The 57252-nt window shown below is 70.0% G+C and carries 53 protein-coding genes and 1 pseudogene (2 of these 54 running past the window's edge); 32 read left to right on the forward strand and 22 right to left on the reverse strand.

Translation table 11 applies throughout. The features are described from left to right. A protein-coding gene (locus tag ABZ208_RS02930; protein WP_356907797.1) for an NAD(P)/FAD-dependent oxidoreductase crosses the window boundary here: on the forward strand, positions 1-144 show its final stretch. It extends 1272 nt beyond the left edge of the window; 144 of the gene's 1416 nt are visible here — the last part of the coding sequence; its start codon lies off the left edge, out of view; the stop codon is at positions 142-144. A 775-nt stretch (positions 145-919) separates the two neighbouring features. Here the strand turns inward: ABZ208_RS02930 and ABZ208_RS02935 are convergent. Genes ABZ208_RS02935 through ABZ208_RS02950 form a run of 4 tightly spaced genes read right to left on the reverse strand, consistent with a single transcriptional unit; the run spans position 920 to position 3989 of the window. Further along, positions 920-1906: an LLM class flavin-dependent oxidoreductase gene (locus ABZ208_RS02935; protein WP_356907798.1), complete on the reverse strand. Its 987-nt coding sequence runs from the start codon at positions 1904-1906 to the stop codon at positions 920-922. 30 nt (positions 1907-1936) lie between these two features. Further along, on the reverse strand, positions 1937-2425 hold the full coding sequence (locus tag ABZ208_RS02940; protein ID WP_356907799.1) for a hypothetical protein: 489 nt from the start codon (positions 2423-2425) through the stop codon (positions 1937-1939). Then, a complete protein-coding gene (locus ABZ208_RS02945; protein ID WP_356907800.1) occupies positions 2422-3564 on the reverse strand; it encodes a hypothetical protein in 1143 nt (380 codons plus the stop codon). Before ABZ208_RS02945 ends, ABZ208_RS02940 begins: the two co-directional genes overlap by 4 nt. Beyond that, on the reverse strand, positions 3564-3989 hold the full coding sequence (locus ABZ208_RS02950; protein ID WP_356907801.1) for a hypothetical protein: 426 nt from the start codon (positions 3987-3989) through the stop codon (positions 3564-3566). The genes ABZ208_RS02945 and ABZ208_RS02950 overlap by 1 nt, the downstream gene beginning before the upstream one ends. A 330-nt stretch (positions 3990-4319) precedes the next feature. On the opposite strand from ABZ208_RS02950, the gene ABZ208_RS02955 reads away from it, so the two are divergent. From ABZ208_RS02955 to ABZ208_RS03015, 13 genes are all read left to right on the forward strand, one after another. Next, positions 4320-4970, forward strand: a complete 651-nt coding sequence (locus ABZ208_RS02955) for a GntR family transcriptional regulator (RefSeq protein ID WP_356907802.1) — start codon at positions 4320-4322, stop codon at positions 4968-4970. Next, a complete protein-coding gene (locus ABZ208_RS02960; RefSeq protein WP_356907803.1) occupies positions 4967-5878 on the forward strand; it encodes a dihydrodipicolinate synthase family protein in 912 nt (303 codons plus the stop codon). The genes ABZ208_RS02955 and ABZ208_RS02960 overlap by 4 nt, the downstream gene beginning before the upstream one ends. After that, on the forward strand, positions 5875-7599 hold the full coding sequence (araD, locus tag ABZ208_RS02965; RefSeq protein WP_356907804.1) for an L-arabinonate dehydratase: 1725 nt from the start codon (positions 5875-5877) through the stop codon (positions 7597-7599). Before ABZ208_RS02960 ends, araD begins: the two co-directional genes overlap by 4 nt. A 115-nt stretch (positions 7600-7714) precedes the next feature. Next, complete coding sequence (locus ABZ208_RS02970) at positions 7715-8665, forward strand: sugar ABC transporter permease (RefSeq protein WP_356907805.1); 951 nt, start codon at positions 7715-7717, stop codon at positions 8663-8665. A 32-nt stretch (positions 8666-8697) separates the two neighbouring features. Beyond that, positions 8698-9582, forward strand: coding sequence for a carbohydrate ABC transporter permease (locus tag ABZ208_RS02975; RefSeq protein ID WP_356907951.1), 885 nt, complete (start codon positions 8698-8700; stop codon positions 9580-9582). Next, positions 9579-10757 carry a Gfo/Idh/MocA family oxidoreductase gene (locus tag ABZ208_RS02980; RefSeq protein ID WP_356907806.1) on the forward strand — a complete coding sequence of 393 codons (1179 nt, stop codon included), beginning with the start codon at positions 9579-9581 and terminating at the stop codon, positions 10755-10757. The genes ABZ208_RS02975 and ABZ208_RS02980 overlap by 4 nt, the downstream gene beginning before the upstream one ends. After that, entirely contained in the window at positions 10754-11593 is an 840-nt protein-coding gene (locus tag ABZ208_RS02985) for a PmoA family protein (protein ID WP_356907807.1), read from the forward strand. Before ABZ208_RS02980 ends, ABZ208_RS02985 begins: the two co-directional genes overlap by 4 nt. Beyond that, entirely contained in the window at positions 11590-13170 is a 1581-nt protein-coding gene (locus ABZ208_RS02990; RefSeq protein ID WP_356907808.1) for a family 43 glycosylhydrolase, read from the forward strand. Before ABZ208_RS02985 ends, ABZ208_RS02990 begins: the two co-directional genes overlap by 4 nt. A gap of 76 nt (positions 13171-13246) precedes the next feature. Then, the gene (locus ABZ208_RS02995; RefSeq protein ID WP_356907809.1) at positions 13247-14587 is read left to right on the forward strand and encodes a sugar ABC transporter substrate-binding protein; all 1341 of its coding nucleotides are present in this window, start codon (positions 13247-13249) and stop codon (positions 14585-14587) included. Positions 14588-14851: 264 nt separating this feature from the next. Further along, positions 14852-16090, forward strand: coding sequence for a pectate lyase (locus tag ABZ208_RS03000; RefSeq protein WP_356907952.1), 1239 nt, complete (start codon positions 14852-14854; stop codon positions 16088-16090). A 168-nt stretch (positions 16091-16258) separates the two neighbouring features. Further along, positions 16259-16792, forward strand: coding sequence for an O-acetyl-ADP-ribose deacetylase (locus ABZ208_RS03005; protein WP_356907810.1), 534 nt, complete (start codon positions 16259-16261; stop codon positions 16790-16792). Positions 16793-17062: 270 nt separating this feature from the next. Further along, positions 17063-18538 (forward strand): AlkA N-terminal domain-containing protein, encoded by a 1476-nt coding sequence (locus tag ABZ208_RS03010; protein ID WP_356907811.1) that lies wholly within the window; start codon positions 17063-17065, stop codon positions 18536-18538. Between the two features lie 12 nt (positions 18539-18550). After that, the gene (locus ABZ208_RS03015) at positions 18551-19045 is read left to right on the forward strand and encodes a methylated-DNA--[protein]-cysteine S-methyltransferase (protein ID WP_356907812.1); all 495 of its coding nucleotides are present in this window, start codon (positions 18551-18553) and stop codon (positions 19043-19045) included. Positions 19046-19205: 160 nt separating this feature from the next. Here the strand turns inward: ABZ208_RS03015 and ABZ208_RS03020 are convergent, their stop codons facing one another. The 4 genes from ABZ208_RS03020 to ABZ208_RS03035 form a co-directional block, all read right to left on the reverse strand. Further along, positions 19206-19997, reverse strand: coding sequence for a hypothetical protein (locus tag ABZ208_RS03020; RefSeq protein ID WP_356907813.1), 792 nt, complete (start codon positions 19995-19997; stop codon positions 19206-19208). 256 nt (positions 19998-20253) lie between these two features. Further along, positions 20254-20985 carry a Sir2 family NAD-dependent protein deacetylase gene (locus ABZ208_RS03025; RefSeq protein WP_356907814.1) on the reverse strand — a complete coding sequence of 244 codons (732 nt, stop codon included), beginning with the start codon at positions 20983-20985 and terminating at the stop codon, positions 20254-20256. Between the two features lie 224 nt (positions 20986-21209). Beyond that, entirely contained in the window at positions 21210-22382 is a 1173-nt protein-coding gene (locus tag ABZ208_RS03030; protein ID WP_356907815.1) for a hypothetical protein, read from the reverse strand. A 220-nt stretch (positions 22383-22602) separates the two neighbouring features. After that, the gene (locus ABZ208_RS03035; RefSeq protein ID WP_356907816.1) at positions 22603-23094 is read right to left on the reverse strand and encodes an NUDIX hydrolase; all 492 of its coding nucleotides are present in this window, start codon (positions 23092-23094) and stop codon (positions 22603-22605) included. Between the two features lie 139 nt (positions 23095-23233). Here ABZ208_RS03035 and ABZ208_RS03040 point away from each other — a divergent pair, with 139 nt between their 5' ends. The 9 genes and pseudogenes from ABZ208_RS03040 (at position 23234) to ABZ208_RS03080 (ending at position 32641) form a co-directional block, all read left to right on the forward strand. Next, a complete protein-coding gene (locus ABZ208_RS03040; protein ID WP_356907817.1) occupies positions 23234-24367 on the forward strand; it encodes a glycerate kinase in 1134 nt (377 codons plus the stop codon). Positions 24368-24806: 439 nt separating this feature from the next. After that, positions 24807-25610, forward strand: a complete 804-nt coding sequence (locus tag ABZ208_RS03045) for an ABC transporter ATP-binding protein (protein WP_356907818.1) — start codon at positions 24807-24809, stop codon at positions 25608-25610. A gap of 215 nt (positions 25611-25825) precedes the next feature. Then, positions 25826-26665, forward strand: a complete 840-nt coding sequence (locus ABZ208_RS03050; protein ID WP_356907953.1) for an ABC transporter ATP-binding protein — start codon at positions 25826-25828, stop codon at positions 26663-26665. Further along, complete coding sequence (locus ABZ208_RS03055; protein WP_356907819.1) at positions 26662-27552, forward strand: branched-chain amino acid ABC transporter permease; 891 nt, start codon at positions 26662-26664, stop codon at positions 27550-27552. Before ABZ208_RS03050 ends, ABZ208_RS03055 begins: the two co-directional genes overlap by 4 nt. Before the next feature lie 85 nt (positions 27553-27637). Then, complete coding sequence (locus tag ABZ208_RS03060; RefSeq protein WP_356907954.1) at positions 27638-28684, forward strand: branched-chain amino acid ABC transporter permease; 1047 nt, start codon at positions 27638-27640, stop codon at positions 28682-28684. Further along, positions 28681-29934, forward strand: coding sequence for an ABC transporter substrate-binding protein (locus ABZ208_RS03065; protein WP_356907820.1), 1254 nt, complete (start codon positions 28681-28683; stop codon positions 29932-29934). The genes ABZ208_RS03060 and ABZ208_RS03065 overlap by 4 nt, the downstream gene beginning before the upstream one ends. A gap of 359 nt (positions 29935-30293) precedes the next feature. After that, on the forward strand, positions 30294-31247 hold the full coding sequence (hemC, locus tag ABZ208_RS03070) for a hydroxymethylbilane synthase (RefSeq protein WP_356907821.1): 954 nt from the start codon (positions 30294-30296) through the stop codon (positions 31245-31247). A 54-nt stretch (positions 31248-31301) separates the two neighbouring features. Continuing rightward, positions 31302-31433, forward strand: a pseudogene (locus ABZ208_RS03075) (uracil-DNA glycosylase); the annotation flags it as partial. Between the two features lie 98 nt (positions 31434-31531). Next, positions 31532-32641 carry a glutamate--cysteine ligase gene (locus ABZ208_RS03080; RefSeq protein ID WP_356907955.1) on the forward strand — a complete coding sequence of 370 codons (1110 nt, stop codon included), beginning with the start codon at positions 31532-31534 and terminating at the stop codon, positions 32639-32641. Positions 32642-32735: 94 nt separating this feature from the next. Here the strand turns inward: ABZ208_RS03080 and ABZ208_RS03085 are convergent, their stop codons facing one another. The 10 genes from ABZ208_RS03085 to ABZ208_RS03130 form a co-directional block, all read right to left on the reverse strand. Next, the gene (locus tag ABZ208_RS03085; RefSeq protein ID WP_356907822.1) at positions 32736-32924 is read right to left on the reverse strand and encodes a hypothetical protein; all 189 of its coding nucleotides are present in this window, start codon (positions 32922-32924) and stop codon (positions 32736-32738) included. Positions 32925-33004: 80 nt separating this feature from the next. Beyond that, a complete protein-coding gene (pssA, locus tag ABZ208_RS03090; RefSeq protein ID WP_356907823.1) occupies positions 33005-33868 on the reverse strand; it encodes a CDP-diacylglycerol--serine O-phosphatidyltransferase in 864 nt (287 codons plus the stop codon). Beyond that, positions 33855-34502, reverse strand: a complete 648-nt coding sequence (locus ABZ208_RS03095; protein WP_328394415.1) for a phosphatidylserine decarboxylase — start codon at positions 34500-34502, stop codon at positions 33855-33857. Before ABZ208_RS03095 ends, pssA begins: the two co-directional genes overlap by 14 nt. Positions 34503-34670: 168 nt before the next feature. Beyond that, positions 34671-35876, reverse strand: coding sequence for an acyl-CoA dehydrogenase family protein (locus tag ABZ208_RS03100; RefSeq protein WP_356907824.1), 1206 nt, complete (start codon positions 35874-35876; stop codon positions 34671-34673). 2 nt (positions 35877-35878) lie between these two features. Continuing rightward, positions 35879-36391 (reverse strand): MaoC family dehydratase, encoded by a 513-nt coding sequence (locus tag ABZ208_RS03105; protein ID WP_099932427.1) that lies wholly within the window; start codon positions 36389-36391, stop codon positions 35879-35881. Positions 36392-36393: 2 nt separating this feature from the next. Beyond that, positions 36394-37368 carry a CoA ester lyase gene (locus ABZ208_RS03110; protein ID WP_356907825.1) on the reverse strand — a complete coding sequence of 325 codons (975 nt, stop codon included), beginning with the start codon at positions 37366-37368 and terminating at the stop codon, positions 36394-36396. Next, positions 37365-39377 carry a protein meaA gene (locus ABZ208_RS03115; RefSeq protein ID WP_356907826.1) on the reverse strand — a complete coding sequence of 671 codons (2013 nt, stop codon included), beginning with the start codon at positions 39375-39377 and terminating at the stop codon, positions 37365-37367. Before ABZ208_RS03115 ends, ABZ208_RS03110 begins: the two co-directional genes overlap by 4 nt. 16 nt (positions 39378-39393) lie before the next feature. Further along, positions 39394-40731, reverse strand: coding sequence for a crotonyl-CoA carboxylase/reductase (gene ccrA, locus ABZ208_RS03120; protein WP_328394404.1), 1338 nt, complete (start codon positions 40729-40731; stop codon positions 39394-39396). Positions 40732-41231: 500 nt separating this feature from the next. Next, positions 41232-42095 carry a TetR family transcriptional regulator gene (locus ABZ208_RS03125; RefSeq protein WP_328394402.1) on the reverse strand — a complete coding sequence of 288 codons (864 nt, stop codon included), beginning with the start codon at positions 42093-42095 and terminating at the stop codon, positions 41232-41234. Between the two features lie 97 nt (positions 42096-42192). Then, on the reverse strand, positions 42193-43974 hold the full coding sequence (locus tag ABZ208_RS03130) for a 3-hydroxyacyl-CoA dehydrogenase family protein (protein WP_356907827.1): 1782 nt from the start codon (positions 43972-43974) through the stop codon (positions 42193-42195). Between the two features lie 409 nt (positions 43975-44383). Here ABZ208_RS03130 and ABZ208_RS03135 point away from each other — a divergent pair, with 409 nt between their 5' ends. Next, complete coding sequence (locus ABZ208_RS03135) at positions 44384-44953, forward strand: adenylosuccinate lyase (protein WP_356907828.1); 570 nt, start codon at positions 44384-44386, stop codon at positions 44951-44953. A gap of 212 nt (positions 44954-45165) precedes the next feature. On the opposite strand, the gene ABZ208_RS03140 is transcribed toward ABZ208_RS03135, so the two are convergent. After that, positions 45166-45765 carry a hypothetical protein gene (locus ABZ208_RS03140; protein WP_328394396.1) on the reverse strand — a complete coding sequence of 200 codons (600 nt, stop codon included), beginning with the start codon at positions 45763-45765 and terminating at the stop codon, positions 45166-45168. Between the two features lie 177 nt (positions 45766-45942). Between ABZ208_RS03140 and ABZ208_RS03145 the strand changes: the two genes are divergently transcribed. After that, entirely contained in the window at positions 45943-47418 is a 1476-nt protein-coding gene (locus ABZ208_RS03145; protein WP_356907829.1) for a helix-turn-helix transcriptional regulator, read from the forward strand. Positions 47419-47465: 47 nt separating this feature from the next. On the opposite strand, the gene ABZ208_RS03150 is transcribed toward ABZ208_RS03145, so the two are convergent. After that, positions 47466-47726 carry a hypothetical protein gene (locus ABZ208_RS03150; protein WP_356907830.1) on the reverse strand — a complete coding sequence of 87 codons (261 nt, stop codon included), beginning with the start codon at positions 47724-47726 and terminating at the stop codon, positions 47466-47468. 166 nt (positions 47727-47892) lie between these two features. Beyond that, the gene (locus tag ABZ208_RS03155) at positions 47893-48930 is read right to left on the reverse strand and encodes an Rv2578c family radical SAM protein (protein WP_356907956.1); all 1038 of its coding nucleotides are present in this window, start codon (positions 48928-48930) and stop codon (positions 47893-47895) included. 240 nt (positions 48931-49170) lie between these two features. Here ABZ208_RS03155 and ABZ208_RS03160 point away from each other — a divergent pair, with 240 nt between their 5' ends. The 7 genes from ABZ208_RS03160 (at position 49171) to ABZ208_RS03190 (ending at position 57149) form a co-directional block, all read left to right on the forward strand. Then, positions 49171-49557 (forward strand): VOC family protein, encoded by a 387-nt coding sequence (locus ABZ208_RS03160; RefSeq protein ID WP_356907831.1) that lies wholly within the window; start codon positions 49171-49173, stop codon positions 49555-49557. Positions 49558-49743: 186 nt separating this feature from the next. Continuing rightward, complete coding sequence (locus tag ABZ208_RS03165) at positions 49744-50187, forward strand: SRPBCC family protein (protein ID WP_356907832.1); 444 nt, start codon at positions 49744-49746, stop codon at positions 50185-50187. Between the two features lie 220 nt (positions 50188-50407). Further along, on the forward strand, positions 50408-52819 hold the full coding sequence (locus ABZ208_RS03170) for an MFS transporter (protein WP_356907833.1): 2412 nt from the start codon (positions 50408-50410) through the stop codon (positions 52817-52819). A gap of 173 nt (positions 52820-52992) precedes the next feature. Then, complete coding sequence (locus ABZ208_RS03175) at positions 52993-54237, forward strand: hypothetical protein (RefSeq protein WP_356907834.1); 1245 nt, start codon at positions 52993-52995, stop codon at positions 54235-54237. Between the two features lie 32 nt (positions 54238-54269). Beyond that, a complete protein-coding gene (locus tag ABZ208_RS03180) occupies positions 54270-55832 on the forward strand; it encodes a VWA domain-containing protein (protein WP_356907835.1) in 1563 nt (520 codons plus the stop codon). Next, a complete protein-coding gene (locus ABZ208_RS03185; protein ID WP_356907836.1) occupies positions 55816-56589 on the forward strand; it encodes a hypothetical protein in 774 nt (257 codons plus the stop codon). The genes ABZ208_RS03180 and ABZ208_RS03185 overlap by 17 nt, the downstream gene beginning before the upstream one ends. Positions 56590-56627: 38 nt before the next feature. Further along, positions 56628-57149, forward strand: a complete 522-nt coding sequence (locus ABZ208_RS03190; RefSeq protein ID WP_356907837.1) for an Lrp/AsnC family transcriptional regulator — start codon at positions 56628-56630, stop codon at positions 57147-57149. 15 nt (positions 57150-57164) lie between these two features. On the opposite strand, the gene ABZ208_RS03195 is transcribed toward ABZ208_RS03190, so the two are convergent. Then, on the reverse strand, positions 57165-57252 hold the end of the coding sequence (locus tag ABZ208_RS03195) for a GNAT family protein (RefSeq protein WP_356907838.1). Its footprint extends 437 nt past the window's final position; only the last 88 of its 525 coding nucleotides appear in the window; its start codon lies beyond the right edge, outside the window; its stop codon occupies positions 57165-57167.

Genomic DNA, 57252 nt, shown 5'->3' on the forward strand with positions numbered 1-57252 from the left:
CCCAAACTCGCCCGGGTTCCGTACGCGACCGCTCACCCGGCCGTCTTCCTGTGCTCGTCGGCGACCCCGCCGGGCCCGGGTGTGCACGGCATGTCGGGCCACCATGCCGCGAAGGCGGTGTGGCGCAGACTGCGCGCACGCTAGCCGCGCGGTCGGGAGGGCATGTGGCCAGGCCATGGCGCCGGTACAGAGCTTCGGGCAAGGGCGGCGTCGACGGGTCTGATCCGGGGAAGTGGAACCGTCTCAGGCTGTGCGCCTCCAGATCTCCTTCCAACGCTCGGCCCTGGCGGCAAGAACAGTCCGGTCGGTCTCAGTCGGCTGTGAGCCGGTGCTCACGCCGCATCGTGCGCACAGCTGGTACAGGTGGTAACCGCTTCTCCAGCGAGTCGTCCCTGCGTCGCTCCCGCATGCCCGGCACGTCGAGGACGCCGCCACCGTTGGGACCATGGAACGCACGATGCGTTCCACCACGGTCCGGAGTGGCTCGGTGGGGTGGTGCTCAGGGTTGGGGCAGTAGGCGAGGCTGCCTTCTGAACCGCGCCCCCGGTCTCGCCAGCTGCCGTCTGCTTTGGGATGGCGATGTCCCTCAGCCTTCTCCCGTCGGCGGCGCGCCATGAATGCGGCCTCATCCGCCAGCCAGAGCCGACGGGCCGCATGGAGCTCCTCGACTGCGCGGACCAACGATGCCGGGTCGGTTCCCAGGTCGACCGGGATCCGGGCGCTGCGGCACAGGTGATGGTAGGTCGCGCGGAAGCCGTACGGACTGAAGCTCACCACGCACGTGCGGAAAGCGGCATGCCGGGCCCGCACCGAGAGACTCGTGTCATGGACGCGCCGACGATGCGTTTCAAAGCTGGTCATCGAGTGAGGCTATGGGCCAACTGATCGACGCGCATCCGACTGTCCGTGGTGGGGGCGGCTATGACGTCGCCGGCAGCATGATGTGCTGCGTGACGAGTTCGTACGACCTCAAGCGGTCGGCCAGCGCGTAGACGGGCGTCACCAGCATGAGTTCGTCCGCCCCGGTCACGGCCACCAGGTCCATCAGCCGCTTCGCAACGGTCTCCGGTGAGCCGTGTGCCTGTTGGGCGCGGAAGCTCGCCAGCGCCTGCACGTCTTCTGCGGCGAACGAGTGGGCGGCGGCCTCTTCGGGCGTGGGGAAGGGGATGTCGCCCCGTCCCTTGAGAAGCCCAGCCTTGACGACGTCCATCGGGCCTGCGAGCCACGCCGCCTCCTTCTGCGTCTCGGCGCACACCGTTTCCACGCAGATCAGCACACGGGGGCGGTCGCACCAGCGGGAAGGAGAAAAGTGCTTCCGGTAGTGATCGAGCGCAGGGAGGGTGTTGTCAGGACGAATGTGATGGGCGAAGGCGATCGGTAGGCCAAGTTCCGCAGCGAGCGCGGCACCGGCCGTGCTCGAGGACAGCAGCCATAGCTCCGGGAACGGGCCGAGCGCGACCTCGTCCACCAAGAAACGCAGAGTCGCTGACACATCGCTTTGGTATTCGTCGTCCGTTGTCGGTCCGGCCCCACGCCGCAGGGCCCGCGCCGTCGACTCGTCGAAGGTACCCGGGCCACGGCCGATTCCCAGGTCGATACGGCCCCCGTGCAGTGCGGCCAGCGTGCCGAACTGCTCCGCCAGCATGATCGGCGCGTGGTTCGGAGCGAGAACGCCCCCGGAACCGACACGGATGGACGACGTCAACGCGGCAGCGTGGGCGGTCAGGACGACGGGCGGGAACGCTCCGATGGCCGGAGAGTGGTGATGCTCGGCGTACCACAGTCGCAGGTAACCGAGGTCCTCCAGGCGGCGGGCGAACTCGGTGGTGTCTCGTAACGTGTCGGCTGGTCGAGAGTCCGTTTGGACCATGGCCACTTCGAGCGCGCCGAGCGGAATGGTGATCATCCGATCAGTATAGGAAGCGTCCATCGGCGTTCACGAGGTCAGTTTGAAGACCCGGCACACATCCGGGTCCCCGAGCCGCGCGAAGAGCACGGTGTGCCCCTCCTCCTTGCCGACCTGGAGTTCGGTGACCGTCGCGCCGCGGGCGCTGGTGTCGAGGTCGTCGAAGGTGAGCCCGATCTCGCCGTCCTCTCCCGGGGGGTTCACCAGCTTCCAGACCCCGCCGCCGTCGAACGAGGGGCCGTCCTCCGTCAGGATCTCGGGGCCGTCCTCCTTGGGCCAGTGCTTCACGGAGAACCTGACCGACGTGCCGCCGTCAGCGGTCAGGTCGAGGCGTGCTCCGTGCGGGCCGGTGTAACTCCCGTACAGATCGGCCTGACTGACCTCCGCCGAAGGGGCCGGTCCGCACCCGGCCGTGTCGGTGGAGCATCCCGTGGACAGCGAGAGGACCGCGGCGACGGCGACCAGCCCGAGGGCAGGGGCGGACGGCCTCGTCCGGCCGCCGGTGCGTGCGGCGCTCACTGGCTCTTCCCGGGGATGCGCTCGGTCCAGGTGACCGTCTGGTCCACGGCGCTCGTCACCGGGCCGTCGGCGATCTCCGCGTACTTCAGCCAGTCGTAGTAGCCGATGAAGTGGAGTGCCGACTCGGAGCTGGTGGTGTTGTCCAGGGTGTACTGCACCACCAGGGACCCGTCCGGGTCGGTGCCCTGGACCTCGTACTTGACGTTGTACGAGCCCATGAAGGCCTCACCGAGGTGCTTGGGATCACCGGTGACGATGGCCGGCAGGTCCTCGGTGATGAGTTTCTTGGCCGCGCCGACCTTCCCCATTTCGGAGATGGAGAAGGCTGCGTCCCCTGTTGTGCTGCCCGTCGCCTCCCACTGCTCCACCGTCTGCCGCCGGATGTCCTTCATGCTCTCCATGGACTGGAGCAGTTCGACCATCTTGTCGCCGTTGGTGAAGTCCTGATGCCGGGGTCCCAAGCCGGTCGCATAGTCCAGGCCCAGGTCGTACGGGCTGTCGTCGTTCCGGTCCGGATAGGGATCCTTGCCGTCGAGGACGCGCTGATACGCGTTGTACTCGTCGGCGCTGATCCGGTTCGTGGAGTCGATCGAGTCGTGCTGCGGCTTGCTGTTGAACCAGGCGCCGATCCCCACGTCGGACATCAGCGTCATGGAGAGATTCTGGTCCGCGGTGATACCCCGGCGGCAGATCTCGACTATCTCCTTCTGGGCGGCCTCGACGTAGTAGGCGCTCTGGGTGCGCTGGCCCATCGGGATGTAGTGCTCCGCGGTGATGTACCCGGAGACCGTGCCCGCGTGGTCCACGGCCAGCCCCTTGTCCAGCGCCCGCTGCACGGCGTTCTGGAGATCGCGCCGAATGATCTTGAGGTCGGCGACGGCGTCGTCGAGGACACCGGACAGCGCTTTGGCCACCTTGGTGGCCGCCGTCAGCTGCCGCGCGATGTCGTCGATCAGGGTCCAGGCGAACGGGGCCGCCGCGCCTTCCCAGTACCCCTTGTCCCGCAGGGGCCCCAGAACCTCGTCGGTCATTCGCTTCGGCAACTTCTCCGTCTTGGTGTGTGCCTCGCGCCACTTGTCCGCGAGATCGTCCAGTACGGAGAAGTCGGTGTCGAGCAGTTCGCGGTAGAAGGCAGGCATTACTTCAGCCCTCGCAGTGCGCTGAACTGCTGCTCGATCCCCTGGTCCGTACCCGTGTACGTGTGGGAAGCGCCGCGCAGACTCTCCGCGATCCGCGTGAGCCACCCCTCGGCGGCCTTGACCTGCTGCTCCCAGTTCTTCAGGGACGTCTTCAGCGCCTCGCTGCTGTCCCATCCCGCCAGCTCACGCGCGGCCTTGGTGGCCGGGGCGTGCACGGCCGTGGCGGGGCCGTGGAAGGCGTCGAACACCTCGTCGGCGACACCGGCCGCCTTCTTGAGCACGCCCTCCGCGATGGCCAGCCTGGGCCCGATGCCTGGTGGGGCGGCGCCCAGCAGTGGCGGGTCCAAAGGCCCCCGGGCGCCCGGCGGGAGGGGCAGATACGGCAGCGGTTCGTCGCCGCCCTTGCCGGCCGCTTCCTTACTCATGTGGTGCTGCTCCTTCATCCGGTACGGACGCCCCCGTCGGCAGATCCTTCACAGAGGCTAACCCGGACGGACACGTGCGTACGGCCCGGGGGTTCACGCCCGGTACCGACGACCTGCGTGAAGCCTTGTGTGACGCCGACTGCCGGGTCACCGGACCGCAAAGCGTCCGCCGGACGCCGCTGCCGTGCGGCCGGCCGCACGAGAAGCGGTCCGATGCCGTGACGAATCCTGCGTGAAGCATTGACGCGACATCAACACCCCCTTAGCTTTCGTCGCGTTGCACTTCGTACGTCATATATGAGACGCCATACGCGAGATCTGAGAGAACTCATGGCCTTCGCCCCCAGTCCGATCCCGTCCCGCACCCAGTACGTCCTGGAGGCGATCAAGCACGGCATCCTCACCGGTGCCCTCAGCCCGGGCCAGGCCCTGGTCGAGACCGAACTGGCCGCCCAGTTCGGGGTGTCGAAGACCCCGGTGCGTGAAGCACTCAAGACGCTGGCCGGCACCGGTCTGGTGGTGATGAGCCAGTACAAGGGCGTCACCGTGCGGATGGTCGACGCGGACATGGCCCGCGAGGTCTACGACGTCCGCCTGCTGCTGGAACCCGAGGCGCTGCGCCGCTCGATCACCCGCCGTGCCTCGCTGGAGGACGCGCAGGCGGCACTGGTGCGCGCCGACGAGGCGGTCGACCAGGCCGAGCGGTCCTTGGCGAACCGCGAGTTCCACCGGGCGCTGTACGTCCCGTGCGGCAATCCGCTGCTGGCCCGGATGCTCGACGAGGTGCGCGACCAGGCCGCTCTCGTGTCCACCGTGGCCTGGGCGGCCGATCCCTCGTGGCAGCGGGAGGCCGGTGAGCACCGCGAGATCCTTCGGCTCGCCCTGGCAGGCGACGCCCAGGGCGCGGCCCTGGCCCTCCACTCCCATATCGCCTCCTTCGTCCACCGCGCGTTCCCCGGGACCGAGGAGGACCCCGCATGAGCACCCCTGACTTCGCCGTCATGCGGGGCGCGTTGGCCGATGTCGTGGCGATCCCCGTCACTCCGTTCACGGACGAGGACACCGTCGACACCGACGCGCACCGCCTCCTGGTGCGCCGCCTCGTCGACGGCGGCGTGCGCACACTCACCCCGAACGGCAACACCGGTGAGTACTACGCACTCGCCCCCGAGGAGCGGCGCGCGGTCACGGAGCTGACGGTCGACGAGGCGGCCGGTGAGGCGGCGATCCTGGTCGGGGTGGGCCTCGATGTGCCGACCGCCGTCGCCTCCGCACAGCACGCCCGGGACACCGGCGCCTCGATGGTGATGGTGCATCAGCCCGTCCACCCCTATGTCTCCCAGGGCGGCTGGGTGGACTACCACCGGTCGATCGCCGAAGCCGTTCCCGAGCTGGGAGTCGTGCCGTACATCCGCGAACCGCGGCTGCACGGCGAGCGCATGGCCGAGCTCGGGGAGCTGTGCCCCAATGTCATCGGCGTGAAGTACGCCGTGCCGGACGCCGCGCGTTTCGCCTCCTTCGCGCGGGACGCGGGGCTGGACCGGTTCGTCTGGATCGCGGGCCTCGCAGAGCTGTACGCGCCCTCGTACTTCGCGGGCGGTGCCACCGGCTTCACCTCGGGCCTGGTCAACATCGCCCCGTCCGTCTCTCTGGAGATGCTGACGGCCCTGCGCGCCGGGGACTACCCGGCCGCGATGAAGGTCTGGGAGCGGATCCGCCCGCTCGAGGACCTGCGCGCCGCCCACCGGTCCGCCGACAACGTCTCGGTGGTCAAGGAGGCACTGGCCGGACTCGGTCTGTGCCGGCGCGACATCCGCCCCCCGAGCCGCGCGCTGCCGCACATGCACCGGTCGGCAGTTTCCGCGCTCGTGGCCGGGTGGGGCATATGACTCCGCGATCCGGTCGGCTGCGCAGCCACCACTGGTACGGCACGGACGGACTGCGGTCCTTCTCGCACCGGGCGAGGACCCGGCAACTGGGCTACCTCCCCGAGGAGCACCTCGGCAAGCCGGTCATCGCGGTGCTCAACACCTGGTCCGACATCAACCCCTGCCACGTCCATCTGCGGGACCGCGCCCAAGCCGTCAAGCGTGGGGTGTGGCAGGCCGGCGGATTCCCGCTGGAGTTCCCCGTCTCGACCCTGTCCGAGACCTTCCAGAAGCCGACCCCGATGCTCTACCGCAACCTGCTTGCGATGGAGACCGAGGAACTGCTGCGTTCGTATCCGGTGGACGGCGCGGTGCTGCTGGGCGGCTGCGACAAGTCGACGCCGGCGCTGCTGATGGGCGCGGCCAGCGCCGATCTGCCCGCGGTGTTCGTGCCCGCCGGGCCGATGCTGCCGGGCCACTGGCGCAACGAGGTCCTCGGCTCCGGCACGGACATGTGGAAGTACTGGGACGACAAGCGGGCCGGACTCATCGGCGACTGCGAGATGAGTGAGCTGGAGAGCGGTCTGGCCCGGTCCCCCGGCACCTGTATGACGATGGGCACGGCTTCTACGCTGACGGCCGCCGCCGAGGCCCTGGGCGTCACCGTTCCCGGTGCTTCGTCCGTCCCGGCGGTCGACTCCGGCCACGACCGGATGGCCGCGGCGTCCGGGCTGCGCATCGTCGAACTGGTGCGCCAGGACCTGAGACTGTCGAAGATCCTCACCCGCGAGGCCTTCGAGGACGCGGTCACGACCGTGCTCGGGCTCGGCGGTTCCACCAACGCGGTCATCCATCTGATCGCCATGGCCGGCCGGGCCGGGGTGAAGCTGTGCCTCGACGACTTCGACCGGATCGCCCGTACGGTGCCCGTGCTCGCCAACGTCCGCCCCGGCGGCGGTCCTTATCTGATGGAGGACTTCCACTTCGCGGGCGGGCTGCCCGGCTTCCTCTCCCGGATCAAGGACCTGATCCATCTGGACCGGCCGACGGTCTCCCACGCCAGCATGCGCGAACAGCTCGAAGGGGCACGGGTCCACAACGACGACGTGATCCGTACCCGGGACAATCCCGTCGCCGACCAGGGCGGAGTCGCCGTGCTGCGGGGCAATCTGTGCCCGGACGGTGCGGTCATCAAGCACATCGCCGCCGACCCGAAGCTGCTCAAGCACACCGGCCCCGCCATGGTCTTCCCCGACTACCGCACCATGCAGCGAACCATCGACGACCCGGCGCTCGGCATCACCGCCGACCATGTGCTCGTGCTCCAGGGCGCGGGGCCCAAGGGCGGCCCGGGGATGCCCGAGTACGGGATGCTGCCCATCCCCGACCACCTGCTGAAGGCAGGCGTCAGGGACATGGTCCGGATCTCCGACGCCCGGATGAGCGGCACCAGCTACGGCACGTGTGTGCTGCACATCGCGCCTGAGTCGTACGTCGGCGGCCCGCTCGCCCTCGTGCGCACCGGGGACCCGATCACCCTCGACGTCGAGTCCCGCTCGCTCCATCTCGACGTGGCCGACGAGGAGTTGGAGCGCCGCCGGGCCGAGTGGACCCCGCCGCCGCCGCGCTACGGGCGCGGCTACGGGGCGCTGTACACCGAACAGATCACTCAGGCCGACACCGGCTGCGACTTCGCCTTCCTGGCCAGGCCCGGCCAGGTGCCCGACCCGTACGCGGGCTGAGAGCGCCCCTCCCGCTCCGGATCCCTCCGCTCGTCGCTCCTTCCACGCCCGACCACGCGCGATGTCTCGAACAGCGCCTTCGATGCGCTTCCACTGCCTGAACGGAGAAGCAGTCATGGCCTCTGCTGTGGCGCAGAAATCGCCCGGGGCACCGCCCCGGCGGCCCAGGGCGCCCGGTCGCCGTACGGGAACGGCACCGCGCCGTCTGCCGTATCTGCTGATCGCTCCTGCCGGACTGCTGATGCTGGGCTTCATCGCCTACCCGGTGCTCAGCGTCTTCTACTACAGCCTGCAGAACTACAACCCCACCAAGCCGTGGCGGAACGGCTTCGCGGGTCTGTCGAACTTCGGCACCGTCGTCACGCAGGACCCGCACTTCTGGAACACGCTGGCCTTCAGCCTCAAGTGGGTCGTCGTCGAGGTGGGCCTGCAGCTGCTGTTCGGGCTGGCGCTCGCGCTGATCGTCAACCAGACCTTCGCGGGCCGGGCGCTCGGCCGGGCCCTGGTCTTCTCACCGTGGGCCGTGTCGGGTGTGCTGACCTCCGCGATCTGGGTGCTGCTCTACAACTCCCAGACGGGTGTCACCCGCTACCTCGCTGACCTGGGCATCGGCGAGTACGGGACATCCTGGCTGTCGGACACCGCCACGGTCTTCCCCGCGGTGATCGTCGCCGACCTGTGGCGCGGGGTCCCCTTCTTCGCGATCCTCATCCTCGCCGACCTCCAGTCCGTGCCGAAGGACCTGTACGAGGCGGCCGGGGTGGACGGGGCGGGCCGGCTGCGGCAGTTCGTGCACATCACGCTGCCGCACCTGAAGGACGCGATCATCCTCTCGACGCTGCTGCGCGCGGTGTGGGAGTTCAACAACGTCGATCTGCTCTACACCCTGACCGGCGGCGGTCCGGCCGGCGAGACCACCACGCTGCCTCTGTACATCGCCAACACCAGCGTCGACGCGCACAACTTCGGCTATGCGTCGGCCCTGACCACGGTGGCGTTCGTGATTCTCCTCTTCTTCTCGATGGTCTATCTGCGCCTGAGCAAGTTCGGAGGCGAGAGCAAGTGATCACTCAGGACGCCCGCTCCGAGACCCGGCACGTGACGGTCCCGGGCCCACGGAGGGGAGAAGCCGCCACCGCCCCCACCGTCCGCCGCCGACGGGGCCTGAGGGCCTGGGACGAGGTACCGCGCTGGCAGATCTATCTGCCCCTGACCGTCTATCTGCTCTTCACGCTCGTCCCCTTCTACTGGATCCTCCTTTTCGCGCTGCGCCCGACGGGTTCCACCTCGCTGGTGCCGTGGCCGATGACCACCGAGCACTTCGAGAAGGTGTGGACCGACCGCAGCTTCGCCGTCTACTTCCAGAACAGCCTGCTCACCGGTCTCGCCACGCTGGTGATGACCACGGTGATAGCGCTGGCCGGCGGCTACGCCCTCGCCCGTTTCGACTTCCGTGCCAAGAAGGGCTTCATGCTGGCCCTGCTGTGCTCCCAGTTCGTGCCGGGCGCACTGCTGCTGGTGCCGCTGTTCCAGATCTTCGCCAACCTCCGGATGATCAACTCCCTGGGCAGCGTCATCATCGCGGAGACCGTCTTCCAGCTACCGCTGTCGATGATCCTGATCAGCGGCTTCATCAGGAACGTGCCCTACTCCCTGGAGGAAGCGGCCTGGGTCGACGGCTGCAACCGCTTCAGCGCCTTCCGGGTCGTGGTGCTGCCGCTGTTGCGGCCGGGACTGGTGGCCGTCGGCTCCTTCGCCTTCGTCCACGCCTGGAACCACTTCCTCTTCGCCCTGATGTTCCTCAACAACCCGGAGAAGCAGACCATCCCGGTCGGACTCAACACACTGATGGGTGCGGACAGTGTCGATCTCGGCGCACTCGCCGCCGGCGGCGTCATCGCGGCCGTCCCCGTCGTGATCGTCTTCGCCTTCATCCAGAAATGGCTGATCACCGGGTTCAGCGCGGGGGCGGTGAAGGGATGAGTGTTCCCGGGAACCCCCTGCCCGTGGTGCTGGCCGGCGCGCGTGGCCATGGCGGCTGGCATCTGCACAACATCCGACGGCTCGAGCGGCTGGGCCTGGTGCGCCTGGCCGGTGTCTGCGAGCCGGCACCGCTGGCCGCCGACGACTTCGACGGCATCGACGCGATGGAGCAGTCGTCCGACCTGGACGCGCTGCTGGCTTCGACCGGAGCGCGGATCGCCGTGATCTGCACCCCGATCCAGACGCACACCGAACTGGCGCTCACGGCCGCCCGGCGCGGCGTGCATCTGCTGCTGGAGAAGCCTCCCGCCCCGTCGTACGCGGAGTTCGGCCGGCTCACCGCGGGCATCGCCGCTGCCGGTGTGGCGTGCCAGATCGGTTTCCAGTCGCTCGGATCGCACGCGATGGCGTCGATTCGTTCGCTGCTCGCCGACGGAGCCGTCGGCGAGGTGCTCGGCGTCGGCGGCGCGGGGGCGTGGGTGCGCGACGAGTCCTACTTCGGGCGCTCGCCCTGGGCCGGCCGCCGCCGGATGAACGGCGTCGACGTGGTCGACGGTGCGCTCACCAACCCGCTCGCCCACGCCGTCGCCACCGCGCTGGCACTGGCGGGCAGCCCGAACGCCGAGGATGTCGCCGAGATCGAGACGGAGTTGTTCCGCGCCAACGCCATCGAGGCCGACGACACCTCATGCGTACGCGTCACCACCACAGGCGGCAACCGGATCGCGGTGGCCGCGACGCTGTGCGCCGAGACGGCCGCCGAGCCGTACGTGATCGTGCACGGGACGGGTGGACGGATCACGTTCTGGTACAAGCAGGACCGCATGCTGCTCCAGCGGGCCGGGCACGGCCCGGTGGAGAGCGTGCACGGCCGGACGGATCTGCTGGAGAACCTGGTCGGCCATCTGACTCATGGCACGGAACTGCTGGCGCCGCCTGCGGCAACGGGCGCGTTCATGCGGGTCGTCGAGGCGGTACGCACCGCGCCGGAGCCGGTGGAGCTGCCGGCGTCCGTGTGGCGCAGCCTGCCGGGCGGGGTATCGGCAGGCGCCGTGGCGCCGCGCCGTGTCGTCACGGGCGTGGACGGGTTCGTGGTCGCGTGCGCCGAGAACCTGAGCCTCTACTCCGAACTCGGCGCCCCCTGGGCGCTCCCCGCGAAGGCGGACGCGTCATGACCGCCGCCCTCGTACTGCGCTGTGCAGGCCGCATCGTCGGCCGGTACACGATCCGCCCCGCGCTCGAGCGGCGCTCGTCACCGCGGCCGTACTTCCATCCGGTCCGGACAACGGGCGGTGTGCCGGTCACCGAGCTGATGCCCGACGATCACGCGCACCATCTGGGGGCCGGCGTCGCGGTGCCCGACGTGGCGGGTCTCAACTTCTGGGGCGGGCGGACCTTCGTCCGCGACCAGGGGCCCACCGAGCTCGACAACCATGGCGTGCAGCGGCACGACGGGTTCACACGCCGTGACCCGGACGGGTTCGTGGAGGAGCTGAGCTGGACCGCCGGCGAGCGCGTGCTGCTGCGCGAGCGCCGCGCCGTCGCCGCCGTGCCGCTCACCGACTCGGCCTGGGCGCTGGACCTCACGTTCTCCCTGACCAATGCCACCGCACAGGAGCTGACCATCGGCAGCCCGGCCACCAACGGCCGGCCGGGCGCGGCCTACGGCGGCTTCTTCTGGCGCGCTCCCAAGCAGCCCTTGGTGCCAAGGGTGTTCAGCGCCGATGCCGAGGGCGAGTCCGCCGTCCACGGCGCTCCCGCCGACTGGGTCGCGCTGGCGGGGGAGGGGTGGACGCTGGTGTTCGCCGGAGCAACCGAACGAACCCGGCAGGACCCGTGGTTCGTCCGCTCCGCCGAGTATCCGGGCGTCGGTTCGTCGCTGGCCCACGACAGGCGGCTGCCGGTCGCGCCCGACGGGACGGTGGTCCGCCGGATCGTCACCGTGGTCGCCGACGGCCGGCTGGGCCGGGGCGAGGCAGCGGCCCTGGTCCACCAGGCGGTGACATCGTGATCACCGGTGATCTCGGTGACGGCACCTACCGCAATCCGGTGCTGGCCGCCGACTGGTCCGACCCCGATGCCGTACGCGTCGGCGACGACTTCTACCTCACTGCCTCCAGCTTCGGACGGGTCCCGGGGCTGCCGCTCCTGCACTCCCGTGACCTGGTCAACTGGACACTGGTCGGACACGCCCTGGAGCGGCTCGAACCTGCCGCGGCCTTCGTCGCGCCGCGGCACGACAGCGGGGTGTGGGCGCCCTCCATCCGGCATCACGACGGCCGGTTCTGGATCTTCTGGGGGAACCCCGACCATGGCATCTACCAGGTCAACTCACCTGATGTCCGGGGCCCTTGGAGCTCACCGCATCTGGTGAAGGCCGGCAAGGGGCTGATCGACCCGTGTCCGCTGTGGGACGGGGAGAGCGGCGAGGCGTATCTGGTGCACGCCTGGGCGAAGTCCCGTTCCGGCATCAAGAACCGGCTCACCGGGCACCGTATGCGGCCCGACGGCAGTGGTCTGCTCGACGAGGGCAGGACGATCGTCGACGGGGACGACATCCCCGGCTGGTTCACACTCGAGGGGCCCAAGCTCTACCGTCACGACGGCTGGTTCTGGATCTTCGCGCCCGCCGGGGGCGTCGCGACCGGCTGGCAGGGCGCGTTGCGGGCACGGGACTTCTGGGGCCCGTACGAGGAGCGCCTCGTCCTGGAACAGGGCGACACCCCGGTCAACGGCCCGCACCAGGGCGGATGGGTGCGCACCCGGCACGGCGAGGACTGGTTCCTGCACTTCCAGGAGCGGGGCGCGTACGGGCGGCTGGTGCATCTGCAGCCGATGCGGTGGGACGACGACGGCTGGCCCGTCCTCGGGGACGACGGCGCGCCGGTGCTCGTCCATCCCAAGCCCGATCTGCCGGCGCAGCCGCGATCCGCGCCGGCCACCGACGACGACTTTCCCGGCGGGCGGTTCGGCCGCCAGTGGCAGTGGACCGCCGACCCCGGCGAGGGGTGGGCGCCGCTGCACGGGTCCGACGGGCTGCGGCTGACCTGTGTGCGCTCCGCCGAAGTGCACGACCTGCGCAGGCTGCCGCACGTGCTGACCCAGAGGCCGCCGGCGGCCGACGCCGTGGTCGAGGTCGGGCTGCGCCTCGACAGCACCGGACCCGGCTCCCGCGCCGGTCTGACGGTGCTCGGGGACGCGTTCAGCTGGATCGGACTCGAGCGCGGCGCGGACGGCGCGGTCCGCCTCGTGCATCGCTTCGCCGAGGCCGGCGCCGAACGGGAGCGGGACGCCGCACCGGTTCGGATCGCACCGCGGGGACGGGCCCGGCTGCGGATCGAGATCGGCGCGGGGGCGCGCTGCCGGTTCCTCGCTGCCGTGCCCCTGTCGAGCAGTTCGGCCGACGCCGGTGCGGGAGGGGTGTTCCTGCCCTCCGGCCAGGTGCTCGCGGCCACGCCCTGGCGCTGGGTCGGCGCCTTGCTGGGCCTGTTCGCCGGGTCTCCTGCCCTTCCCGGCCGGACGGGGCCGGACCATACGGGCGCCGCCACCTTCACCAGGTTCCGCATCACCCCTCGCGCCGTCGGCTGAGGCGCGACCACAGACACCCCTCACACAGCACACCGCACAGTTCCACGATCCGCGTACGAGAAGAAATGAGCCGAGCATGACCATCTTCCGCAACCGACGCCGCAGAGCCGCATCCGCGTTCGCTCTCACCACCGCTCTCGCCCTGACCACCACCGCCTGTGGCGACGGGGGCGGGGCCGCTGCCGGAGACAAGGGCACCGAGGGATCGGGCAAGGGCGAGATCACCTTCTGGGACAACAACGGTGGTGTGCGCACCGACGTCTGGACGGAGATCATCAAGGACTTCGAGGCCAAGAACCCGGACATCAAGGTCAACTACGTCGGGATCGCCGCGACCGAGGTGCAGTCCAAGTACGACACCGCCATCCAGGGCGGCGGCCTGCCGGACGTCGGCGGTGTCGGGGCCGCGATGCTCGCCGGGATCGCCGCGCAGAACGCGCTGGAGCCGCTCGACGAGCGGATCGCATCGAGCTCGCTCAAGGGCAAGCTGAACGCAGGAATGGCCGAGAGCGTGAAGGCCGCGGGCGGCCGCGACCGGATGTACACGGTGCCGACCTCCGCGAACAACGGAGTGGTCTACTACCGCACCGACCTGTTCCAGGCGGCCGGCCTGGAGGCGCCCACCACGTGGTCGAAGTTCTTCACGGCGGCCGGCAAGCTCACCGACAAGGACAAGAACCGCTTCGGGTACACGATCCGCGGCGGCGCGGGCTCCATCGCGCAGGCGCTGGACGCCATGTACGGCCAGACCGGCATCAGCAGCTTCTGGGACGACGGCAGAACCACCGTCAACGACCCGAAGAACATCCAGGCGCTGGAGAAGTACGTCGCACTGTTCAAGAAGAGCACTCCGGCCGCCGACGTCAACAACGACTTCACCAAGATGGTCGCCCAGTGGGACAGCGGCCAGATCGGCATGCTCAGCCACAACCTGGGCTCCTACCAGGACCATGTGAAGGCGCTCGGCACCCAGAAGTTCCGCGGGATCCCCAACCCGACGACGGACGACGGCACGCGCGTCCAGGTCTCCAACCCGGTGGACGGTCTGGGCCTGTTCAAGACCGGCAAGAACAAAGCCGCGGCCTGGAAGTTCATCGAGTTCGCCGCCTCGCACGAGTCCAACAGCAAGTGGAACAAGTCGGCCGGAGCCATCCCGGCCAACACCGAGGCGGCGAAGGATCCGTGGATCCAGGAGTCCGAGCCCACCAAGCTCGCCGCCGAGGCGCTGTTCAGCGGTGACACCGAAATCGTGCAGCTCCCCTACTACCTGCCCGACTGGAACACCATCTCCAAGGCCGACAACGAGCCGGCGTTCCAGAAGGTGCTGCTCGGCAAGATGTCCGCGAAGGACTTCCTGGACACGCTCGCCGAGCAACTGAACAAGGCCCAGGCGGAGTGGGAGCAGCAGAAGCAGTGACGGCCGGCGCCGTCAGGTGATCGCGGCCGTCGCGCGGCTCACGCCCGCACCGGCCGCGGCACCCACGGCCCCGGACCGCTCCGCTGAGCGCCGACCCGGCCCGGTGCATGGTCCCGGGGCAGGCACGCCGTGGACCACCCGGCCGGAGAACGGCCGCCCATGTCCCCACAGTCCAGCAGTCCGCAGCAGAAGGAGTACCGAACAGTGCGTACACAGCCAGGTCACAGACGCGCCGTGGCAGCAGCTGTGGTGAGCTCCACCGCGCTGGTGCTCGGCGTCACCGCCCCGGCCCAGGCCGCGTCCCCCAGCGATCCGGGCCGCCAGACCCTTCCTGCCGGTGACGGCTGGGCGTCCGATGGCACCGGCACCACGGGGGGCGCGACGGCTGACGCCGCTCACGTCCACACCGTCAGCACCTGGGAGGAGTTCACCGCCGCACTCGCCGCCGACGGCACCGCCCCCAGGATCATCAAGGTCCGCGGCACCCTCGACGCCACGGCTTCCGGCTGTGCCGCGTTCGAGGCTCCCGGCTACGACTTCGACCGCTATCTCGCCGACTACGACCCCGCGGTGTGGGGCTACGACACCACGGTCAGCGGCCCTCAGGAAGATCTGCGGGCGGCATCGGCGGCGAACCAGGCCAGGGCCATCAAGGCATTCGTCCCGGCCGACACGACCATCGTGGGGATCGGCAGGAACGCCGGGATCGTCGGCGGCAGTCTGCAGATCCAGGGCGTGGACAACGTCATCATCCGCAATCTGACACTGGAGAGCCCCCTCGACTGCTTCCCGCAGTGGGACCCCACCGACGGGGAGACCGGGGCATGGAACTCCGAGTACGACAGCATGGTGGTGTACGGCTCCACCCATGTGTGGGTCGACCACAACACGTTCACGGACGGCGAGCACCCCGACAGTTCGCTGCCGTCGTACTACGGCGAGATCTACCAGCAGCACGACGGCGAACTCGACGTCGTCAGGGGTGCCGACCTCGTCACCGCGTCCTGGAACGTCTTCACCGACCACGACAAGACGCTCATGATCGGCAACAGCGACAGCGCGGGCGCCACGGACCGCGGCAAGCTGCGGGTCACCTTGCACCACAACCTGTTCCGCAACGTCATCGAGCGCGCGCCGCGGGTGCGCTTCGGCCGGGTCGACGCGTACAACAACCACTTCGTCGTCCCGGCGACCGGCTACGCCTACAGCTTCGGTATCGGCATCGAGTCCCAGCTGTTCGCCGAGAAGAACGCGTTCACGCTGCCGGCAGGTGTGGGCGCCGGGAAGATCCTCAAGAAGTGGAAGGAGGCCCCGGTCACTGCCGAGCACAACTACGTCAACGGCAAGCCGGTGGACCTTGTCGCCGTCCACAACGCCGAACTGCCCGAGGAGACACTGCAGTCCGGCGCCGGCTGGACACCGACGCTGCGGACCCGGGTCGACCACCCCAAGGCCGTGCCCGGTGTCGTGGGTCACCGCGCGGGCGCCGGCCGGCTGTGCTGAGCGCGCCCTTAGGGTCCGGGGCGGTGCGCCCGTGGTCTTCTTTCCGATGCCGGCCACCGCTCCCGGGACCCACCGTAGACCGGCCGTGTTCCTCGCGACCGGGCGCCCTGGCCGACGGGCCGACATAAGTGCGTGCCGCGGCCGCCGGCCGGCGGCATCATGATCTCCATGACACAGCAGCGGCCGGCCATCACCCTTGTCCACGGCGACATCACCCAGCAGCACGCCGACGCCATCGTCAACGCCGCCAACTCCTCCCTCCTCGGCGGCGGAGGCGTCGACGGTGCCATCCACCGCAAGGGTGGCCCGGAGATCCTGGAGGAGTGCCGGGCCCTGCGCGCCTCCCGGTACGGCAAGGGCCTGCCCACCGGACAGGCCGTCGCCACCACCGCAGGCCGGCTCGACGCCGGCCATGTGATCCACACTGTCGGCCCTGTCTGGTCCCGTGAGGAGGACCGGTCCGAGCTGCTGGCCTCCTGCTACCGCGAATCGCTGCGCGTGGCCGCCGAGTTGGGGGCCGAGACCGTGGCGTTCCCGGCCATCTCGACGGGTATCTACGGCTGGCCGATGGACGACGGCGCACGCATTGCGATCCGCACGGTTCGTGAGGCGGCGTCCGCGCCGGTTCAGGAGGTGAGGTTCGTGCTGTTCGACGAGGCCGCCTACGCGGTCTTCGAGACGGCTCTCGCGGCCTCGAGCTGACGGGCGACGACGGGGGAGGAGCAGTGCTCGAGCACGGTTGCCGTCCGTGGAGTCGGGAGCCGAGAGCATACGGGGCACTGGAGGACGGACGCCGCGGACCGGTCACCGAGTGTGTGGCATTCACCACCACATGTGGAGTGCGGTCACCCGACGTGCGCTTCACCCTGTTCGGCGAGGATGCCTGTCGGTGATTCGAGACAGCCCTGGCCGAGCAAGGCTGATGTCGAATTCTCGCCAGCCTCTCGCCCCGGCATACCCGATGCTGGAGCCATGCACACCGACACCGAGCGCTGCGTACGTGCCGTCCGGTCGAAGGACGCCCGCTTCGACGGCTGGTTCTTCACCGCCGTACTGACCACGCGGATCTACTGCCGCCCCAGCTGCCCGGCCGTGCCGCCGAAGGCCGAGAACATGACCTTCTACCCGAGCGCCGCCGCCTGCCAGCAGGCCGGATTCCGTGCCTGTAAACGCTGCCGCCCCGACACCAGCCCCGGCTCCCCGGAGTGGAACGCCCGCGCCGACACCGTCGCCCGCGCCATGCGGCTGATCGCCGACGGCGTCGTCGACCGCGAAGGAGTGCCGGGCCTCGCCGCCCGCCTCGGCTACTCCACCCGCCAGATCGAGCGCCAGCTGCTGGCCGAGCTGGGCGCCGGCCCGCTCGCCCTGGCCCGCTCCCAGCGCGCCCAGACCGCGCGCGTGCTGATCGAGACCACCGCGCTCCCCATGGCCGAGATCGCCTTCGCGGCCGGTTTCTCCTCCATCCGCACCTTCAACGACACCGTCCGCGAGGTCTTCGCACTCGCCCCGGGCGAGCTGCGCACCCGGGCCGCCCGCGCCCGCACGGCTGTGCCGCAGACCTCCGGAGTGATCGCCCTGCGGCTGCCTTACCGGGCACCGCTCAACCCCAGCAACCTCTTCGGACATCTGGCCGCGACCGGCGTCCCCGGCGTCGAGGAGTGGCGGGACGGCGCGTACCGGCGCACTCTCACCCTCCCGTACGGGCACGGCATCGTCGCCCTCACCCCGCAGCCCGACCACATCGCCTGCCGCCTCTCGCTGACCGACCCGCGCGACCTCACCATCGCCATCAGCCGCTGCCGCCGGCTGCTCGACCTGGACGCGGACCCGGTCGCCGTCGACGACCAGCTGCGCACCGACCCGGAACTGGCCCCCCTCGTCGACAAGGCCCCCGGCCGAAGGGTTCCGCGCACGGTCGACGCCGCCGAGTTCGCCGTACGGGCCGTGCTCGGCCAGCAGGTCTCGACGGCCGCCGCCCGCACGCATGCAGGCCGCCTGGTCACCGCGCACGGAGTCCCGGTCGACGACCCCGAGGGCGGCCTCACCCACCTCTTCCCGACGCCCGAGGCACTCGCAGCGCTCGATCCCGAGGCCCTCGCGCTGCCGCGCAGCCGCCGCACCACCCTCACCACGCTGGTCGCGGCGCTCGCCGACGGCACGCTCGCGCTCGATCCCGGCAGCGACTGGGACCGGGCACGGGCCCAGCTGGCCGCGCTGCCGGGATTCGGCCCCTGGACGGTCGAGGTGATCGCGATGCGCGCTCTCGGCGACCCCGACTCCTTCCTGCCCACCGACCTCGGCATGCGGCGAGCGGCGGCCGAGCGCGGTATGCCGTCCACCCCGGCCGCCCTCACTGCACGCGCCGCCGCCTGGCGGCCCTGGCGTGCCTACGCCGTCCAGTATCTGTGGGCGACCGACGACCACCCGATCAACCGCCTCCCCTCATAAGGAAGTTCGGACATGACCAGGCAGCACACCGTTGTCGACAGCCCCTACGGCCCTCTCACCCTCGTCGCCACCGACGGAGTACTCAGCGGGCTCTACATGACCGAGCAGCGGCACCGGCCGGACGAGGAGACCTTCGGCGGCCACGACGAGACGCCCTTCGGCGAGGCGATCCGCCAGCTGGAGGCCTATTTCGCCCGCGAACTCAAAGAGTTCGACCTGCCGATGCGCCTGGAGGGCACGCCCTTCCAGCGCCGCGTCTGGGACCAGCTGCGCCGGATCCCCTACGGCGAGACCCGGACCTACGGCGAACTGGCAGGCGCCCTCGACAGCCCCGGTGCCTCCCGCGCGGTGGGTCTCGCCAACGGCAAGAACCCGATCGGGATCATCGTTCCGTGCCATCGGGTCATCGGCTCGAACGGCAGCCTCGTCGGCTACGGCGGCGGCCTCGACCGCAAGCAGCGCCTGCTCGCCTTCGAACGCGGCACTCCGGACGACGGGCTCTTCTGAGCGACGCCGGGCCCGGGTCCGGTGGTGCGCCGGGGAACCGGCCCTCTGCGGCGCCCTCCTGCGCGCCAGGGGCGACGCCGTCCGCCGCGAGCGCGCAGGAAACCGTCCTCACGACCCAGGGCCGTGAGGACGGTCCGATCCGATACCCCCTGCTCAGGTACTACCAGAAGAAGACGAGGTACCCCTCGCCGCCGTCCTCTCCAGGCTGACCGGGAGCGCCGGGAGGGCCACCCAGGCCGCCGTCGCCACCCACCGCGTGGCCGAAGGCGGGGGGGATGATGCCGTCGGCGACGTCGCCGCCGAAGCCGTTGCCGTCCTCGCCGGGCCGGCTCACAGCGCCACCCCTGATGCACTCGCCGCCGGTGCCCCCGGCTCCGGGGATACCGGGAGCACCGGTGGAGAAGCCGCCGCCGCCGCCCTCGCCCCCTTCAGCCCTGAGTACTTCCTTGTCTTTGTACGAGGTCACCGTCGTCGCGGTGCCGTCGTCGCCCATGGTGCCGCTGGTGCCCACGGGACCGCCCGAACCGCCCTCGCCGCCCTCGCCCAGGTCCACCGTGACCTTGGGGTGCTTGGGGTCGATGTCGATGACGCACCAGACGAAGCCGCCGCCACCGCCGCCGGCACCGCGGCCACCGACGATGGGGGCGGTGGCGCTGCCGCCGGCGCCACCGCCACCGCCGCCACCGGGGCCCCACGCCTGGGCGAACACCGACTTGACGCCCTTGGGAGGCGTGAACGTCCCGTCCTCGGAGAAAGCCCGCAGTCCGTGCAGGACCACCCCGTTGTTCTTCTTCTTGTTCTTGTCCTTGTCCTTCGCGGCCGGCGTGGCGTCCCGGCCGGTGGCCTGAGCGGCAGGTGCGGTGATGAGCAGCTGGCCCGCCAGGGCTGCTACCGCCATGGCGGCGAGCAGAGCCTTGCGACGGGCGGGTCGGGTCTGGCTGTTCCCGTTCATGTTGTCCTTCCCCTGTGGCCTGATCCGAGGCCACGGGCGTGCGCTGAGCTGATGATCGGACCGGACGGTCCGCGGCTCATCCGACAGCCCCAACCGCCGTCCCGCCAGGCGGCGATGGTGATGCTTGACCCAACCGGGTCGCCTGATGCCCTGCTCGGGCTACCTGTGCGGCCGAACAGGCGTCCCCGGGTGGGCCGTGTGTTCGGAGGCTGGGGAGAGGCCTCGCCCGGCCATGACCGGCAGCCCCGTGGGGGCGCTAGCGGGTGGCGCCGGTGAGGCGCTTCAGCAGCGAGGGCAGCGCCGTGCCGATCGGTTCGCGCACGACCTCCTCGGCCAGCTCGTCGTACGGCGTCGGCTCGGCGTTCACCACGATCAGCCGTGCGCCGTGCTCGGCGGCGATACCGGCAAGCGAGGCCGCGGGCTGCACTTGAAGCGTGGTACCGACGGCGAGGAACACCTCGCAGGCCTTGGCGATCGCCATCGCCTGGCCCAGTACCTCCGGGTCGAGGCGCTCACCGAACATCACCGTCGCCGACTTCAGGATTCCGCCGCACTGGGCACACGGCGGATCCTCCTCGCCCGCCTCCACCCGGGCCAGGGCCTCGGCCATCGGGGAGCGGACATGGCAGCGCGTGCACGTCACCGTTCGTGCGGTGCCGTGCAGTTCGATCACCTTGCGGCTCGGCATGCCGGCCAGCTGGTGCAGACCGTCGACGTTCTGGGTGATCACCCGGACCGCGACGCCGGACTGCCGGTCGAGCTCGGCGACCGCGTGGTGCGCGGCATTGGGCTCGGCACGCCAGGTCGCGCTGTCGCGCCGCATACGCCAGGAGCGGCGGCGGATCTCCGGGTCGGCCATGTAGTAGTCGTACGTGACCAGCTTCTCGGCCTCCGGGTCGCGCCGCCACAGGCCGTTCGGCCCGCGGTAGTCGGGGATGCCGGAGTCGGTGGAGATACCGGCGCCGCTGAGGATGGCGACGAGAGTCATGCCGCGAGCGTACGCAGGCGTGCGGGGGGAAGGCGACCGGATTCCGGCGCCCTGTGCCGCGCTGCCCGCCCGTGGTCACCCGCGGTGACCGTCTCGGGCGGCGGCCCTCGTGAACGGGCGCGTCGCCGCGGTCCGGCGCCGGGCCGGTCCAGTGGTGCAGCACTACGGCGGCCCACGGGTGCGGCCCCCGCGTTCCGGGACGCGGGGGCCGCACACCGGGGCGACTAGCGAGCCGCTGCCGCCGCGGACTCCTTGACGAACGGGTTCGGCGTACGGCCGGTCCAGCGGTGCAGCACGGCTCTGCCCGACTCCTTGACGACGCCGCTGTCCGTGACCTTGGCCGACTGGCCGATGTAGTAGCGGCCGTCGTCCAGCGACACCAGCCCGTACTGGCCAGGCGACTGCCACCCGCGGACGCCCGTAGGCGTGTGGTGCAGCCCCTTGGGCATCAGCGCCAGCAGCCGGCCGGCCTCGGGCCGCTGCTGGCCCCGGATCGGGCCCCACGTCGCCCGCTTGGCGCCGTCGACGGCGAACAGCGCGTAGTTGGGGAACTGCGGCTTGGTGCCCTTGTACACCGCCATCAGCCACCGGCCGCTGTACGCGTCGTACTCCAGGTTCTGGACGCCGTAGGTCGTGTTGCCCGTGTACACGAAGAACTTGCCCCCGTGCGAGGCGGGACCGCTGCGGTGCGGGCGGGACTCCTTCAGCGGACGCTCGTACTGCTTCCAGTTGCGCACGTCGTACTGGAGCAGGACCTGGTGGTCGTTGTCCTTGCGGGCGGTGTTGGCGTACACGCCGTACGCCACGGTCAGCCTCTGCGTGCCGAACCTATTGCCGAAGACCGGACCGAACGAGACGCCGTCGATGCCGGAGTTCCCGTAGCGGTGGTCGGGGGTCTTCGCGACCGGGCCGTCGAAGACGCCGTCGCCGTTCATGTCGGCCGTGAAGTCCTTCTCCACCTCGTTCAGATGGACGGTGGTCAGGACACCGCTGGTCTGCGCGTCCATGTTCATCCGCGTGATGCGGTCACCCTTGAAGATCGCGATGTAGAAGGACGTGTTGTCGCTGTACTCGAGCGAGCCGTAGACCCGGCCGTCCTCGGAGTTGAAGTCCAGGTCGCCCAGATGACCGGTGATACCGCGGACCGAGCCGACCGGCTTTCCCCGCAGATCGGTCTTGACGAGCATGTTGGTGAACGAGTAGTAGACAAAGCCCTTGCGCCGGTCCAGAGCCATTCCTTGCAGATGGCCGGACTTCCAGGCTCCGCCGCTGACGGTGACGGGCAGTTGCGCTCGCGCGGTTCTCTCGCTGGGGGCTGCCGCGGGAGCGGTGCCGGCGATCGTCACAACGGCCAGCGAGACGACGGTCGTCAGCCAGCCGCGAAGGTGCATGAGCATGGTCCCTCCGGTGTCCTGGGACTCCGGATGGTGCCCAGCGGTCGTGCACGCGTCAGGGCTGGTCGGTCAACGCGACATGAACGTCCGTGTAGGCTGAATCAGTTACCGGCAAAACTGGTCAAACAGACTGCTGACCTGCATAGTTGAGGCAGGGAACGGCCAGGCGAAAGCCGGGGATCGGCGAGGCGTCGGCAAGGCGAAGCCTGGGTTCCGCGGTGGCTCAGGCGGGCGGGAGGCCGTTCTCCAGCTCGACCGCTCCCGACCCGTCGGCGAGAGCGTCGAGGGCCGCCAGGACCCGGCTGCAGAGAGAGCCGAGCAGATAGGCGGACATGTCCTCGCGCGCCACCAGCCGCCACGACAGCAGCTCGTCCTCCTGCAGCGTGATCGCATCGAACTGAGCCTGAGTCAGCACGCCGCCGTCATAGATGTACGCGGCGATGGGCGGCCGGGCCTCGCCCGGCACCCAGTCGACCGCCAGCAGGGCACCCAGCTCGACGTCGAGACCGATCTCCTCGAGGGTCTCGCGGCGGGCCGCCTGCCGCGGAGTCTCGCCCCGGTCCGACTCGATCGTGCCACCGGGCAGCGCCCAGCCCTTGCGGTAGTTGGGCTCGACGAGCAGCACACGCCCCTCGGCATCGCGGAACACGGCGGCGGCACCGGCGAGGACGCGGGGGAGGGAGGCGATGTACGCGGCGTAGTCGGACGAAGTCACGGCACGCAGCGTAGGGCATATGGAGGTCCACCCCAGCCGTGCCGGCGATTGTTGGCCGATGGTGGGGTGGCAGGCCCTGTGAGGGGGCAGATAGGGTCGGGACGGCGCGACTGCCTGTTCGAAAGCAAGGGATAGCAAGGTGACGGACGGAGCAGTTTCTCAGTCTGCGCGGGTGCTCGTCGCGGCTGACAAGTTCAAGGGCTCGCTCACGGCCGTACAGGTCGCCGAACGAGTGACGGCCGGCCTGCGGCGGGTGCTGCCCGAGCTGGAGGTCGAGACCCTGCCCGTCGCCGACGGCGGCGACGGCACGGTCGCCGCAGCGGTGGCCGCCGGGTTCGAACGGCGTGAGGTACGGGTGACCGGCCCGCTCGGCGAGCCCGTGACCGCGGCATACGCCTTCCGGGACGGCACCGCAGTCGTGGAGATGGCGGAGGCGTCCGGACTCCAGCACCTGCCCGCAGGCGTCTTCGCACCGCTCACCGCGACGACCTACGGCTCCGGGGAGCTGCTGCGCGCGGCGCTCGACGCAGGCGCCCGGACGATCGTCTTCGGCGTCGGCGGCAGCGCCACGACCGACGGCGGAGCCGGGATGCTGGCCGCGCTCGGGGCACGCTTCCTGGACGCGCAGGGTCAGCCGGTCGGACCCGGCGGCGCCGCGCTCGCCGGCCTCGCGGCGGCGGACCTCTCCGGGCTCGACCCGAGGGTCAAGGACGTCCGGCTGGTCCTCGCCAGCGACGTCGACAACCCTCTGACGGGGCCCAAAGGCGCGCCCGCGGTGTACGGCCCCCAGAAGGGCGCGACGCCCGAGGACGTCGCGACCCTGGACGCGGCACTCGCGCACTATGCGGCCGTCCTCGGCCCCGACCAGGCGGCCTCACCGGGCGCGGGCGCGGCCGGCGGCATCGGCTACGGGGCGCTCGTCGCCCTCGGCGCGTCGTTCCGCCCCGGGATCGAGGTCATGCTTGACGTACTGGGCTTCGCACCGGCGCTGGAGCGGGCGACGCTGGTGATCACCGGTGAGGGTTCGCTGGACGAGCAGACCCTCCACGGAAAGGCTCCGGCGGGCGTGGCGGCGGCGGCCCGCGCGGCCGGCAAGGAGGTCGTCGCGGTCTGCGGCCGTCTGGCGCTCCCCCCGGAGGCCCTGGGCCGCGCGGGCATCCGCCGCGCCTACGCCCTCACCGCACTCGAACCGGACCCCGCGAAGTGCATGTCACAGGCGGGCCCGCTGCTGGAGCGCGCGGCGGAGTCGATTGCCCGGGACTTCCTGACCTGACGTCCGGCGGGCCGGCGGACGTCCCGGCCTCCCTTCGTCGCCGGCCGTGCGGGACGTGGACGATGTCCTCGTCCCGGTCCGGCAGCCGGAAGGAGCGAGCCGGGCAGCGGTGACGCTCCGGCGGCGGTGGGCTCCATGAGCTGGTGCGTGGCACGCAGGGCGGGCTCGGCAGGTCGCACTCCCAGACCCCGCCCTGCCCAGGCAGACCGTGCCCCGGCGAGGAGCGGGGCACTGCCGCTGCGCGCAGGTTCCTGACCGGCTTCCGGTCCGTGGGTGCCACGTGATCGCGGCCCCCTTGTGCCCGTGCACAACGACTTCGCCTCCGTCGCTGGTCAGACACAGCGTCTTCGCTCCGGAGCCTGGACCGGTGCCTTTGCGTGGTGCTCATCTTGGCCCCCACAAGGCACGCCGAGGCGGCGGGCCGGAGAAGGGGGTTCGTATGGCCGCCGCGCTCGAAGTGCGCGCGCTGACCGTGGGGTACGGTCCGGTGAGGGCGTTGCGGGACGTCTGTGTCGACGTACCGGACGGTGCGATCGTCGCCGTGCTCGGCGGCAACGGGGCGGGCAAGTCGACCCTGCTGCGCGCCATCTCCCGCACCCTTACCTTCCAGCGCGGGCACGCCACCGCCGGCAGCATCCGGTTCGAGGGGCGCCCGCTCGACGGGATGAGTCCCTCCCGGGTCGTCGCCGAGGGAATCGTGCAGATCCCGGAGGGCAGGCAGGTGTTCGCGCGGATGACCGTGGCCGACAACCTGCGGGCCGGAGCGCTCGGGGTGCGCGGGGGCCGGCGGGAGACCGTCGCGGCACTCCGGCGTGTGCACGAGCTGTTTCCCGTACTGGCCGACCGGGCCGGGCAGAAGGCGGGGCTGCTGTCCGGGGGCGAGCAGCAGATGCTGGCCATGGGGCGCGCCCTGATGGCCCGGCCCCGTCTGCTCCTGCTGGACGAGCCCTCCCTCGGACTCGCGCCCCTGATGGCGGCCCGTATCGCGGAGACCGTCCAGGAGATCAACGCCGCCGGGACATCGGTGCTCCTGGTCGAGCAGAACGCGGCGATCGCACTGCGGCTCGCATCGACCGCGTACGTCCTGGACGTCGGCGAAGTCGCCCTCGAGGGTCCTGCGGACGAGCTGGCCGCGTCCGACGAGGTCCGCAGACGCTATCTGGGTGTGGTGGACGAGACCGCCGCGCAGGACGCCGTCCGTGCCGAGGCGGCCGCGCCCGTCCTGCGGAGGTGGTCCGCGTGACCGAGCACGACCGGACTCCCGTCGGGGAGACGACCGGCGGCACCGCCCCTGCCGAGTCCCGTGATGCGGGGGAGGACCGGGACGGCGCGCCGACGCAGGCCACGGATGACCGGACTGTCCCGGCACAGGGCGCAGACCAGGAATCGGGTGCCGCCGCCGGTCTGCCGGCTGTGGCGGACGGTGCGGAGTCGGGTGACCCCGTCAGCCCCTCGGCCATGGCCAGGGCCGTGACGGCCCACCGGACCACCGCCCTGTCGGCCGGAACCGCAGCCGGTGCCGAAGCCGCCCCCGCACTCGTCGTGGACTCGGTCACCGTCCGATTCGCCGGGCTCACCGCCCTCGACGGAGTCTCCTTCACCGTCGAGCCCGGCAGCGTGCACGCCGTCATCGGGCCCAACGGCGCCGGCAAGTCCACCTGCTTCAACGTGCTCTCCGGCGTGTATCGCGCGACATCGGGCAGCGTGCGGGTGGGGGAGCAGGACATCACCGGGCTGGCCCCGCACCGCATCGCCGGCCTCGGTGTCGCCCGCACGTTCCAGAACATCGCGCTCCCGCCCCGCGCATCCGTTGCCGACAGCCTCCTGCTCGGCCGGCACCGACTCACCCGCGCAGGGTTTCTGGCCACCGGACTGCGGCTGCCATCAGCGGCCCGCGAGGCACGGCTGCACCGTGAACGCATCGGCGAGATCGCCGAGTTCGTCGGGCTCGCGGACGACCTGAAGCGGCCCGCCGGATCCCTTCCGTACGGCAAGCAGAAACTCGTCGAGCTGGCCCGCGCCCTGTGCATGGAGCCGCGGATCCTTCTGCTCGACGAGCCTGTCGCGGGCATGACCGCCGACGAGCGGCAGCAGAGCGCCGCCGTCATCGCGGGCGTGCGCGACAGCCTCGGCATATCCATCGTGCTGGTCGAACATGACATGGGGGTGGTGATGCGGCTCGCAGACGCCGTGACCGTACTCGACTTCGGACGCCGCATCGCGCACGGCACACCGGCCCAGGTGCAGAGCGACCCGGCCGTCGTCCAGGCGTACCTCGGAACGGAGGGCACGTCATGACGACGTTCACCGAACTCCTTCTCGGCGGACTCTCCATCGGTTCCGTCTATGCCCTGATCGCACTCGGCTTCGTGGTCATCTTCAAGGCCACCGAGGTCGTCAACTTCGCCCACGCGTCCCTTCTCCTCGCCGGGGGCTATGTCACCGCCGTCCTCCACGACGATCTGGGCTTCTGGCCGGCGCTGGCCGTCGGAATCGCAGGGGCCGCGGTGGTCGGCTCGGCCGTCGAGTACCTCGTCATGCGCCGCTATCGAGGCTCGGACCACAGCGTCCTGGCCATCGTCACCATCGGCGTCGACATCCTGCTGACCACCGAACTCACCCGCCGTATCGGCACCGACGTGCTCGCGCTCGGCGACCCGTGGGGCGACCGCGTCGTGAGCATCGGTGCCCTCACCATCGCCCAGACCCGAATCGCCGCCTTTGTCGCCGCGGCCCTGCTCATCACGGCCTTCCTGCTCGCCTTCCGGTACACCTCGTGGGGCGTGGCGATGCGTGCAGCCGCGGAGAATCCCGAGACCGCCGCGCTGATGGGGGTACGTCTGGGGCGGGTGTCGCTCGCCGCCTGGGCCGTCGCGGGCTCGCTCGCGGCCGTCGCGGCGCTGTTCCTCACCATCTTCCCGACACCCGGCCTCGAACGCGCCACCTCGCTCGCCGCGCTCAAGGCCTTCCCTGCCGCGATCCTCGGCGGTCTGGATTCCACCACCGGCGCCCTCGCCGGAGGACTGATCGTCGGCGTCACCGAGTCGTTCGCGACCGGCTACCAGAGCGAACTGTCCTTCCTGGGCGGGGGAATCGGCGATCTCGCGCCGTACCTGGTGATGCTCGCCGTGCTGCTCGCACGGCCCGCCGGACTCTTCGGCACGAAGGAGCTCGTCCGTGTCTGACACCCTGAGCCCGGGCGGCCTGCGCGCCCGCCTCCGTCCCCTGCGTTCCGACCCCGCGCCCGACCGTCCGGTCCGCCGCCTCGACCTGCGGCGCCCCCGCAGCTACGTCTGGCCGGCCCTCGCTCTCCTGCTGCTCGGCCTCCCCTTCTATCTCGACCGCTTCTGGCTCCAGGCCGGCCTGTTCGCCATGGCAGCCGCGATCGGAGCCATCGGCATCAATCTCCTCACCGGAGCCACCGGGCAGCTGTCCATGGGGCACGCCTTCTTCCTCGCCGTGGGCGCGTACAGCTACTGCATCCTGGCGGGCGCGGACGATTTCGAGAACGGGCACCAGCTCGTCGGCCTGGGACTGCCCACCTGGCTCGCCGCCGTACTCGCCGTGCTGCTCGCCGGTGCCGCGGGCGGTCTGTTCAGTCCCATCGCGGGACGGTTGCGCGGCGCGTACCTCGGCATCGCCACCCTGGCGCTGATCTTCATCGGCCAGCATGTGCTGTTCAACGCCCGTGATCTGACGGGCGGTTTCAACGGCCGCTCCGTTCCGCCGCTGTCCCTGTTCGGCTTCGACTTCGACGACAGCGCCGTGGTCGTCGCGGCTGTGCCGTTCCAGTCGATGGAGAAGCTCTGGTACGTGGCGCTGCTCGCGCTCCTCGCCGGCGGTCTCTTCGCCCGGGGCGTGCTGCGCGGCCGGCCGGGCCGGGCGATGAACGCCCTGCGCGACCACCGCATCGCTGCCGGAGTGATGGGCGTGCCCGTCGCCCGCTACCGCGCCGCGGTGTTCGTCCTGTCCTCGATGTACGCGGGTCTCGCGGGCGTCCTGCTCGCCCTGGTCTTCCAGCGCACGGTCCCCGAGTACTTCGGCATGCTCCTGTCCCTCGAATTCCTCGCCATGATCGTCATCGGCGGCCTCGGCACGGTCGTCGGCGCGGTCGTCGGCGCGGTCTTCGTCTCCCTGCTGCCCCAGATCCTGACCTACTACAGCGACGCTCTTCCGCTGGTCTCCGCCCCTGGCACGGGCGGCGTCGCACCGGCCGAGGCGTCCCGCTATCTGTACGGCGCGGCGGTTGTCGCGGTCGTGCTGTTCCTGCCCGGCGGGCTCACCCGCCCCACTCCTTCCCCTCGGGAGAAATCATGAAATCAAGAACCTGTGCCGCGGCCCTGGCCGTGCTGGCGCTCACCGTCGCAGGATGCAGCGGGAAGGCAACCGGCGGCGACGAAGGCCACAAGGGCGCCGGCGGAGTGAAGACCGGCGTGGGCGTCACCGACAAGACGATCAGCCTCGGCGTCCTCACCGACATGACCGGCGTCTACGCCTCGCTCGGCAAGAGCGTCACCCAGGCCCAGCAGCTGTGGGCGAAGCAGACCAACGCTGCGGGCGGCATCTGCGACCGGAAGATCGAACTGACCGTCCGCGACCATGGCTACGATCCGCAGAAGGCCGTCGCCGGATACACCGAACTCGCGCCGAAGGTGCTCGGCTTCAGCCAGTTCATCGGCTCGCCGTTCGTCGCGGCCATGAAGCAGCGTATCGACGGTCAGGACAAGGCACTGGTGGTGCCGCAGGCCTGGTCCGCCACTCTGCTCGGCAGCCCGTACATCCGCGTCGTGGGGGCCACGTACGACATCGAGACCATCAATGCCGTCGAGTTCCTGCTCGCCGAGAAGCGCATCTCCAAGGGCGACAAGATCGGCCATGTCTTCTTCGAGGGAGACTACGGGGAGAACGCCCTGGCCGGCTCCAAGTACGCGGCCGAGCAGGCCGGACTGAAGGTCGTCGAGCAGAAGATCAAGCCGACCGACAACGACATGTCCGCGCAGGTCGCGGCCTTGAAGAAGGCCGGCGTCAAGGCCATTGTCCTCAGCGCGGGGCCGCGCCAGGCGGCCTCCCTGGTCGGCGTCGCAGCGGCCGGCGGCTTCAAGGTCCCCGTCATAGGCAACAGCTCCGCGTTCGCGCCTCAGCTGCTTGCCACCCCGGCCGGTCCGGCGCTGAAGAAGGACTTCTACGTTGCCGCCTCCACGCTCCCCATCGGCGCTCCCGAGGCGGGCCCGGCCACTCTTGCCAAGGAGTACAAGGCGGCCTACCCGAAGGACGGTCTCGACAACGGCGTGGTCGCGGGATACACCGCGGCGAAGATCTACGGTGAGGTGCTGAAGAAGGCCTGTGCGAACAAGGACCTGACCCGGGCGGGCATCGACAAGGCGCTGCTGACTCTCAAGGCGTACGACAGCGGCTTCGGCATCACGCACGACTTCTCGGACCCGGCCGCGCCGTCCACCCGGCAGAGCCTGATCATGAAGCCGGACAGCAAGGTCCCCGGCGGACTGAAGGTGGTCCGCCCCGCGACCGCGTCCAAGGCGGCCGAGTCCTTCACCCCGGCCGGCTGACCTCCACCCATCCGAAGGACCGGGCCCTCCGGGGCCCGGTCCTTCTGCATGACGCCGGGCGCTCCCGGGACGTTCCCCGCCGTACTCACCGACGCAGCCGCGTTCGGCGTCGCGATGTCCTGCCAGGAGCGCACCGGCACGTCCTGGCTGCTCCGCGGTATGGCTCCCACCGCCTGCCTGACCACTGTCGAAGCCGACCCGGCGGTGCAGGCGGTCGCGGTCAGGCAGACGACCACCGGCCCCGGGCCGACGCCTTCCTCGCACGCCTGCCCGAACACCCCAACCTGCTTGTCACACTGCCGAGATGGGCCTCGGGTCTGTTCATCGGGTCTCGAGTCCGAGGGTCTATCGTGGGCGGCATGTCCGCCCCTGAGCTGATCCGTATCGTCTCCCGCGACTCCCCGATGGCCCTGGCCCAGGTGGAGCGCGTCCGCGCCGAACTGGCCGCGCTCCACCCCCAGATCGCCACCACGGTGGTCCCGGTGAAGACGACCGGCGACAAGTGGATGGGCGACCTTGCTCAGGTCGAGGGCAAGGGTGCCTTCACCAAGGAGGTTGACGCCGCCCTCGTCGCCGGAGAAGCGGACCTCGCCGTCCACTGCGTCAAGGACGTCCCCGCCGACCGCCCGCTCCCGGCCGGTACCACTTTCGCCGCCTTTCTCAAGCGCGACGACATTCGCGACGCCCTCATCCACCCCGGCGGCCTCAGCCTGGACCAGTTGCCGCCCGGCGCCCGGATCGGCACCTCCTCGGTCCGCCGCATCGCGCAGCTCGCGGCCTCCCACCCGCATCTGCGGTGTGTGCCGTTCCGTGGCAACGCCAACCGCCGCCTGGACAAACTCGCCTCCGGCGAGGCCGACGCCTTGCTGCTGGCAGCCTCTGGGCTGGAGCGGATCGGCCGCATGGACGTGATCACCGAGGTCCTGTCACCCGAGCAGATGATGCCGCCGATCGGCGCCGGGATCCTGGCCCTGCAGTGCCGCGAGGACGACACCGCGCTCATCGAGACCGTCAGCGATCTCGGACACCCGGACACGCACCGCGAGGCGACCGCGGAGCGCATGTTCCTCCATGTCCTCCAAGGTCACTGCAACAGCCCCATCGCCGGCTACGCCAAGGCCGAACGCAGCGGCGAACTGTCCCTGCGCGCTTGCGTGTTCACCCCCGACGGCAAAACCGTCCTCAACGCCCACGAATGGGCCGGACGCCTCGACCCCGCCACCCTCGGCACCTCTGTCGCCGTTGCTCTCCTGCGGCAGGGCGCGCGTGACCTCATCGACAGCATCCCGCACGGACCGGGCTGCCCTGCGTGATCGGCGTCGGCACCGGCCGCCGCCCGACGGCGACTCCGGCGGCGGGACGCGGGACTCGTCGCCACGATCCATCCGTCGGCCGTGCTGCGCGCCAAGGACCGCGAGCCGGTCTACCGGGGCCTCGTTGCGGATCTGTGGGTCGGCGCGGGGGTTCTGGATGGCCGGAGGGGTACCCGGGACGCATGACGATCCAGCATCCCGCCGATCGCGGAGGTGAGGAGCGCGGCCGGTTCGCGCGCCTGGCCCGAGGCCTGAGCGGGAACACAGGCGAGGAGGCGCGAGCCGTGCGCAGCGTGGGAGTGGAGGAGGAACTCCTCCTGGTGGACGCGGACACGGGTGAACCCCGGGCGGTGTCGGCGGCTGTGCTGGCCGTGGCATCGAGGGACGCCGCGGCGGGTGAGGAGCAGGTCTTCGAATCGGAGCTGCATCGTCAGCAACTGGAGTTCGCCACCCGGCCACAGACCCGGATGGAGGAACTCGCGGCCGAGATCCGACGGTGCCGGGCCGAGGCAGCGCAGCACGCCGAGGACAGGGGGGTCGCCGTCGCGGCCCTCGCCACGTCTCCTCTCCCGGTCAGTCCGTCCGTGGCCGGAGGCAGGCGTTACCACTGGATGGCCGAACGCTTCGGGCTGACCGCGCAGGAACAGCTCACCTGCGGATGCCATGTCCACGTCTCCGTGGACTCCGACGAAGAGGGCGTCGCCGTCCTGGACCGGATCCGCCCCTGGCTGTCCGTCCTTATCGCCCTGAGCGCCAACTCTCCGTTCTGGCAAGGCCAGGACAGCCACTACAGCAGCTACCGCAGCCAGGTCTGGGGCCGCTGGCCCTCCGCCGGACCGGCGCAGATCTTCGGCTCCGCCGACCACTACCACCAGCAAGTGCGGGACATGATCGGCACCGGAGTCCTCCGGGACGAAGGAATGATCTACTTCGACGCCCGGCTCTCCCACCGCTACCCGACGGTCGAAGTCCGGGTCGCGGACGTCTGTCTGAACCCGGACACGACGGTGCTCCTCGCTGTCCTCATCCGCGGCCTGGTCGAGACCGCTGCGCGCCAGTGGCGGGCGGGAGCGCCCCCGGCGCGCCACGGCGAGCTCCTGCTGAGACTCGCCGCATGGCAGGCTGCCCGCTACGGCCTCGAAAACCGGCTACTCCACCCCCGGACGATGCGTCCTGCGCCCGCGGAAACCGTGGTGCGTGCCCTGTTCGACCACGTGCGCGGCGCACTCGACGACCACGGCGACACACGTCCCGCCCAGGAAGCACTGGCCGGACTGCTGAGGACGGGCAACGGAGCGTCCCTGCAACGCGCGATCCTGGAACGGGCCGGCAGTCTCCGCGACGTCGTCACCGAGTGCGTGCACCTCACCAGGGGACAGCGCCCGCGTCCCTGATCAGCCGCCCTGCGCGGCCACCCCACAAAGCCTGTACGTCGTGGCCCAAGCCGAGTCCGCCTTTGAGTCCCCCGGCGCGGCCCGGCCGCCGCCGTCAGAACAGCAGGACCAGCGCATACACCAGGAAGAACGAGGCGAACAGCAGGACGAGGACCGCGACGGCGGCCGGCGGGCCCCACGCCCTGGGATGCGCACGCTCCCGGACCGCACAAGGAGATCGGGCAGCGTACCGCCGGTTCGCGACCACAAGGGCGGGGCGGGCTGCTGCTGGGGGATTCTCCACTGCCGGCCGCGCACACGCGACATGGCTGAGGGCCCGGATGCGGATGCATCCGGGCCCTCAGCCATGTCCGTCCTTGGCGCCTACGGCACCTGCGCCGCCCGCGCCTCGCGGCTCTCGCGGCGATTGTCGCGGAACGTGTTCACCCGCCGCGCCGTCGCGAACAGCGGAATCGTCGCCGCCATCACGATCTGCAGCGCGCAGCCCGTCTGGAGCAGCACGTGACCGCCCGGCGCGTCGAACGCCCACGCCGCCAGCATCCCCATCGCCGAGACGATCCAGCCGAGCATCGCCACCGCGAGGACGCCCCGCGGCTTCGGGTACTCCACCCGGCTCACCATCAGCCATGCCGTGCCGATGATCGCCAGAAGCGTCGGTACGAACGGCAGCTCCAGCAGCACGATGGAGACCACCGTGAGCGCGCCGAAGGGGCTCGGCATGCCCTGGAACATGCCGTCCTTCATGGTCACGCACGAGAATCTCGCGAGTCTTAGCACCACCGCCAGCAGCACCACGATCGCGGCCACAGCCGAGACCTTCTGGTGGGCGATGTCGCTGACCATTCCGTAGACGAGCACGAAGTACGCCGGCGCGAGGCCGAAGCTGATCAGGTCGGAGAGGTTGTCCAGCTCCGCGCCCATCGGCGAGCTGCGCAGCTTGCGCGCCACGAGTCCGTCGCAGAGGTCGAAGATCGCCGCGAGCAGCATGAGGATCACGGCGGTCGCGGCGCTGTGCCGCGCCATGCCGGTCTCCTGGCTGCCCTGCAGGTCCGGGATGAGGATTCCGGTGGTGGTGAAGTACACCGCCATGAATCCGCACGTCGCGTTGCCGAGCGTGAGCGTGTCCGCTATCGAGAGGCGCAGAGAGAGGGGCATCTCCTCCGCGTCGTCGTCTTCCTCGGTCTCGCCGACCCAGTTCGTCTGTGTGTCGGGATCAATCACGGTCAATGCGAGTCACCCCCGCAGTCGTGGTCTGACCCACCTCGACCGCGACATCGACACCTTCCGGAAGGTAGATGTCAACGCGCGATCCGAAGCGGATCAGACCGATGCGATCGCCCTGCTCGACCTTGGTGCCCTGCGGGATGTAGGGCACGATGCGGCGCGCGACCGCGCCGGCGATCTGCACCATCTCGATGTCGCCGAGTTCGGTGTCGAAGTGCCAGACAACGCGCTCGTTGTTCTCGCTCTCCTTGTTGAACGCGGGGACGAACCCGCCCGGGATGTGCTCGACCGACGTCACCGTGCCGGCCAGCGGCGCGCGGTTGACGTGGACATTCAGCGGGCTCATGAAGATCGCGACGCGGGTGCGTCCGTCCTTCCACGGCATGATGCTCTGCACCACGCCGTCGGCGGGCGAAATGACCCGCCCCTGTGCGATCTCGCGCTCGGGGTCGCGGAAGAACCACAGCATGCCCGCCGCAAGCGCGGTGGTGGGCACGGCGATGGCCGCGGCACGCTTCGACCGGCGCGCACGCACCAGGCTCAGCGCCGCGGTCGCGACGGTCGGCAGAAGCCACGGCGATGCTCCGCGCGCGAGGCGGACGCGGCCGCGAGGTGCAGAGGTTTGGCTGTGGGGCATGGATGACCTTCGTAGCGGATGATGCCGCGCTGGCATGGGGGACGGCGGCTTTCCGGCGATGTTATCGGGTACAACCCGTAACTGGGAAAGCCGGCAGCCGAGTCGGCGGCCGGAAGATGATGACAGGGTGTGATCTTCTTCGCGGCCGAACCGACTCGAAAGCGACAATCAACCCTGGAACCGGTACTCCTCGAGCAGCCGACGACCAATGATCATTTTCTGGATCTCGGCGGTACCTTCGCCGATCAGCAGCATCGGAGCCTCACGGTAGAGGCGCTCGATCTCGTACTCCTTGGAGAAGCCGTAGCCGCCGTGGATCCGGAAGGCGTCCTCGACGACTTCCTTGCAGTATTCGGAGGCGAGGTACTTCGCCATCCCTGCCTCCAGGTCGTTTCGCTCCCCGGAGTCCTTTTTGCGTGCCGCGTTCACCATCATGGCATGGGCGGCCTCGACCTTGGTAGCCATCTCGGCCAGCTTGAACTGAATCGCCTGGTGCTGGGCGATCGCCTTGCCGAAAGTGTGACGCTGCTGGGCATAGGAGACGCCCAGTTCGAACGCACGCTGCGCGACTCCGCAGCCACGTGCCGCGACATTCACCCGGCCGACCTCGACGCCGTCCATCATTTGGTAAAACCCTCGGCCGGTGGTGCCGCCGAGTACCCGATTGGCCGGAATGCGCAGTCCGTCCATGATGAGTTCGGTCGTGTCGACGCCCTTGTAACCCATCTTGTCGATCTTCCCGGGAATGGTGAGGCCGGGACGGACCTCTCCGAAGCCGGGCTCCTTCTCCACGAGGAAGGTCGTCATCGACTTGTGGGGCGCGGTGCCCTCGGGGTGTCCTTCGTCACTCCGGCACAGAACGGCGACCAGATTGGACGTTCCACCGTTCGTGAGCCACATCTTCTGGCCGTTGAGGACGTACTCGTCGCCGTCCTTGACGCCCTTGGACGTGATGGCCGAAACGTCGGAGCCGAGAGCCGGCTCGGACATCGAGAACGCGCCGCGCACCTCGCCCAGCGCCATGCGCGGCAGGAAGGTGTCCTTCTGTTCCTGCGTGCCGTGCTGCTTGAGCATGTACGCCACGATGAAGTGCGTGTTGATGATGCCCGACACGGACATCCAGCCACGGGCGATCTCCTCGACGCACAGTGCGTACGTCAGGAGCGACTCGCCCAGGCCGCCGTACTCCTCCGGGATCATCAGCCCGAACAGGCCGAGCTCCTTGAGGCCCTCGACGATCTGCGTCGGGTACTCGTCCTTGTGCTCCAGCTGGGTGGCGACAGGGATGATCTCCTTGTCGACAAAGTCCCGCACGGTGGCCAGGATCTCCTGCTGGACATCGGTCAGACCGTGGGTCTGGGCGAGTCGCGCCATGGCTACTTCTCCTGCTGCTTCAGCTCCGGGCGGCCGGGCTGCTCGCCGCCGCGCTCCTTGATGTACGTCTCGGTCGGGACCATCACCTTGCGCCGGAAGACGCAGACGAGGGTGCCGTCCTGCTTGTAGCCCTTGGTCTCGACATAGACGATCCCGCGGTCGTTCTTCGACTTCGAAGGGGTCTTGTCGAGGACCGTGGTCTCGCCGTAGATCGTGTCGCCGTGGAAGGTCGGCGCCACGTGCCGCAGCGACTCGATCTCCAGGTTGGCGATCGCCTTGCCGGAGACGTCCGGCACGGACATGCCGAGCAGGAGCGAGTAGATGTAGTTCCCTACGACGACGTTCTTGCCGAAGTCCGTCGTGTTCTCCGCATAGTTGACGTCCATGTGGAGGGGGTGGTGGTTCATGGTGAGCAGACAGAAGAGGTGGTCGTCGTACTCCGTGACCGTCTTCCCGGGCCAGTGCTTGTAGACGGCCCCGACCTCGAACTCCTCGTAGGTGCGTCCGAACTGCATGCTCAGGCCTCCGGGATCTCGAACTTGCTGGTGCGCTGCATGCCGGCGGCGCGGCCCTTGCCGGAGATGACCAGGGCCATCTTGCGGCTGGCCTCGTCGATCATCTCGTCGCCGAGCATCGCGGAGCCCTTCTTGCCGCCCGCCTCGGAGGTGAAGTAGTCGTACGCGTCGAGGATGAGCTCGGCGTGGTCGTAGTCCTCCTGGGAGGGCGAGAAGATCTCGTTGGCCGCGTCGACCTGGCCGGGGTGCAGCACCCACTTGCCGTCGAAGCCGAGGGCCGCGGCGCGCTGCGCGACCGCCTTGTAGCCGTCGACGTTCTTGATCTGCAGGTAGGGGCCGTCGATCGCCTGCAGGTTGTTGGCGCGGGCGGCCATGAGGATCTTCATCAGGATGTAGTGGTAGGCGTCGGCCGGGTAGCCGGGCGGCTGCTCGCCGACGACCAGGGACTTCATGTTGATGGAGGCCATGAAGTCCGCAGGGCCGAAGATGATCGTCTCGACGCGCGGGGAGGCCTGCGCGATCGCGTTGACGTTGTTCAGGCCCTGCGCGTTCTCGATCTGCGCCTCGATGCCGATCTTGCCGACCTCGAAGCCCATGGTCTTCTCGATCTGGGTGAGCAGCAGGTCGAGCGCGACGATCTGCTGGGCGTCCTGGACCTTCGGCAGCATGATGCAGTCGAGGTTCTGGCCCGCGCCCTCCACGACCGTGACGACGTCACGGTACGTCCAGTGCGTCGTCCAGTCGTTGACCCGCACGACACGCGTCTTACCGGTCCAGTCGCCCTCGTTCAGGAACTTCACGATGGTGTGCCGGGCATCCGGCTTGGCGAGCGGCGCGCAGGCGTCCTCCAGGTCCAGGAAGACCTGGTCGGCCGGCAGACCCTGGGCCTTCTCCAGGAAGCGCGGGTTCGAGCCCGGTACGGCCAGGCAGGAACGGCGCGGACGGAGACGGTTCACCGGGTGGATCGGCGTGGTCATGCGGGGACCTCCAGAGGGTCGAGCTTGTTCGCTTTCCGGATCTCGTCGACGATACGGCCGATGATCTCCGTGATACCGAAGTCCTTCGGGGTGAAAACGGCGGCGACTCCCGCACGCTTCAGGTCCTCGGCGTCGCTGTTGGGAATGATCCCTCCCGCGATCACCGGGATGTCATGGGCCCCCGCCTCGCGCAGGCGGGTCAGCACGTCCGGGACCAGCTCGGCGTGCGAGCCGGACAGGATCGACAGGCCCACACAGTGCACGTCCTCCGCGAGCGCGGCGCTGACGATCTGCTCCGGAGTGAGCCGGATGCCCTGGTAGACCACCTCGAAGCCGGCGTCACGGGCCCGTACGGCGATCTGCTCCGCGCCGTTGGAGTGCCCGTCGAGACCGGGCTTGCCGACCAGCAGCCGCAGCCGGCCCGAGCCGAGCTCCTCGGCGGTGCGGGTCACCTTCTCACGGACCAGGGCGAGCGGGGTGCCCGCCTCGGCCGTCACGGCCACCGGCGCGGACGAGACGCCCGTCGGGGCGCGGAACTCGCCGAACACATCGCGCAGCGCCCAGGACCACTCGCCGGTGGTGACACCCGCGCGGGCGCACTCGACGGTGGCTTCCATCATGTTCTCGGTCCCGGCGGCGGCCTTCTTCAGCGCGGCGAGCGCCTCCGTCGCACGGGCCTCGTCACGGTTGTCGCGCCACTCGTGCAGCTTGGCGACCACGCGGGCCTCGTTCGCCGGGTCGACCGTCATGATCGCCGTGTCGAGGTCCGCGGTGAGCGGGTTGGGCTCGGTGGTCTCGAAGATGTTGACGCCGATGATCTTCTCGTCGCCCGCCTCGATCCGGGCCCGCCGCTCGGCGTGCGAGGACACCAGCTGCGACTTGAGGTAACCGGACTCGACGGCCGCCATGGCGCCGCCCATCTCCTGGATCCGGTCGATCTCCGCCAGGCACTCGGTGACCAGGGCCTCCACCTTGGCCTCGATGACATGCGAGCCGGCGAAGATGTCCTCGTACTCCAGCAGATCCGACTCGTGCGCGAGCACCTGCTGGATGCGCAGCGACCACTGCTGGTCCCAGGGCCGGGGCAGACCCAGCGCCTCGTTCCAGGCGGGAAGCTGCACGGCACGCGCACGGGCGTCCTTCGACAGCGTCACGGCGAGCATCTCGAGGACGATGCGCTGGACGTTGTTCTCCGGCTGAGCCTCGGTCAGACCGAGGGAGTTGACCTGCACGCCGTAGCGGAATCGGCGCTGCTTGTCGTTCTCGATGCCGTACCGCTCACGCGTGACCTTGTCCCAGATGCGGCCGAAGGCGCGCATCTTGCACATCTCCTCGATGAAGCGGACGCCCGCGTTCACGAAGAAGGAGATGCGGGCGACGACGTCGCCGAACTTCTCGGCGGGCACCTGGCCGGAGTCGCGGACCGCGTCCAGCACGGCTATCGCGGTGGACATCGCGTAAGCGATCTCCTGGACCGGCGTGGCCCCCGCCTCCTGCAGGTGGTAGCTGCAGATGTTGATCGGGTTCCACTTGGGGATGTTGGCCACCGTGTACGTGATCATGTCGGTGGTCAGGCGCAGCGAAGGACCGGGCGGGAAGACATGCGTCCCGCGCGACAGGTACTCCTTGACGATGTCGTTCTGCGTCGTCCCCTGGAGCTTGGTGATGTCCGCGCCCTGTTCCTCGGCGACCACCTGGTACAGCGCCAGCAGCCACATGGCGGTGGCGTTGATGGTCATCGAGGTGTTCATCTGCTCCAGGGGAATCTCCTGGAACAGCCTGCGCATGTCACCGAGGTGCGAGACCGGGACCCCGACCCGGCCCACCTCGCCGCGGGCGAGGATGTGGTCGGGGTCGTAGCCGGTCTGCGTCGGCAGGTCGAACGCGACCGACAGGCCGGTCTGGCCCTTGGCGAGATTGCGCCGGTACAGCTCGTTGGACGCCTCGGCCGTGGAGTGGCCGGCGTACGTCCGCATGAGCCACGGCCGGTCCTTCTGACGCTCTGTCATCTAACAGGCCTCTGACTCAGATGTTCCGGAAGCGGTTGATGGCGTCGATGTGCTTGGCGCGCAGCTCTTCGTTGCGCACGCCGAGGCCCTCGCGGGGAGCGAGCGCGAGCACGCCGACCTTGCCCTGGTGCAGGTTGCGGTGCACGTCGTAGGCGGCCTGGCCGGTCTCCTCCAGGGAGTACACCTTGGAGAGAGTGGGGTGGATCTTGCCCTTGGCGATCAGGCGGTTGGCCTCCCACGCCTCGCGGTAGTTCGCGAAGTGCGAGCCGATGATGCGCTTCAGCGACATCCACAGGTAGCGGTTGTCGTACTCGTGGTTGTAGCCCGAGGTCGAGGCACAGGTGACGATCGTGCCGCCCTTGCGGGTCACGTACACGGAGGCGCCGAAGGTCTCGCGACCCGGGTGCTCGAAGACGATGTCCACGTCCTCGCCGCCGGTGAGCTCGCGGATGCGCTTGCCGAAGCGCTTCCACTCCTTCGGGTCCTGGGTGTGCTCGTCCTTCCAGAACTTGTAGCCCTCGGCGTTGCGGTCGATGATCGCCTCGGCGCCCATCGCGCGGCAGATGTCCGCCTTCTGGTCGCTGGAGACGACACAGATCGGGTTGGCGCCGCCGGCCAGCGCGAACTGGGTGGCGTAGGAGCCGAGTCCGCCGCTCGCGCCCCAGATCAGGACGTTGTCGCCCTGCTTCATGCCGGCGCCGTTGCGGGAGACCAGCTGGCGGTACGCGGTGGAGTTCACCAGTCCGGGGGCCGCCGCCTCCTCCCAGCTGAGGTGGTCCGGCTTCGGCATCAGCTGGTTGGACTTGACCAGCGCGATCTCCGCCAGGCCGCCGAAGTTGGTCTCGAAGCCCCAGATGCGCTGCTCGGGGTCGAGCATCGTGTCGTTGTGGCCGTCCGAGGACTCCAGCTCGACCGAGAGGCAGTGCGCGACGACCTCGTCACCGGGCTTCCAGGCGTTGACGCCCGGGCCGGTGCGCAGCACGACGCCCGCGAGGTCGGAGCCGATGATGTGGTACGGCAGGTCGTGGCGCTTGGTGAGCTCGGAGAGCTTTCCGTAGCGCTCGAGGAAGCCGAAGGTCGACAGCGGCTCGAAGATCGAGGTCCACACGGAGTTGTAGTTGACCGAGCTGGCCATGACGGCCACCAGGGCCTCACCGGGGCCGAGCTCGGGCAGCGGCACGTCGTCCAGGTGGATCGACTTGCGGGGGTCCTTCTCCCGGGTCTCGAGGCCGGCGAACATCTCCGTCTCGTCCTTGTGCACGGTGATCGCGCGGTACGACTCGGGGAGCGGCAGAGCTGCGAAGTCGGCGGACGTGGTGTCCGGCGACTGAATCGCGTCCAGGATTTCCTTCACGGTGTTGCCTCCAGGGGGGTCCCCCCGGACGGGGCCGGGGGAGAAGCGCTTTGTGGCGAACGCTGAGGGGTACGTCGGGGTGCTGCTGTGGAGGTGTGCCGTCGGTTCGGCGGGTGGTGCAGTTGGCAGCGCTGGTAGGCGCGGTGAAAAAGCCTGTGACGCAGGCGCCCGGGCGCGCAGCCGCGAGTGGGTTGCGGGGACAGCCGGCGTACGAAAGGTCTCTGCACGCCGGCCGCCCGGACAACATCAACGTATGGCACCCCGTGCCAGCTCGCAAGACACTGCGTGCCAAAGATTTCTCTCGGATGCAATCTGCTGGACACAGATGAGCGATGATCGATCGAACGGCCCCCGAAATAGCGGCAAATGGCCGCCCCGGTACGGGTCGGCCATTGCTGTGCGTGTTCGTTCGATGTCTCCGCGTAACATTCGAATTCGAGGAATGTCGCGCGGGTTACATCGGCCCGGGACCGGGCCCGGGCCTCACTCTTCCTCCGGGGTCACCCCTCGGTGAGCGCCCTCTCGATCGTGCGCATGACCTCGCTCAGCGGTGCGTCCGTGCGGGCCACCGCCACCACCACCTCGCCGTGCCGCTGCACCGCGGCCTCCACGCTCTCCCCGGGCGCCGCTGCGGCCGCCGGGAGCGCGCCCTTGGACCGGCCTGCCCCGATCCCCGAACCGAACGTGTCGCGGACGATCGCGAAGGCGTGGTCCAGCTGCGCCTCCACGTCCCCCTGGCCGCCCGCCCGCAGCCAGCGGCGCAGCACATGGTTGTGCGCCGTGACGACCGCGGAGGCCGCGACCTCCGCCAGTAGCGGGTCGTCATTGCCGGCGTGATGGTCGCGCTCATCGAAATGGCCCAGCAGATAGCGCGTGAACAGCCGCTCGTAGCGGGCCACCGACGCGATCTCCCGCTCCCGCAGCGTGGGCACCTCGCGGGTCAGCCGGTAGCGCTCGACCGAGACCGCCGGGGAGGCCGCGTACATCCGCATGACCTCCTTGATGCCCCGGCACACGGTGTCCAGCGGGTGCTCGTGGGCGGGTGCGGCGTTCAGCACCGCCTCGGCCCGTACCAGGGTGTCGTCGTGGTCGGGGAAGATCGCCTCTTCCTTGGAACGGAAGTGCCGGAAGAAGGTCCGCCGCGCCACCCCCGCCGTGGCGGCGATCTCGTCGACGGTCGTTGCCTCGTACCCCTTGGTCGCGAACAACTCCATCGCCGCCGCTGCCAGTTCGCGCCGCATCTTCAGACGCTGGGCTGCGGCGCGGGAGCCTGCGGCGCTCTCCGGAGCGTCGGACGAGGCGCCTTGGCGGGTGGGCCGTCGGGTGGGATCAGCGGGCTGGGGCATGACCTGAACGTACTGCATTCGCGCAGCCGAGCGCGCCTGCGGGGGCTCGATCCCCGTGCCGGAGGACGGGGGAGGCCCGCCCGGATTCAGCAGCCCTCCCCAGCCCCCTTCGGCATCAACGCCGGGCATATTCGCGGAAGCCGCGCCCCGTCTTGCGGCCGAGGCACCCCGCGGCCACCAAGTGCTCCAGCAGCGGGGCCGGGGCCAGACCCGGGTCACGGAACTCGCTGTGCAGGACCTTCTCGATCGCGAGCGACACATCGAGACCGACCACGTCGAGGAGCTCGAACGGCCCCATCGGGTAGCCGCCGCCCAGCTTCATCGCGGCGTCGATGTCGTCGAGGGAGGCGTAGTGCTCCTCGACCATCTTGATCGCGTTGTTCAGGTACGGGAAGAGCAGCGCGTTCACGATGAACCCGGCGCGGTCGCCGCAGTCCACCGGGTGCTTCTTGATCTTCTTGGTGACCGCGCGAACCGTGGCGTGGACATCGTCCGAGGTCAGGACCGTACGGACGATCTCGACCAGCTTCATCGCAGGCGCGGGGTTGAAGAAGTGCATACCGATGACGTCCTGCGGGCGCGAGGTGGCGCGGGCGCAGGCGACGACCGGCAGTGAGGAGGTCGTGGTGGCGAGCACCGCACCCTGCTTGCAGACCTTGTCGAGGGTGGCGAACAGCTGCTGCTTGATCTCCAGGTCCTCGGCCACGGCCTCCACGGCCAGATCGACCTCGGCGAACGCGTCCAGCGAGCCGGCCGGCGTGATCCGGGCCAGCGTCTCGTCGCGGACCTCGGCCGTCATCCGGCCCTTGTCGACCGAGCGGGCAAGGGACTTGGCGATCCGGGCCTTGGCCACCTCCGCCTTCTCCAGGCTGCGGGCCGCCAGCACGACGTCGTAACCGCCCTTGGCGAAGACCTCGGCGATACCGCTGGCCATGGTGCCCGAGCCGGCCACGCCGACCGAGCCGACCTCCCGGCCGGCACCGGCCTCGGCCGACGGCTGCGGGGTCAGGGCGTCCGCCTCGAGCACGGAGGTGCCGGGGGCGGCGTACGTGTAGAAGCCGCGGCCCGCCTTGCGGCCGGTCAGACCCGCCTCGCTGAGCTGCTTCAGGATCGGGGCCGGGGCGTGCAGCCGGTCCTGGGACTCGGTGTACATGGCCTCCAGGACCGTGCGAGCGGTGTCGATACCGATCAGGTCCAGCAGGGCGAGCGGGCCCATCGGCAGACCGCAGCCGAGCTTCATGGCGGCGTCGATGTCCTCGCGGGAGGCGTAGTTCGCCTCGTACATCGCGGCGGCCTGGTTCAGATAGCCGAAGAGAAGCCCGTCCGCGATGAAACCGGGACGGTCGCCGACCCTGACCGGCTCCTTGCCGAGCTCACGGGCGAGCGCGGTGACGGCCTCGACGGCCGGCGGCGCGGTCAGCACCGAGGAGACGACCTCGACCAGCTTCATCGCCGGGGCCGGGTTGAAGAAGTGCAGGCCGAGCACGCGCTCCGGGTGCGCCGACTCGGCGGCCAGCCGGGTCACCGACAGGGCGTTGGTGCCGGTGGCGATGATCGCGTCGGGGCGGACGACGGCGTCCAGCTCACGGACGACCTGCTGCTTGACCTCGTACGACTCGGGAACGACCTCGATCACGAGGTCGGCTTCGGCCGCTGCCTGCAGATCGGAGAAGGTGCGGAAGCGGGCGAGGACGGTGCGGCGCTCCTCCTCGGTGATCCGCTCGCGCTCCACGGCACGGGCGGTGGAGGCCTCGAGCGCGACGACGGCCTGGTGGGCGGCGGCGTCGCTGATGTCGATGCCGATGACTTCACGTCCGGCGCGGGCGAGGACCTCGGCGATGCCGGTGCCCATGGTGCCGAGGCCGATGACGGCAATGGTGGAGAGAGGGGTGTCCATCACGGGACTCCAGGGATGAGTGACGACTGATGAGGAGCGCGGGCGGGCCGGTGCGCGAAGCGGCTGTCACAGGGACGGGACGCCGGGAAGGCCGACCGTCCGAAGGGCGTGCTGCTGAGGGAAAGCGCACGGCGCGCGGCAATCGCGTGTCGTGGTGCTGGGCCGACGGACTCTGTCCCGAGTCGCGTCGTACGAACTGAGCTGCCGAACCGACATTCCCCCATGCCTTGCGGTATGGGAGGTGCCCCCGGCGGTGGCTGCGTCACCAGGCCACCGCGGGTGTGCGGGGGTTCCCCGCTCACTTGAGATTAACTCGCGGGTAACGAGCGCGCCAGACCTGGGGCCGTCCGAGCCTGTGTGATCTGGATCGCCGACGAAACAGAGGCGAATCGCCGATACCCTGACGACCGTGGACGAGGAGTTACGGTCACTGGCACACCGGCTGCGGAACGAGGCGGGCGGCGGGGCGACGTACGAGCGTCTGCTCGTCACCGAGGACCATGAGGAACTCGCCGCGGTCCTCACCGAAGCGCAACGCCCCTTGTGGGCCCGTGAGATCGCCGCGTTCCGGCTCGGCTGCGCGGGGGACCGGCGGGCCTTCGAATCCCTGGTCCTGCTGCTCAATCACCGCGATCCCGACCGCTGTGTCTCGGCCGCTCACGCTCTGGCCCGGCTCGCCGATCCCCGCACGCCGCGCGCCGCGGCGGCCCTCGCCACCAACGAGCTGCGCGTCGCGTACGCCCTGACGCCCGTGCGCCTGCTGACCCGGCTGCGGGCACCTGAATCCGTACCGGCCCTGATCGCCGTGCTCGGCCGGCGACTGGCCGCCCCCGGCGATCCGCACTGGCGGGTCGCGCTGGCCTGTGTCGAGGGCCTGGGCGCGCTGGGCGACGAGCGGGCGGGGCAGGTACTGAGCTCCGCGCGGTCGCATCCGCGGCTTGCGGCGGCGGCGGAGGCGGCGCTGGCCCGCCTCGGCTGACGTACGCGGGGTGCGCGCCCACGCGCCGCGTGCTCCGGGCCGGGAGTCCGGACCCGGAGCACGCGGCTCCCCCGATATGTCCGCCGAGTGGTGCCGACGGACAGTTCTGTTGGCTCTGTCGGCTCTCTCAGTTCTGTGAAGGCCGCTGTGGAAACGCTGCTGCGGAAGTGCTGTGGGTGAACCGCTGGTGGTGAATTGCCGTTGTGCCGTGGTCAGTAGAGCTTGGCCACGGCTGTGCGTGCCGTGTTCTTGAAGCCCGTGACGGGTGCGCCGTCGAGGTCTCCCAGCTGACCCCACTCGACGACGGTCACCGTCCGGCCGTCGCGGCCGATCGCGTACAGCGCGATGTCGGTCGAGCCGATCTCGGTGTCGGAGGTGTCGATGCTGTAGATGTGCGCGCCCTCCTCCACGGCGATCCTGCCGTGGTACAGGGTTTCGCCCTCGAGGGTCGGGTACTGCTCCTTGAGCCGGTCGAGGCATCCCGCGACCGAGGCACTGAGCTTGGCCGCGAGGGCCTTGGCCGCAGCGGCGGTCGGGGCGACCGTGGTCGTCTGGCGGGCGCTCGTGTCCAGGTCGGTGCGGAAGTTGCGGTACGAGCTTCCCGCTTTGGGCGTGATCTTTGCGGTGCAGACCGAGCCCTCGGTGGGCAGGCCCTTGCGGACCGGGTCAGCCGTCCATGGAGTGGGTGCGGCCGGCAGCTGGGATGCCGAGAGGAACCTGGGCGCGGGCGTTGCCGCGGTGGCGGTCGTGACCGGAACGATCGTCAGGGTGACGGCCGCGGTGGTCAGGGCAGCGGTGCGGAATGTCTTCATGAAAGCAGTTCCCCCGTGGTGACGGCGTGCTGAACGATCACCAGCTTCCGGACGGGGCGGCGGCCGGGCAAGCGCCGCGGGCGGCCGTGGAACGGTGGAACCATTCCACCCCTCGTGACGTGGGGTCATGCAGGAGGGTGGAATGCCGTCCTGGGACGGCCGGGGGGAGTGGATGTCGTGAGCACAGCGCGGGAGACCGAGGCGTTCGCGCGGCGGCTGCGGGAGATCCGTGACGCATCGGGCCGCAGCTACGGCGCGCTGGCACGCCGGGTGGGAGTCAGCGCATCGACGCTGCACCGTTACTGCGCCGGGCAGACGGTGCCGGTGGAGTTCGCCCCGGTGGAACGCCTGGCCCGGCTGTGCGGCTGCCGGGGCGAGGAACTGCTCGCGCTGCACCGGCTCTGGCTCCGGGCCGACGTGGAGCGAAGCAGCCGCCAGGAGAACAACGGGGTGGGACGGGCACCGACCGGTGACGGGGACCCGGCCGGCGAGGAGGGCGTGGCGGACCCGGTCACGGGCCAGGCGGCGGAGACGAAGGACGGCTCGCCCATGGATCCCGGCGCGGGCGCGGATGCGTCCGAGGCCGCTCGCGCGGGTGCGCATGCCGCCACCGACCATGCCGACGACGCCGCCGACGCAACGACCACGTTCGTGCTCGGCGGCGGGCGCGACCAGGGGCCGCCCGCCCCGGCCGCAGGACCGGCCGAACTCCCTGTCGCGCCCCGCTCACCGGGACGCCGCCGCGCCGCCTATGGTGCCGCCCTCGTCACCTCCCTCGTCGCGTCGCTCGTCCTGCTGCTGGCCGTCGACCGGTCCCCACTCCGGGAGTCCGGCGGACAGGACACCACCGCGCAGCGGCCCGGCGGCGACACCACGGGCTCCCGCTCCGCTCCGGCCTTACGCAAGGGATCCGCCTCGCCGGACGCGACCGCGTCGGGCCCGGTCGACGGGCTGTCCGCAAGCGCGGGTCCGCACAGCCCTGCTCCCGCCGAGCCCGCTCCCCGCCCCACCACGACCGCCCGCCCTGGTGGCAGTGGCACGCCATTCACCTGGACCACCGATCAGCATGTCTGGCAGAACGGCTGCGACCACGCCTATCTGGTCGACCGCGGACCATCTGCCGTGCCACCACCGCCCGCCGCGTCGGACGCCGCGCCCTGGGCGCGGTCCGTCGGCGCGGTGCACGGCGGCGACACCTTCGTACGGATCACCGTGCAGGGCAGGAGCGACAAGGCGGTGGTCCTGCAGGAGCTGCGGGTCCGTGTGCTCGCCAGGCGGACGCCGCCGGCCCACAACGTCTACCGGATGAGCTCCGGCTGCGGCGGCTCGCTCACACCCCGCCTGTTCGACGTCGACCTCGACAAACCCCGTCCGCTCGCCCGCTCCGTCGCCGGCAACGACTCCGGCGAGCCGATCCCCGCCGTGTCCTTCCCGTACAAGATCTCGGTCACCGATCCCGAGGTACTGCTGGTCACCGGCCGAGCGGTCTCCTGTGACTGCGACTGGTACCTGGAGCTGGCCTGGAGCAGCGGCGGCCGAGCCGGCACGGTACGCATCGACGACCACGGCCGTCCGTTCCGAACGAGCGGCATCCGGGGCCGACCCGTCTACGACTACGACACCGGCTCGGCCCGATGGGCCCCTGCCGTGTGAGCGGCGTCCGGCGCGTACCCGCCCGATCCGGTACGGACGACCCTGGCCTACGAGCCCGCTTGAGCCGGCAGGCCGGTCAGGCTGATGTCCTGTGGCATGTGTTGGGGTGGCTCGCGTTGCGTTCCTGTCGTGCAGTCCTGGCCCTCGTTCCCCTCACGTTCGCCCTCGCGGCTGTGGCAGGCTGTTCCCGCCGCCAGTCCCAACGACTGCGGCATCAGCCCGGCGTACGCGTACTGCCGGCCGCGCACCCGGACCACGGCGACGGCCTCGCAGTCGTCGACGGTCGTCTCCCGTACGCAGATCCCCATGCGGCACCCTCCCCAGGCAGCCGGCCCTCGTCGGTCACCGCTCATCCTCGCGTACGCCACTGACAGCCGCCCGCCCACCGGGCACGGCCTGTCCGTCCGGCACGGCCCGGTCCACCTGGTCGGTCCGGCCGGTGCATGCCGTCTGACCGGCCGGCGGATGTCCGGCTCAGAGCAAGGTCAGTTGGGTCGGCTCCGGTGACACGGTGTCCGGCACCGGGCGGGCCGGGATCCGGCGCGGCATTGTCCGGCCCGACGACGGGCCGATGCCGAACTCCGTGGCCAGTTCATGGACATGGCGGGTGATCCGTCGCTGGTACCACTTGGGCGCGTACGACCCCTCCGCGTACAGCCGCTCGTAGCGCGCCACCAGATGCGGATGGTGTTCGCGCAGCCAGGCCATGAACCACTCGCGTGCGCCGGGGCGCAGATGAAGTACGAGCGGAGTCACCGATGTCGCCCCCGAGGCGGCGATCGCGCGGACCGTCGCACGAAGCTGGTCCGGATGGTCGCCGAGGAACGGGATCACCGGAGCCATCAAGACCCCGCAGCCGATGCCGTGGTCGGTGAGGGTGCGCACCACGTCGAGACGGCGCTCGGGGGAGGGGGTGCCCGGTTCGACGGTGCGCCACAGCTGCTGGTCGACGAAGCCCACCGACACCGAGACGCCGACCTCCGTGACCTCGGCAGCCTGCCGGAGCAGCTCCAGGTCGCGCAGGATCAGCGTGCCCTTGGTGAGGATGGAGAACGGATTCGCATGGTCGCGCAGCGCCGTGAGGATGCCCGGCATCAGCCGGTAGCGGCCCTCCGCCCGCTGGTAGCAGTCCACATTGGTGCCCATCGCGATGTGCGCGCCGTGCCACTGCCGGGAGCCGAGCTGCCGGCTCAGCAGCTCAGGTGCGTTGATCTTCACGACGATCTGGGAGTCGAAGCCGATTCCGGTGTCGAGGTCCAGGTAGCTGTGGGTCTTGCGGGCGAAGCAGTACACGCAGGCGTGTGTGCAGCCCCGGTAGGGATTGACCGTCCATTCGAACGGCATCCGTGAGGCTCCCGGTACCCGGTTCAGGATCGAGCGGGCCCGGATCTCGTGGAAGGTGATGCCGCGGAATTCAGGTGTGTCGAACGTACGGGTGGTCACCGCGGACGTGCCGAAAAGCGCGGTGTCCCCGGTTGCGGCGGGGTTGTCGACCAGATTGTCCCAGCGCATGGACGCCTCCTCGGTAGCACTGGCCACAGAATAGAACATACGTTCCCATGATCGTGCTGGGAGTGAGCCAACTTTCCGGCAGGGGGTTGAGTCGAGGGGGTCGGGAAGGACGGTGGGATGACACTGCGCCCCCACCAGGCCCTCGACGAACGCACACCACGTGCGGCCCACCTCGCCGTCGAACACTGCGGTTAGCGTGTGACCTTCGGCGGACCCGCTACGTGACTGGAAGGTCCTGACATGACCAGTAAGTTCACCGAGCTTGCGATCGACTGTGCCGATCCCAGCGGTCTCGCCCGGTTCTGGTGCGCGGTCCTTGACTACGAGGTGCAGGACGAAGGCGACGGAATCGTCATTATTGGCTCCCCTGCGGTGCCGGAAGGCAGGAACCGCCTTGGCCCAGTGCCACCGAGGTTGACCTTCGCGCACGTGCCCGAGGGCAAGATCGTCAAGAACAGGCTCCACATCGACGTCAACCCGACCGACAGGGAGCAGGGCGAAGAGGTCCGTCGCCTGCTCGACCTGGGTGCCCGATACGCCGACGTCGGCCAAGGCGATGCGAGCTGGGTCGTACTTGCCGACCCGGAGGGGAACGAGTTCTGTGTCCTTGCGGACCGCTGCCCCTGATCGGAGGCCGCGCACCGCGCCGGACCTGCTTCCGGTCGCTTGCTTCTCGACCCATGGCGTGCTGCCCCGTGCCGCCTCGTGCTTCCTCGTACGGCCGGGACCGCGTCAGCCGCTTGATTTGGGAGGGGGCTCGCGGGGTGGTTGGCTTGCCGTACCCCGTTCGGAGCGATTGTTGGAGGAACAGGAATGGCGCAGGTCGAGGCCACCACGGAGCGGATCATCGCGGCTGACGCGGAGACGGTGTTCGATGCCGTGGCCGACTACGAGAACACCCGCGCGAAGCTCCTGACCGAGCACTTCAGTGAGTACGAGGTCCGCGAGGGCGGCGACGGTGAGGGCACGCTCGTCCACTGGAAGCTCCAGGCGACCAGCAAGCGCATCCGTGACTGCCTGCTCGAGGTCACCGAGCCCACCGACGGGCAGCTCGTCGAGAAGGACCGCAACTCCTCGATGGTGACCACCTGGACCGTCACCCCGGCCGGTGAGGGCAAGTCCCGGGCCGTCGTCACCACCGTGTGGAACGGCGCCGGCGGCATCGGCGGCTTCTTCGAGCGGACCTTCGCCCCCAAGGGCCTCGGCCGGATCTATGACGCCGTGCTCGCCAGGCTCGCCGCCGAAGTCGAGAAGTAGAGAAGCACACTCACCGGATCGAGTGGTTTTCCCCGCGGCGTCTCGTGCGCCCCGCGCACCCGGCGCCGCGGGAAAGCTCCTGATGAGCGCCTGAAACGCGCCCCCCGCAACACCAGTTGACCCCTCCGTCCGGTCACGGGCGTGCCGTCGCCCGGCTTGCTCCCTCTTGGTGCGTAATGCGGAGAATGGCGGCGCGCAGGCGACGAGGGGAGACAGATCCGTGGGCGGCAGCACACTGGTGAAGGACGAGCAGGCCGCACCGGCGGCCACGCCACCCGCAGCCCCCGCGACCGAGGCCCCCGACGCGCGCAGTCCCCGCCGCGTACGCCTGGTCTTCATGGCTCTGATGCTCGCGCTGCTGCTCGCCGCGCTGGAGCAGATGATCGTCGCCACCGCTCTGCCGAAGATCGTCGGTGAGCTGCAGGGCCTGGACCGGATGCCCTGGGCGATCACCGCCTATCTGCTCACCGCCACCATCGGCCTGCCGGTCTACGGCAAACTCGGCGATCTCTTCGGCCGCAAGGGCGTCTTCCAGTTCGCCATCGTCGTCTTCGTCGTCGGCTCCGCACTGGCCGGCTGGTCACGCACCATGGACCAGCTGATCGCCTTCCGTGCCCTCCAGGGCGCGGGCGCCGGCGGGCTCATGATCGGCGTGCAGGCGATCATCGCGGACATCGTCCCGCCCCGGGAGCGTGGCCGCTTCATGGGACTGATCGGGGCCGCATTCGGACTCGCCTCCGTCGCCGGCCCCCTGCTGGGCGGCTTCTTCACCGATCACGCCTCCTGGCGCTGGTGCTTCTACTTCAACGTCCCCTTCGGCCTGGTCACCCTGCTCGTGGTCACCCTGGCCCTCAAGCTTCCCAAGCCTGCCGCCCGCGCCCGGCTCGACGTCTTCGGCGCACTGTTCCTCGCCGCTGCCTCCACCTGCCTGGTCCTGCTCACCAGTTGGGGCGGCACGCAGTACGCATGGGACTCGAAGGTCATCCTGTCGCTCGCCGCCGGGGCAGCCGCAAGCACCCTGCTCTTCCTGGTCGTCGAGCACTTCGCACCCGAACCCATCATTCCGCTGCGGCTGTTCCGAGACTCCGTCTTCACCGTCACCTCCCTCGTCGGTGCGGTCATCGGCGTCGCACTTTTCGGCGCGGCCAGCTATCTGCCGACCTTCCTCCAGATGGTCGACGGCGCCAGCGCCACCGAATCGGGCCTGCTGATGCTCCCGCTGATGGGCGGCATCGTCGTCGCCTCCATCGTCTCGGGACAGCTCATCAGCCACACCGGGCGCTACAAGATCTACCCGGTCCTCGGCAGCGCGGTCGCGGCCGTCGGCATGTGGCTGCTGTCCGGTCTGGAGGCCGGCACATCCCGGCTGGAGTACAGCATCTGGCAGGCCGTGCTCGGCGTGGGCCTCGGATTTGTGCTGCCCGTACTGGTCCTCGCGGTACAGAACGCCGTGCCACCCGCCGACCTCGGCACCGCCACCAGCGCCAACAACTACTTCCGGCAGATCGGCGGCAGCGTCGGCGCAGCAGTCTTCGGCACACTCTTCGCCGACCGGCTCACCGAAGCCCTCGCCGACCGCCTTCCCGCGGGAGCGGACCTCCCCGATCCCGCGTCCATCACTCCGCAGCTGGTGCACGCCATGCCGCCCGCCGTCCGCGACGGCTATGTCCAGGCGTACGCGGACGCGATGCCCCGGATCTTCCTCTACCTTGTGCCGGTTCTCGTGCTCGGCCTGCTCATCGCCTTCTTCCTCAAGGAGAAACCGCTGGTGTCCCACAACGCCTACGCCGCCGAGCCCGCCGTCCCGCACGCCCGCAGCGCCACCCCGCGCACCGGCGCACCAGGCGCCCGGCCGGGCCCCGCCCACCGCGCCGCCGGAGTCCCCGTCTGCGGCACCGTGCAGCACCATGACGGCAGCACCGTGCCGCGTGCCGCGCTCACGCTCATCGACGTCACGGGACGGCAGATCGGCCGGGGCGCGAGCGGCGAGGACGGCCGGTACGCGCTGAGTGTGCCCGGATCCGGCTCGTACGTCATGATCGCGGCGGCCGGCGGGCACCAGCCGCAGGCCGTCACCGTGACCGTCGGCGAGCGGCCCGTCGAACTCGACGTGGTGCTCGGCGGCGCGGGACGTCTCGCCGGGACGGTCGTGACCGCCGACGGCTCCCCGGTGCGGGACGCCGCGGTCACCCTCACCGATGTCCGCGGCGAAGTCGTGGCCACCACCCGCAGCGGACGCGAAGGCGGCTATGTGATCACGGAGTTGGTGGCGGGGGAGTACACGCTCGCCGCCAGCGCCCCCGCCTTCCGGCCCGCCGCCCACCCCGTGAGCGTGCAGGCGTCCCGGGAGACCCGGCAGGACATCGAACTGGCCGGCGGCGCCCTGCTGCGCGGCACGGTGCGCGCCGGAGACGGACGGCCGGTGGACGACGCCCGCGTCACCCTGCTCGACGCGGCGGGCAATGTCGTGGACACCATGACCACGGGCCCCGACGGCACATTCCGTTTCGTGGACCTGTCGTCCGGCGAGTACACCGTGATCGCCGCCGGTTACCCGCCGGTGGCGACCGTTCTGCAGGTCGCAGGCGGCGGTCGCACCGAACGTGACCTGCAGCTCGGCCACGAGGACTGACGGGACTGACGGGACTGACGGGGCCGCCAGGGCCGACCCGGGACCCCGTCGGCCCTGTGTGCCCTCGTCGCATACCCCGGTGTTCACCTCGGATTGCGCTGAATGCGCCCGGGAGGCCATCCAGGTGCGACAGGCTGACAGTCACAGGTCGGGGGACTGTGGGGGAGGCGGCCGTGGCCATCGGGGAAAGACCGGTCATCGAAGAGCCGCGGCTGGCGATCCGCCAGGGCTCGGCGTCCTTGTCGTCGCGGCGCAGCTTCCTGGTCGTCGCCGTGCCGCTGCTGGCCGCCGTACTGATCAGTGCGGTCACGCTGGCGGTCTCGGGGAACATCCTGCTTCCCTTCCAGCGGGTCATCACCCTCGAAGGGAAGATGGCCTCCAAGCGGGACTTCTTCGAGGACCCCGAGGTCCAGCGCATCCTGATGAAGCATCACATACGGGTGCACATCACCAGCTCAGGGTCGCGTGAGGTGGCGATCCGGGACATGTCCCAGTACGACTTCGTCTTTCCCTCGGGCCAGCCGGCCGGGGACCTGGTCACCACCGTCCGCGCATCGACGAACCAATACGCCAAGGTGCACCGGCCGTTCGTCAGTCCTATCGTGCTCGCCACCTACCGCGAATACGCCGACACCCTGCGAGACGCCGGGATCGCCACCGCGCAGGGTGATGCAGGACCGGACGGGCCGCTGTACTACGTGCTGGACATGCCGAAGTTCCTCGACCACATCCACCGGCAGGTGCGGTGGAACGACATCGGGATAAAGGACCACGGCATCACCAACGCCAACCGGATCGTCACCCAGAGCCCCGATGTGTGCGGCTCCAATTCGGCAGGCACCTATCTGGCGCTGGTCGCGTTCACCTGGCACGGCAAGGGCGACGAGGTGCCGGACACGGACCCGGAGGCGGACGAGCGGGCGCGGGCGATCAAGCACCTCATGGAGCAGGGGCTGCCGGCCGCCGATGTCTTCCGCACCTACATCTCCCCGGAGGGCAAGGCGATCGCCCCTGTGGTGGTGGCGTACGAGCACCAGTACCTCAGCTACCAGGTGCGCCATCAGGCCGAGTCGCAGAAGCTGGACGGACAGCGGGTGCTGCTGTACCCGTCCAGCCGGTTGGTGACCCAGCCCCAGTTCATCGCGCTCAACGCCGACGGCGACCGGCTCGGTGAACTCATCACCACCGACCCGGAGTTACGCCAACGGGCCATGGAACTCGGCTTCCGCATCCTCGATCCGACGGGCCAGATATCCGGCGACCAGCTGACCGGCTTCCTGCGGGACCGGAACATCCCCGTCCCGTCGATGGAGAGCAACGACACCAGGACCTCGATGCCCCGGCTGCGCCATCTGGAGCGGATGATCTCCATCGTCGGCGACTGCCCCGCCGTCGAACCCCTGCCGGGGCGGCCCTGATGCGCCCGCGCCGCCACCGGGCAAGGCGCGTTGTGGCCCTGTGCCTGGCCGGCCTCTGGCTCGCCGCGGCCACGGCCTGCTCCACGGACCGGCCCGAGAGCGTGACCCTGAGGGTCCTGGCCAGTTCGGAACTTGCCGACATGGGCCCCGTCCTCGACGATCTGCGCCGTGAGACCGGGATCAGGCTGGAGATCGACTACCGGGGCACCGTGGACGCCAGCAACGCCCTCGCCTCCGGAAAGTACCGGCACGATCTCGCCTGGCTCTCCTCCGACCGCTACTTGCGGCTCAAGCAGAAGGAGACCGCGCCGGGTGCCGAGCCGCCGCTCGCGACCGGCATCATGCGCTCGCCCGTCGTCATCGGGATGCGGCCCGCACTGGCCGCACAGCTGCGCCGCAGCGCGAACGACGGCCGGATCTCCTGGGCCGACGCCGCGGACGCGGCGGCCGACGGCACCCTGAAGTTCGCGATGGCCGACCCGCGGCACAGCAACAGCGGACTCGCCGCTCTCGTCGGAGTCGCGACCGCCGCGGCCGGCACGGGCAGCCCGCTGCGCCCCCAGGACGTCTCCTGCGACCGGCTGCGCGGCTTCTTCGCCGGCCACGAGCTCACCGCGGACTCGTCCGACCGCCTGGCCGGCGGCTTCGTACGCCGCCAGGACGAACTGGGCGCCCTGATCACCTATGAATCCGAACTGCTCGCGCTCAACGCGAGCGGCAGGCTGCGCCGGCCGCTGGAGATCGTCTACCCCGACGACGGCATGGTGCTCTCCGATTACCCGGTGCTGTTGCTCGACTCGGCCGAGCGGAACGCGTACGACAGGATGGTGGACTGGCTCAGGAGCGAAACGGTCCAGAAGAGGATCATGGAGCGCACGCGGCGCCGGCCGATCGATCCGGCTGTTCCCCGCACCGCCGGCCTGCGCGAGCCCCTCGGCAACGCCCTGTACTTCCCCGCCGACCAGAAGGTCGTGGACCGGCTGCTCGCCGACTACGGGGATCCGGAGCGGAACAGTCCAGCGCGGGTGGTCTTCCTGCTCGACTTCTCCCGTTCGATGCGCGGCGAGCGCATCGCGCAGCTGCGGGCCACGTTCGACGGGCTCAGCGGGGCGGACGACTCGCGCTCCGGCAAGTTCGTCCGGTTCTACCGGGGCGAGACGCTCACCGTGATGCGCTTCGGCGGCCGGGTGCTGGACGAGCGCAGCGTGACCTACGAGGGGCAGCGCGACCTGGACCGGCTGCGCTCCTTCGTGGCCTCCGACGACTTCGCCGGGTCCACGGCCATCTGGTCCTCCCTCGACCACGCCTACGGTGAAGTGACCTCCCTGGTACGTGAGAAGCGGGAACAGGACATCTCCATCGTGCTCATGACCGACGGTGAGAACAACGCAGGGATGGACCTCGACGCCTTTGTCCGCAGGCACGGCGCGCTGCCCCAGGAGGCACGGGAGGTGCGCACCTACACCGTCCGCTACGGGGAGGCGGACACCAGGGAACTCGATCGAGCGGCACGGGCCACCGGCGGCCGGATGGTCGACGCCACCGCCCAGTCGCTCCTGAGCGCTTTCAAGGAGATACGTGGGTGTGTTCAGTGAGGCGTGGTGGGGCGTCTGGTGGCCCTGGATGCTTCTGTGGCTGCTGACGGTGGCCGGAGCCGTCACGCTGCTGGTCATGGCGGTCATCCGGCTCTCCCGCGGCAGGCGCGGTGGTGGCCAGAACCTCACGTACAGCATCTGTTTCTATCTGCACGACCGGTCCGTCATGGACCACTACCAGATGCGCGGCCACGCGGCGGCGCTGCGCAAGGAGGTGGAGCAGCGGACCATCGACAGCAAGGACGGCACCATCCGCGCCAGTGTCTTCGGGCTGAGCGCGGGCGGCGGCAAGCGTGACAACAGCGAGATCGTCAGCAAGTACATGCAGGTGGCCGAACCCATTTCGGTGATCGGCGTCATCATGGACGTGCTGGAGGAGAAGGGCGTCATCGTCCATGTCGACCTCGTCAACCAGAGCGTACGGCGCAACGCGGCGCTGGTGCGGGGACTTGCGACGCTGCACGGGACCAGGGCGTCGCAGCAGAGCGTACGGCTGCGGGACATCGAGGACTTCGTCCTGATCAGGGGCCGGTTCCGCAAGATCGAGGAATCCCCCGAGACCACGGTTTTCCTCGCACCTTACGGGGACCCCGACGACCCCGCCCGGGGGCCGCGGGTGCGGGTCACCTGCGCGACCGAGGGCCTGCGCAACGAGGTGCCGCGGGGCAACTTCTCGGCCCGGTGCCTCGGCAAGGTCCAGGACTGGAACCCCGACGACGCGATCCTTGAAGTGCAGGCGATGGCGATCTTCCGGTAAGGTCCGCGCGCGACCAGGCCGCCCGAAGGATCACCAATATGACGAACAAGTCGGTTCCGTTCGACGAGTTGGACCGGAAGATCGTGGCCGCCCTGGTCGCGAACGCGCGGACCAGTTTCACCGAGATCGGTGCGGCGATCGGCCTGTCGGCCACCGCCGTCAAACGGCGCGTCGACCGGATGCGCGAGAGCGACATCATCACCGGTTTCACGACGACGGTCCGGCCGGCCGCCCTCGGCTGGCGGACGGAGGCGTATGTCGAGGTGTACTGCGACAGCGCCGCCCCGCCCCGGCGCCTGGCCGAAGTCGTCCGCAACTACCCCGAGATCATGGCCGCGATGACCGTGACCGGCGGCGCCGACGCGCTGCTGCATGTGCGGGCCACCGATGTGGAGCACTTCGAGGAGGTGCTCGAGCGCATCCGGGCCGAGCCGTTCATCCGCAAGACGATCAGCTACATGGTGCTGTCCCACCTGCTCACCGGCAGTCCGGAGGCCGGCGCCGGCCGGGCCGCCACGGCGCCCGGCGGCGACGTATCCGCGCCCGGCCGTTCGGGCTGACCGGAGCCGGCGCAGTCAGCGCAGTTCGCCTTCGAGCAGGCCCATGGTGAACATGTCGTACCACTGGCCTTCGCGCCGGAAGACCTGTCGCAGCCTGCCCTCG

It is taken from the genome of Streptomyces sp. NPDC006208, assembly GCF_040613775.1.
Lineage (GTDB): Bacteria > Actinomycetota > Actinomycetes > Streptomycetales > Streptomycetaceae > Streptomyces.

Excerpts from the sequence above, each read along its gene's own strand:
- ABZ208_RS02935 (WP_356907798.1), bottom strand. The coding sequence starts at position 1,906 with ATGATCACCATTCCGCTCGGCGCGCTCGAAGTGGCCATGGTCCAAACG.
- ABZ208_RS02945 (WP_356907800.1), bottom strand. The coding sequence starts at position 3,564 with ATGCCTGCCTTCTACCGCGAACTGCTCGACACCGACTTCTCCGTACTG.
- ABZ208_RS02950 (WP_356907801.1), bottom strand. The coding sequence starts at position 3,989 with ATGAGTAAGGAAGCGGCCGGCAAGGGCGGCGACGAACCGCTGCCGTAT.
- ABZ208_RS02955 (WP_356907802.1), top strand. The coding sequence starts at position 4,320 with ATGGCCTTCGCCCCCAGTCCGATCCCGTCCCGCACCCAGTACGTCCTG.
- ABZ208_RS02960 (WP_356907803.1), top strand. The coding sequence starts at position 4,967 with ATGAGCACCCCTGACTTCGCCGTCATGCGGGGCGCGTTGGCCGATGTC.
- araD (WP_356907804.1), top strand. The coding sequence starts at position 5,875 with ATGACTCCGCGATCCGGTCGGCTGCGCAGCCACCACTGGTACGGCACG.
- ABZ208_RS02970 (WP_356907805.1), top strand. The coding sequence starts at position 7,715 with ATGGCCTCTGCTGTGGCGCAGAAATCGCCCGGGGCACCGCCCCGGCGG.
- ABZ208_RS02980 (WP_356907806.1), top strand. The coding sequence starts at position 9,579 with ATGAGTGTTCCCGGGAACCCCCTGCCCGTGGTGCTGGCCGGCGCGCGT.
- ABZ208_RS02985 (WP_356907807.1), top strand. The coding sequence starts at position 10,754 with ATGACCGCCGCCCTCGTACTGCGCTGTGCAGGCCGCATCGTCGGCCGG.
- ABZ208_RS02995 (WP_356907809.1), top strand. The coding sequence starts at position 13,247 with ATGACCATCTTCCGCAACCGACGCCGCAGAGCCGCATCCGCGTTCGCT.
- ABZ208_RS03005 (WP_356907810.1), top strand. The coding sequence starts at position 16,259 with ATGACACAGCAGCGGCCGGCCATCACCCTTGTCCACGGCGACATCACC.
- ABZ208_RS03010 (WP_356907811.1), top strand. The coding sequence starts at position 17,063 with ATGCACACCGACACCGAGCGCTGCGTACGTGCCGTCCGGTCGAAGGAC.
- ABZ208_RS03015 (WP_356907812.1), top strand. The coding sequence starts at position 18,551 with ATGACCAGGCAGCACACCGTTGTCGACAGCCCCTACGGCCCTCTCACC.
- ABZ208_RS03020 (WP_356907813.1), bottom strand. The coding sequence starts at position 19,997 with ATGAACGGGAACAGCCAGACCCGACCCGCCCGTCGCAAGGCTCTGCTC.
- ABZ208_RS03025 (WP_356907814.1), bottom strand. The coding sequence starts at position 20,985 with ATGACTCTCGTCGCCATCCTCAGCGGCGCCGGTATCTCCACCGACTCC.
- ABZ208_RS03030 (WP_356907815.1), bottom strand. The coding sequence starts at position 22,382 with ATGCTCATGCACCTTCGCGGCTGGCTGACGACCGTCGTCTCGCTGGCC.
- ABZ208_RS03045 (WP_356907818.1), top strand. The coding sequence starts at position 24,807 with ATGGCCGCCGCGCTCGAAGTGCGCGCGCTGACCGTGGGGTACGGTCCG.
- ABZ208_RS03050 (WP_356907953.1), top strand. The coding sequence starts at position 25,826 with ATGGCCAGGGCCGTGACGGCCCACCGGACCACCGCCCTGTCGGCCGGA.
- ABZ208_RS03055 (WP_356907819.1), top strand. The coding sequence starts at position 26,662 with ATGACGACGTTCACCGAACTCCTTCTCGGCGGACTCTCCATCGGTTCC.
- ABZ208_RS03065 (WP_356907820.1), top strand. The coding sequence starts at position 28,681 with ATGAAATCAAGAACCTGTGCCGCGGCCCTGGCCGTGCTGGCGCTCACC.
- hemC (WP_356907821.1), top strand. The coding sequence starts at position 30,294 with ATGTCCGCCCCTGAGCTGATCCGTATCGTCTCCCGCGACTCCCCGATG.
- ABZ208_RS03095 (WP_328394415.1), bottom strand. The coding sequence starts at position 34,502 with ATGCCCCACAGCCAAACCTCTGCACCTCGCGGCCGCGTCCGCCTCGCG.
- ABZ208_RS03100 (WP_356907824.1), bottom strand. The coding sequence starts at position 35,876 with ATGGCGCGACTCGCCCAGACCCACGGTCTGACCGATGTCCAGCAGGAG.
- ABZ208_RS03105 (WP_099932427.1), bottom strand. The coding sequence starts at position 36,391 with ATGCAGTTCGGACGCACCTACGAGGAGTTCGAGGTCGGGGCCGTCTAC.
- ABZ208_RS03110 (WP_356907825.1), bottom strand. The coding sequence starts at position 37,368 with ATGACCACGCCGATCCACCCGGTGAACCGTCTCCGTCCGCGCCGTTCC.
- ABZ208_RS03115 (WP_356907826.1), bottom strand. The coding sequence starts at position 39,377 with ATGACAGAGCGTCAGAAGGACCGGCCGTGGCTCATGCGGACGTACGCC.
- ABZ208_RS03125 (WP_328394402.1), bottom strand. The coding sequence starts at position 42,095 with ATGCAGTACGTTCAGGTCATGCCCCAGCCCGCTGATCCCACCCGACGG.
- ABZ208_RS03130 (WP_356907827.1), bottom strand. The coding sequence starts at position 43,974 with ATGGACACCCCTCTCTCCACCATTGCCGTCATCGGCCTCGGCACCATG.
- ABZ208_RS03140 (WP_328394396.1), bottom strand. The coding sequence starts at position 45,765 with ATGAAGACATTCCGCACCGCTGCCCTGACCACCGCGGCCGTCACCCTG.
- ABZ208_RS03150 (WP_356907830.1), bottom strand. The coding sequence starts at position 47,726 with ATGGGGATCTGCGTACGGGAGACGACCGTCGACGACTGCGAGGCCGTC.
- ABZ208_RS03155 (WP_356907956.1), bottom strand. The coding sequence starts at position 48,930 with ATGCGCTGGGACAATCTGGTCGACAACCCCGCCGCAACCGGGGACACC.
- ABZ208_RS03160 (WP_356907831.1), top strand. The coding sequence starts at position 49,171 with ATGACCAGTAAGTTCACCGAGCTTGCGATCGACTGTGCCGATCCCAGC.
- ABZ208_RS03165 (WP_356907832.1), top strand. The coding sequence starts at position 49,744 with ATGGCGCAGGTCGAGGCCACCACGGAGCGGATCATCGCGGCTGACGCG.
- ABZ208_RS03190 (WP_356907837.1), top strand. The coding sequence starts at position 56,628 with ATGACGAACAAGTCGGTTCCGTTCGACGAGTTGGACCGGAAGATCGTG.